The sequence below is a fragment of the Aquibacillus salsiterrae genome (assembly GCF_028416595.1).
In the GTDB taxonomy this organism is placed as follows: Bacteria; Bacillota; Bacilli; order Bacillales; family Amphibacillaceae; genus Aquibacillus_A; species Aquibacillus_A salsiterrae.
Genome location: NZ_JAMQKC010000007.1, coordinates 1 through 57671 on the forward strand (window position 1 = coordinate 1; position 57671 = coordinate 57671).

Sequence of the window (57671 nt, forward strand, 5' to 3'; positions counted from 1 at the left end):
AGGAGTCTGGGCCGTGTCTCAGTCCCAGTGTGGCCGATCACCCTCTCAGGTCGGCTACGCATCGTTGCCTTGGTGAGCCGTTACCTCACCAACTAGCTAATGCGCCGCGGGCCCATCTGTAAGTGATAGCTTCGAAAAGCCATCTTTCAACTCACATTCATGAGAATATAAGTGTTATCCGGTATTAGCCCCGGTTTCCCGGAGTTATCCCAGTCTTACAGGCAGGTTGCCCACGTGTTACTCACCCGTCCGCCGCTCGGTCCACTAGTGTCACCCCGAAGGGATCAACTAGTTTCACGCGCTCGACTTGCATGTATTAGGCACGCCGCCAGCGTTCGTCCTGAGCCAAGATCAAACTCTCCAATAAATGAATGAGTTGATTTACTCATAAACTTGACTAGCAATTGTATTTCTAATCTAGCTTTGACTCTTAATAGCTAACACTATTAGTCGCCAATGCTTTCTCTTAAACATACTGGTTGTTTTGTTCAGTTTTCAAAGATCAATTGTGTTTATTCTTATCGATTCATCTCTCAGCGGCATAATCCATCATATCACATTTATTCGTAGAAGTCAATTAATTTTGTGTTGTTTTTTCAACACTCCAAAAAGCGACCTAACAAATATAACATTTGATTCATATTCAGTCAATAAATTTCATTAATAATAACATTGACTCTTCCCCATAATCTTTGCCCCAAAGGCAACTGAGATAATATATCATAATTCATTAATAGTCGTCAATACTTTCTTAAAAAGTGCATATCGATTAATTGATGGTGTGGAATCGATCTTTAGCCACTTCGATAATTCGCAGAAGTTAAATTACTCGATTGTGAACTGTTGCAAAGCTTGATGGCTCTTGTTATTCTTTGTTAATTTTTTTGTCTACCTAACTCCACATTGTTTAACAAGTTCTATTGATTTAGATTGTCTCTCTTTGACAGGGCCAATTCGAATCCCGCAATTTCTGTTTCTGTTAACATTGTTATAAAATTAGCTGTTTTAGAGATACTAATTTCCATGGACGTTAGGAGGTTATTTCATGGAAACAAAAAATAAACTATCTCAAGAGGACGAGCACGTTATTAATGAAATGAAGGCACATCAACAAAATAAAAAGTTAACAGCATCTGAGTTAGGCGACTTGTTTGCAAATTATCTTGGAGATTCTTTAATTATGTGCATATATAAGCATCATCTTCAAGTTGTAGAGGATGATGAAGTAAGGGACTTTATTCAATTGTCATTAGATACCTCAAAAAAACACTTAGCTATGATTCAAGAAATATACACGAAAGAAAATATACCTGTTCCAGTTGGGTTTGGAGAACAAGATGTAAGAAAAGATGCCCCGAGACTATTTAGTGATATGTTTATGATTTTTTACACTACTGAAATGGCTAGAGCAGGTTTACAAACATACGGAAGTGCTTTTTCAAGTTCAGCAAGACATGATGTTATCGACTATTTTGACATGTGTATACAAGATTCCATCAAAATCTACAAAAAAGGATTATACTTAATGCTATCCAAAGGAATGGATTTTGTACCGCCTACAATACCTTATCCAAAGCAAGTTGATTATGTCGAGGATCAATCCTTCATTTCTTTTATAGCTGGTAAAAAGAGACCTCTAACTGGATTAGAAATAAAACACCTACAAATTAACATCAATACTAATACTTTAGGAAAAGCACTTATGCTTGCATTTGGTCAGGTTGCTTCCTCTGAGAAATTGAGAGATAATTTTAAAGAGGGTGCAGAATTAGCAGATAAACAAATCAAACAATTGGGTGACATTCTGATAAGCGAGAATCTTCCATCCCCTAAATTATTGGACGCACATGTAACTGATTCAACAATTCCACCATTCACAGATAAGCTGATGATGTATCATACATCACTTTCTAATGCTATTGGTATTCAAAATTATGGGCTAGCGGTTTCTAAAATAATGCGACATGATATTCATGCGCAGTTTGCTACTCTAACAGGAGAGATTTCAAAATATGGTAATAAAGGAATGAATATATTGATAAATGAAGGTTGGTTAGAGGAACCTCCCACCGCTGCTGACCGAGAAAGTCTTTCTAAGAAAAAATAAAGCCAAGGGACAACTGGTGCTTGTATGAATTTGCCAAAAAAGCACGAGGCTTTGCTATGGAGTATAGCATTTCCTGGATTCGGTCAATTCCTAAATGGGAGAATAATCAAGGGAATCGTACTAATCGTTTTAGAGTTCCTTGTAAATACAAGAAGCAACTTTAACTCAGCGATCATCAGTTCATTTAACGGAGAAATAAGAAAAGCAGTTGAAGTTACTAATTATCAGTGGTTAATGTTTTATCCATGTCTATACATGTTTGCCCTTTGGGACGCTTATCGCGATGCAGATGGAAAAAAAACACCTTTTTCCTATCTACCTTTTGTTTTTGGAGGCTTTTTTGTAACAGTTGGTCTCATTTATTCACAAAGAATAAAGCCATTCGGACTACTATTCGGTCCGGTTTTTTTACCGATGATTTTTTTAATTCCTGGTTTATTTATAGGTTTTATCATTTATAAGTTTGCACTAAAAACGAACCAAAAATGACCTCTATTTAGTTTGTGAAAGGATCAGGCAATTAATCTGATCTTTTTTACTTTGAACCATAATAATGTCGGCAGCGGTAGTCATTTATGGTTACATTATTCTTCAACCTAAAAAGGCACCCTTTATCAGAGTGATAGAATGTTTATACCTTCTAATTTCTAACTAAGTCGACTCGGTTCGGGAAGATATCAACCGAAGGCGGGATTTCACATCATGAAAATAAATACTTCAGATCAAGAGTATTATCAATATAGTTATGATTAAAATTTAACCTAATATCAACAATTCTATTCATTGTTCTTACACAATTCCTTATATCATCTTCATCCACCCACGCTTGTTTGGATGATTATTCTCTAATACCCAATCCTCCATTAATCTATCGATGGCATGAGTTTCTATAAGAATTTCAGGTGTTTTTTTAAGTATTCTACGAAATTCCGTATGCGCTTCTTTTAATCTACTTCTATTAACCTTTAATGGAATAACCATTTTCATATTATTACCAGAGGCTCTATTTAAAAATGGCTCGATCAGACATTAATTTAACTTTGGCTTTAGTCATCTGAATCTCAAGTGGTGTAAAATCAATAATCTGTTCAGAGTCTGAATCCCATAAATATTTAGTTCCCTCAGATGAAAAAAAATCAATCATTTTGTGATCCTCACTACATTAAGTATTAAAACAAATTTACTTTAATAACCATTTCAATTGCAATATACCTCTTCGATAATCGCATTATTTATTTACCACCGTAACCAATAGGTGACCAAAGTGGTGTTTTATTATGACCAGTGTGTGAAGATAAAATAAAAGAACCCTTATATTTCAAGGGTTCTCAGGTATGATTCCGACTGGGCTCGAACCAGCGACCTCTACCCTGTCAAGGTAGCGCTCTCCCAGCTGAGCTACGGAATCGTGGAAGATAAGTTAGTTTCGATAAATAATAATATAATAGATTGCTACCAGTTTTGTCAATCTATTTTTGTTATTTCCTTATTATATATTATTCCTTTATCTATTTCTCAGCACCTCCTTCCTATTTTAATACCTATTATTTGCTAAATGGTCTCTACTTCCACATCCGCCACTCTGTTTGATTTCTTACGTGATTGATCGATAAATAGACTCCGATTGCACAATCGTCTTCCCTTCTCTTACAATATTGTACTCATCGATTCGACTCCCACAAATAAAGGATATGACCCAAACCTATTGTTACAAGAGTATAACAACAGACATAAATGATCCTAAATTTTCCAATTGAACACATTTATTGTTTATGGAAATGATTAACTATGCTTCATTTCTCCCAATAGTATCAAGACCCAAAACACCCTATTTATTTCTAGGAAGAATTTGGGTAATGAATAACTATGTTACAACTGGTAGCCTTGATTGTAGGAAAACAAGAACTAGTTTACTAGGAGGTTTACAACTATGAAAAAATTTAAAAATATACTTTTGGCGACAACTTTAACGATTTCTGCATTTTTGGTTCCAACTAATATAAGTGCTGCTTCTTCCTATACTGTACAAAACGGGGATTCTCTATGGAAAATATCAAATACATTTGGCATACCAATTACTAGTATAAAAGAGTCAAACAATCAATCTGGTAATATGATCTATATTGGTCAACGGTTAACGATTCCTACTACTGTATCTACGTCAGACAAGCAATTGTTAGCACAGCTTGTGGAAGCAGAAGCCAAAGGAGAACCGTACGCTGGGAAAGTTGCTGTTGCGACGGTTGTTCTAAATCGTGTCGATCATTCGGAATTTCCTAATACAGTTAAAGGAGTTATCTATCAAAAAGTTAGTGGGTATTATGCATTTACACCTGTCCAAAATGGGGCAATTAACAATACACCAACTGCATCATCTATACGTGCCGTAAATGAGGCTCTTGCATTCAGGGGACAAGGACAGGGTTCTATTTATTTTTACAACCCAAAGACTTCAACAAGTGATTGGATTAACTCAAGACAAACAACTGTAACAATTGGTAATCACCGTTTTGCTAAATAAAATTTGAAAGTAAAAATTTTGACGACTTCCTGACAGACCAAAAATATTGGTCTGTCTTTTTTTGCAAGATAAGAAAGAAAAAGATCAAAGCGTGGATACCATCCAGCAACAGCCACGTTCAGTTTCAGCGCATTTGTTCTTCGTCCCAAAATTAGAAGTGCCACACATTTTTTGTCCCGAGTAATTTATATTTTCATACAGAGATTAAGTTTAACTACGATCAAATTGGTGAAAAGGATAGTAACGTTAACCCGAATGAAACGTTGACATCTTAAAAATATGATAAACTAGTTTAAAATGGAAAATTCAAGAGGTGTGACAATGGGTAGAAAGGGTAAAATGATAGATAAACAAATAGAAAGTTCTTATTTGAATGAAATAATTACGGTGAAGTGGTACTTACCAGAGGCTTTTACACCATTAAACAACTATTATATCTGCATTATGCAAGACGGTGATGATTACTTCCAACTTGGTAGAATTGCAACCCTAAGTGATCAACTGCATGAAGATGGGGACATTGATAATACAGTATTCGTTGGTATCCATTATCAAGACCGGTATGACAGACAAGCAAAATATCATCCGAACGGGGATAAAAACCAGGCTTACATTAACTTTTTAATTCATGAGGTTGTCCCAATGCTTGATGAAGAAATCCCTGGTGTATGTGTAGGAAGTTCAAGAGCACTCATGGGTGATTCACTCGCAGGCACATTAGCCTTAATGGTTGCAAGTAAGTATCCAAATACGTTTGGAAAAGTCATCATGCAGTCACCTTTTGTAAACGATGCTGTATTAAATTCAATAAATGAAGCTTCTGATTTGGATAAAATTGATATATACCATACGATTGGTAAAGACGAAACGGAAGTTAAAACAACAGATGGGAAAACTAGTGATTTTCTTACGCCTAATCGTGAATTAAATGAGCTGTTATCCAATCAAAAAATTAACTATTCGTATCATGAGCTAGACGGTAATCATACGTGGAAATCTTGGCAACCCGATTTACCACACGCGCTATGTACGATGTTTGGTTGGGAATAATTCATTTTTCTCTTCTAACGAAATTTCGTGTAATTTTTGGTATAATGTTTACAGACATTAGGAAGTACTTTGATTGAAATAATGAATAGGAGGATTGACCGAATGAAATATGGTGTTGCAATTTTCCCGTCTAAGGAAATTCAAGACGAAGCTAATTCTTATCGGATGCGTTATGATCCACACTATGCATTAATTCCACCACACCTAACAGTTAAAGAACCATTCGAAGCAGATGATGATGAATTAAAAACAATCGTGGAGGAATTAAAAAAAGTTGCAAACGAAACGAAGGCCTTTCCATTACGGGTTCTTAAAGTTAGTTCCTTTTTCCCTGTCACGAACACGATATATTTAAAAGTAGACCCAGTCAATGAACTGCTTGCACTAAATGAACGGTTACATCACGGCGCATTACCAAAGAAACAAACATTTGCATTTGTACCACATATAACAATAGCCCAGGAATTGTCTGATGATGAGTTCTCTGATGTGTTTGGAAGTTTAAAATTACAGGAGTTTAATATGGAGAGCACAGTAGACCGTTTTCAATTGATGTATCAGCTTGAAAATGGAGCATGGACAGTTTATGATACATTCACATTCAACAAGGAGTAATTACTATTCATGGAAACCTACATCGTCGAAACAGAAAAACAACTAAAAGATGCTTATCAAGTCCGTAACACTGTATTTGTAAAAGAACAAAAGGTTCCACCCGAACTTGAAATAGACGACTTGGAAAAGGAAGCGATCCATTTTGTTGGTTATCATAAAGAGAAACCTATTGCAGCAGGCCGATTAAGAATCGTTGATAACTATGGCAAATTGGAGCGCGTTTGCGTATTAAAAGAATTCCGAGGCCAGTCATTCGGAAAAACGATGATACGTAATATGGAACAAACCATTGTAGACAACGGGAAAAACAAAGCAAAGTTGAATGCACAAACCCATGCAGAATCCTTCTATCAATCCCTTGGATACGATACGGTTTCTGACGAGTTTATCGATGCTGGAATCCCACACGTCACAATGGTGAAAGAGTTATAAGATTTGCCTACTCCAGTAAATAGGGGTAGGCTTTTTCATTTGTAGAGGTTGTTCAAAAAATCATCAAATAGGAAAAAGGAAACTGCTTTTTCCCCGATAAGCTACGCATCTCTTCGTTGGCTTGCTTCTAATTCGTCGACTTTTTGAACACGCACTTGTAAGCAATACGCTCAAATATTCCGTTGAATTTGTGGAGGATAATTTGATTGATTAGCTCCCTACCCAATCGATTCAGAAAAAGCAATATAGTCGAACCTAACCGAAACAGATGACTGATTTCAGCTACAATACAAGAACGAGTTTTTTAAAGAAGATAATTCCCTAGTATAAAAACCTTTAATACGGATAACATGGCTAAAGATATAACAACAATATGAGGACGGGATTACCATGGAAAATGCAGTTCCTATACTAGTGGAAACCTTATTCGGGTTCATTGCATTATTTGCGATAACGAAAATTTTAGGAAAGACACAAATTAGTCAATTAACACCGTTTGATTTTATATCCGGAATAATCTTCGGGGAAATAGTTGGTGGAACAATTTACGATGGCAAAGCAGGTGTCGCGCAAATGGCTTATGCAGTCTTTCTTTGGGGACTACTTCTTTATATAACAGAATGGATGACCCAAAGATTCAAACGAACAAGAACACTTTTAGAAGGAAAACCGGCAATAGTTATCCACAAAGGATATCTCCAACGAGAAGCGATGAAGAAAAATAAGTTAGACCTTAACCAACTCCTTCATCTGTTGCGGTCAAAAGGAGCATTTTCCGTACGTGAAGTGGATTATGCAGTTCTCGAATCAGACGGAACGATTTCCATATTGAAAAAAACGCTTAACCAATCGCCAACAAGACAAGATTTAAACTTAATGGCTCAAAGAATTTCCCTTCCAGTAACTTTAATTGACGACGGAGAAATTATTGAGGATAACTTAAAAGAAATCAAACAGGACCGACAATGGTTAGAAAATGAACTGAAAAAACAAAAAGTAAACGGCATACGTGATGTCTTTTACGCAGAATATAAAGAAGGAGAGGCCTTGTTTGTTCAAACATTCTAGTCCTCTTCCTTTTTTTGCAGTTGAAATAATTAAATATAACGGTCATAATACCTTCCTTTTTCCGGATGCTCCCCCAACTCATTCATTGTCATGACTTCAGATGAATCATCTCTACTATCTTTAATTGCACGTTTATCCGTTTTGATTTGTTGATACACTCTGTTATCTTCATTCGGATAGGACATCGTTAATTGGCTTGGATGAATTCGGTTAATCTGGTATGGATTATACTTTGGTTGATACGAACGATTATGGTAGTCATTATATTGGAAGTTGAAGATAGGCAATATATACCCCAATTGAACCTCTCCCTCACATGTAGCTTAGTTATGTATACCACAAAATCACCAAACTATTCCTTTATTTATAAGGTTAGGCACTCCTATTAGTGTTATAAAGTTATAAAGTAAAAAGGTAGCTTTAAAGCTACCTTTTTACTCTTCCACAATTAATGTTGCTCGTTCGAACTTTCATCTGAACTCTCTTCTAAGACCTCATCCTTATGTTCCAATTCTTCTCTTCTCACTGGTCCAGTTGGTCCAAATGGGTGATGACGTGGTGGTCTTGGTGGACGTGGTGGTCGAGGTGGATGCGGTGGTTCGATTCGCACATTATCTGCTTTTATTACTAGATCTTTCACATAAATGACTTTTTTCTTTTCAGACATCCTTTGGTCACTCCTTTTTCTAAACTTAAGTCGCTAATATAGTATGTAAGAATTTTATCATGGTCATAGACATTCGCCCGTTTCTTTGATTTTCTTGTGATATTTTGCTTAATTCTAATAAGAATGTTGTTCGCCCACACACAGAGTGTGCTTTTACATACTCTAGTTAGTGACAAATAAGTCAACAATAATCGAAAGGGGAAAGATACGATGTCATGTGGAAAGAAATTTGATTCAGGAAACTGTGTAGCGGATATTCTTCGCGAGATTGCGGATGCGCAAACAGACATCTTTGAAGGCGATTGTGTCGTTAGCTGCGAAAAATCAATCCAAGATTTACTAGGTGAAACTTCTCCTATCGCAAACACGTTAGATACTGTACCAGTAATTCTTTATTGTGAAGGAACTTGCAGCCCGTTTAAAGGGTTTGGTATTGACGTAAATGATATTTCAAATCCGGTAGCAAGCTACTACTTCCGTGTTAAGTCTGTAGATGAAGATAATTGTGCAGTACTAGAATTACTACGTGATGAAGCAGACGCTGACCCAAATCCATGCTCACCAGTAGACCAAGATACAAGTGACTTAGAAGTAACTGGTATCTGTATGACTGTAGATCTAGACTGTTTCTGCCATGTAACTTGCTTGCCTGCAATCAGTGCATTCGACAGATAATCATCTCTAATAAAAAAGGTCTGCGTACGTTCGGCAGACCTTTTTTTACTTTGTTGTAAAAATGAAAATGTAAATCATATCCATTGTTAAGTAGTCGTATCATAAAAGTGTTCTATTTATTAGTAGCCCCCATTTTTTAGTAGAAAAGGGGGCATTGTCTTTATAGCCTAATGCCATTACAAATTAGAAGCTAATTAAACGAATATTAGTGATTTCATCGATAGAAAGTTTACGATTTCTAGGCCTCTTGATTGACGTAATATACACTTCATTATCCTTACAATCAGTAATAACACCACGAATTCGTTCATCTTTTGTTCTAACTTCACATTTCATTCTAGGCACTTGCGATGGCAAACCAACAAAGTAATCAACTTTTTCTTTAACTGTCATATCCGAAAATCGCTTACGTTCGGTTCGAGGTTTAATAAATGCATTGGTGGAAGATGATTCGAGATCTTCCACTGCATCATTGGTTAATTCCACTTCCCCGCTCGAGGATTCTATGCTTTCACTGGAGGATTCTATATTCTCACTGGATTCTTCAACTTCTTCCTGTAGCTCTTCGATGACTGTTTCAGCATCACCATATACGATTTCTTTTTCTGTCTTAACTGTTGGAGATGTTTTTGGTAGAAGTTTCTTTGTTCTCTCATCCCCTTTATCTGACAGTGGTTTTAATACTCTTTTATCTTTATTTGTGGGCGTCCGGTAGTCTGATTGCATTGAAGCTGATGGATTTTCTAATTTAGGTTGGGTTATATACATCATTGGTTTATTGGTGTATTTCCTTCGTTTTCTCACAACTGGATTCCTCCCTTTCCATGTTCCTATTCAACACAGTATATGTACGGATATTGGATTTGTGCCCAATAACAGGAAAGAAACTTTTACTAAGAAAAGCGTGAGCCATGCTTTGCCCACGTCGATGATTAGGTGCATCATTAACACTTTTTACTACCGAACTCAATTCTGTCGATGATTAGGTGCATCATCAACACTTTTTATTATTCCGAGCTTAATTCTGTCGATGATTAGGGGTATCATCAACACTTTTTACTATTCCGAACTTAATTCTGTCAATGATTAGGGGTATCATCAACACTTTTTACTATTCCGAGCTTAATTCTGTCGATGATTAGGGGTATCATCAACACTTTTTACTATTCCGAACTTAATTCTGTCAATGATTAGGGGTATCATCAACACTTTTTACTATTCCGAACTTAATTCTGTCGATGATTAGGGGTATCATCAACACTTTTTACTATTCCGAACTTAATTCTGTCGATGATTAGGGGTATCATCAACACTTTTTACTATTCCGAACTTAATTCTGTCGCTAACAAGGTCGTAGCAGAGATCAATTCCTGTTTCTACTACGCATTATCCATCTACATCTACTATGCAAATCAAAAGCAACAAACCGTACGAAAAAACAGCTATTGAACAAAAGCGCTGAATGTTATCCACGTAATTCGTTCATTGCAGACAAAAAAAAAAAAAGCCTAGCTATTGTTTCTTATCTTTCAAATTAAAAAGCATTGAATCACTAAGGATTCAATGCTTTCTTTCGGAATTATTTTATAATGTTTTATTGGAGCCGTATAACGACATTAGGACAATCCTAAAATATTATAGCCTGAATCAACGTGAATAACTTCACCTGTCACCCCACGAGATAAATCGCTTAATAAATAGTAAGCAGTGTCACCAACTTCTTCTTGGGTAACCGTTCGACGTAGTGGTGCCTTTTCTTCGATTTGCTTTAAGACCGTGTTAAAGTCGCCAATCCCTTTTGCTGAAAGCGTACGGATTGGTCCAGCTGAAATTGCATTGACACGAATAGCATGTTTTCCTAAATCATTAGCTAAATATTTCATACTAGCGTCTAAACTTGCTTTGGCAACACCCATGACATTATAATTCTGGACAACACGTTCCCCACCTAGATAAGTCAAGGTAACAATTCCGCCACCTTCCGTCATTAATGGTTGTGCTGCTCTTGCCACCGAGACAAGTGAAAATGCACTAATGTTATGGGCAAGTAGGAAGCCGTCTCGACTTGTATCCTTAAACTCACCCTGTAGGTCTTCTCGTTGCGCAAAGGCGATACAGTGTGCTAAACCGTGAATGGTTCCAACATCTTGTTTGATTTGATTAAATGTAGCTTGTACAGCTTCATCACTAGTAACGTCACACTCATAAAATAATGATTCTTGTCCATCAAGCGTAGCTACTAAATCTTTCACAGGCTTCTCAAATCGTTCCGAAGCATACGTAAAGATTAATCGTGCACCAGCTTCGTGTAAGGACCTAGCTATCCCCCACGCAATACTTCGCTTATTCGCAACACCCATAATCACGTATGTACGTCCTTCTAATGAAAAATTCATAATATCCTGGTTAATCTATCTTTTGGTAGGATTAAATTAACCAGATTCACCTCCTTGTTTTAGGTAAAACCACATTGTATAACTCCCCATAAGAAAAGCGCAAGTCGCGCCTTGCTAGACTAAGGCAGGCATAAGACAAGACCTGACGTGGCGATCTTTGCCACAGAAGGGATTAACTTATGACCCCAGGCGGGCTAGGAAGCAAGTAGACAACTCTTTGATTTTTTATACTTTCTTATCTCGGATCAAAAGCGATCGTGTTGTTTTATTTTTCTTATACTTGTTATTAGTACCTGTTACTATTTTATCTGATAATGAATCGAAACTCAATCCTTTCCTGCTACACATCAAATTCAATCAAAAAATCCTGCCAATACAATAAAGGCAGGATTTTTTGTTAAGTATATTCTAATAACATTTCTAACTCTTCCACATATTCATGAGAACCAGTGACAATAAGTCGGTCTCCTACCCTTAGCTCTGTTTCCCCGTGAGGCACAATCGAGTCCTTTCCTCGGAAAATTCTAACCATAATGACATCACCAGTAAACGGAAATTCACGTAGCATCACCCCTTGATACACTGCATTATTCATATTAATTTCATAAAGGGCAGTTTCTTGATTCGTTAAAATATTTACGACACTTGGTGATTCGATTAGTGCTTTTAATAATGTCTTCGTTGACATTAAGACTGAAAACACATCAACACCAATTTCTCTCAATTCTTGGTCAATATGAGAGGACTCGGCTCGAGCAATTACTCTCTCCACTCCTTTTTGTTTTGCATAAGAGGCAATTTTTGCATTTTGTTTTTCATCTCCAGTTGAAACAACAACTAGATTAACATCAAAGACGCCTTTTTTATCCATTTGCTTCAAATCATAGTTTTCTAATTGAGTAATATCAAAAATAGACCGGGTAATCTTTTCATCAATTTTATCCACTTTTGTATGGTATAAATGCGACTCAAACGAACTAGAGTCTAATTCTCTAACTACTGGTAATGTAGCTTGATTTGAACCGATGAAGGAAATGGTTTGTTTATGGGACTCATCTTCAACGTGCACATAATATTTTTTAAAGAAAGGTGGCGCAATGATACACGTCAAAACAGCCGCTAAGATAAGTGCACCTTCCATTTTCGAATCAATTACTTCCATTCGTTCACCGATAGTTGCTGCTGCAATAACAAGCGATAAAGTGGAGGTAAGAATCATCCCGGAACTTATGACTGTTTCCCATTCATACCACTTAGATAAAATTGTAACAGGAACTATTTTTGAAAGGAAAAACGCAATCAACAACAATAGAATGAGAAGCAATACCTTCTGGTCACTAAATAGTGTCCAAATATCTAGTTCAACACCCACCATGACAAAAAAGATTGGGATCAAAAATCCATAGCCAAAGCTATCTAACTTTTGCACTAAATCTTGATTTGGAGACAACAATGACACTAATGCCCCGGCTAAGAAGGCACCAAGAATATTTTCAGCACCTACTGTTTCAGATAATGCAACAAAGAAAATAATGAGTGTAAACACAGCTCTTGTACCAATTTGGATGGTTCCTCTAGACATCGTCTCAATAAACGTCTGGTGACGATAATATTTACCAACAAAATAAAGTAATACCCCAACCCCAAACAACAGAAGCAGAAGCCACATATTACCTGACTCATCACCATAAACTGACACAAAAATAGCAAGTAAAATCATTGTAATCAAATCAGCAATGACAGCGATCAATAATATGGTTTGTCCTATTGTTGTTTTCGTTGCATTTGCTTCCTTTAGTGTTGGGACAACAACGCCTAACGAAATGGTTGAAATGATTAATGTCATTAGGAATACATTATCAACAAACCCAAAAATGACGAACAAATAGGATAAGAAGAGAGATAAAACCAAAATCCCTAGAAATACTAGGATAGCAATGATAACCGGATTAGGCACCTTCTCTTTAGACCTAGATTTTCTTAATCTTTTTTTAGCAAAAATGGAAAAATCTATTTCAAGTCCACTTAAAAACATAAGAAAGATAAACCCTAATGTAGATAAGGTTTCTAGCCAATTACTTTGATCAACTATATCGAAACCACTCCGGCCAATGATAAGCCCCATGATAATCTCTGCTACCACGATCGGAATCATCTTTAATTTCAATCGATGCATTAAAATAGGTGTAATGAACGCCGCTAGTATAACAATCACTAACGAACTAACAGAATCTCCGGTTTCCAATGCCGTATCCCCCTTTACTGGATAAGTAAATTCATGAATGCTGTTGCCATTCCAAAATAAATCAAAATCGAAATAATATCATTTATTGTTGTAATAAAAGGCCCTGAGGCAACAGCAGGGTCTATTTTCAAGCGATGCATGATGAGCGGAACAAGCGCACCAGCTACTGTTGCAACAATTAAGGTTGCCGTAACGGAAATACCTACTAATATACCTAAATAAAAGTTTCCTTTCCATAAATATACGACCATTGTAATCAAAATCCCACAACTAACGCCAATAATAAGTCCTGTCATTGCTTCACGTAAAATGATGGAAGATTTACCAACTTTATCCAATTCACCAGTAGCAATTGCTCGAACAGCAACAGCGAGCGCTTGCGTTCCAGTATTACCAGCCATCCCTGCGATAAGGGGAATAAAAATGGCTAGAACGGCAACTTGATCAAGGGTTGCTTCAAACCTTCCAATTATACTAGCTGTAAAGAGTCCGAGAAATAACAAAATCACTAACCACGGCAACCGTTTTTTCGCTGCAGTTACCGGACTCATATTAGAACCCTCAAAATCAGAGATACCTGCTAATTTAGAGTAGTCCTCACTCGCTTCCTCATCCATAACATCGATAATATCATCTACGGTTATAATACCTAACAAATGATTTTGAAAATCTACAACAGGAAGTGCCAAAAAATCATAATCTCTCATTTTTTGAGCAACCTCTTCCTGACCCTCACCAACCGGAACAGATACAACTCGCTCGCTCATCACATCTGCAACGAGAAAGTCCCCTTCTGCGATAATTAAATCACGTAGAGAGATAACCCCGACTAATCGTTTTTGCACATCAACAACATAAATGTAATAAATTGTCTCTGCTTCTGGGGCTTCCTTTCGCAAATGTCGCATAGCTTCTTTCACCGTTTGGTTCGTATGGATGACTACAAATTCTGTCGTCATAATGCTTCCAGCTGTTTTTTCTTCATAGTGAAGTAATTGTTTTATTTCATCTGCTGCATCTTCATCCATAATTGTTAAATAACTAGCAACCTTATTTTTATCTAAATCATTTAAAATATCAACGGCATCATCTGCTGACATTTCGGCTAACACTTGTGATGCAAACATTGGGTTCATTTCTGTTACAAATTCTTCCGCACGGTCACTGTCCACATGTTCCAACACATCAGCAAATTCCTCAGGTGATAAATAAGAATAAATAAGAACTCTGATACTATCCTGTTGTTCTTCAAAAATCTTTGCCTGGTCATAAGGGTGTAATTCCAAGAATTCAGTTCGAAATTGATCAATTTGTTCATCGACTAATGCTGATTCGATGTTATCCCAAATTCTTTTTCTTTCTTGTACATCTAATTGTTCCATCGCTTAGCCTCTCCTATCGCCAATTCCACTAATAAATGATAAGATATAAATTTAGGGAAGAAGTATCTTTACTTAAAAAAATAATAAAAGTAAGGTAAACTTATCCGTAACAATCTAACCTATTTTATCGGAAAGAAGTGTATCAAGCTAGTTAAAGCTTTCTATTTCTTTTACGAGCTATAAAGGGCCTTCTGGAAGTAAGATTATTTGAAGACCACTATGTTACGAACTCTGAAATCTATAAAGAAAGAAAGGTAAAACCTATGAGTTCTAAAAATCAAAATACAAATATAGATTACTCGTTAATTCTAATTATTATTTTACTCGGTATAGCGAGCTGTTTCGCAATCTACACCGTCCAGCCTTTCCTACCTTCTATTTACGACGGTCAAAATTTTGTGTTAAAACAATTAATTTGGTACATTATTGGTTCCATGCTTATCGCTGTTCTTCTGTTATTTGATTATGACCGGTTTAGACAAGTCGTCTGGTTTTTATATGGAATTGGAATAATAGCATTACTTATGCTTTTTTTCAATGTGCCAGCTTTTCTAATCAATGAAGCAAACGGAGCTAGAAGTTGGTTTATTGTCCCTGGGTTTGGTACTATACAGCCTGCGGAATTTATGAAAATTATCTTAATTATTACTTTAGCACATATTATGGTTAGTCATAATGAAAAATTCAAGGTCCATACAAATAAGACTGATATTTGGTTACTGTTAAAAATTGTTATGGTAGCACTTCCTCCAATGGGACTTATTGCCGTCCAACCAGACTTAGGTGGGTTTCTAGTTTTAAGTGCAATCGTCATGTCTATGATATTAGTTTCCGGTATCAGATGGAGAATTCTTTTCTCGATTGTGGGGATTCTTGGTGTTGTTACAACTATCTTTGTTATTATGTTTCTTATCGATCCTACTTTAACTAAGAATTTTTTAGATAAAGTTGGATTTGGACATGTCGAGAGTCGTTTTTACGGATGGCTCTATCCTGAGACCTATGGCGATTCTGGTTACCAATTGATCCGAGCAATGCTTGCGATTGGTTCAGGCCAATTAACAGGGAAAGGGCTAGGTGGTTTAGAAGTATATATTCCTGAACGGCATACAGATATGATTTTTTCTGCCATTGCAGAACAATTTGGTTTCGTTGGCGCAAGTTTTATTATTACATTGTTTTTTTTACTAATTTATCGTCTCATTCATATTGGCTTACAAAGCAATGATTTATTTGGTAGCTATCTTGTTACAGGCATGATTGGGATGTTTACCTTTCAAATATTTCAAAACATTGGCATGTCCATCCAACTACTTCCTATAACTGGACTTCCTCTCCCCTTTATTAGCTATGGTGGAAGTTCAACGTTAACGTATCTTATTGCGATTGGGATTGTACTTAACATCCATTACCGAACAAAAGAATATATGTTTGACTAGTTTCAAAAAGAGTGGAAAGGATAATAGGAGACTTCCACTCTTTTTTTATGTGTAATATTTTTTCGGGAGGAATAAATGTGAAGGTCGATATAATTGGTGATATTCATGGTTGCTTTGATGAACTGATATCCTTATTTGAAAAGTTAGGTTATCAATGGAAGGATGATGTTCCCATTCATCCAGATGGGAGGCTACCTGTATTTGTCGGAGATTTAACTGATCGAGGTCCTAACTCTATTGAAACGATTAACCTCGTCTATACGATGGTCATTGAAAAGAAAGTTGCTGATTACGTTCCAGGTAATCATTGCAATAAACTTTATCGGTATTTCTTAGGTAACAAAGTAAAAGAACAGCACGGTCTAGAAACAACTGTTCAGGAATTCAAAGCTTTAAATGGGAAAGACCAAAAAAGAATTAGGCACCACTTTATGACTTTATACGAGAATGCAGCATTATATTTAGTACTACCGGAAGTAAATGCTGTTATCGCTCATGCTGGTATTAGAGAAGATTATATTGGTCGAACCGACAAAAAAGTGAAGACATTTGTTCTATACGGGGATATTACTGGAGAAACTCACCCTGATGGACGACCAGTCCGCCGTGACTGGGCACAACACTATCAAGGAGAAAGATGGATTGTTTATGGGCACACTCCGGTTAAGGAACCGAGAATGGTAAACAAGACAATCAATATCGATACCGGATGTGTATTTGGGAATGCATTAAGTGCATTTTGTTTGCCAGAAGAAATAACTGTTTCTGTGCCTTCTAAACAACCATTTGTTCCTGAAAAATTCCATACACATGAAGAGAACTAACTTCTCCTAGCAGGTTAGTTCTCTTTTATTATCTTTCTCATATCGTCTGGTAAAGAAGAAGAAAGTTGGATGCGTTTTTTTGACATTGGATGGTTGAAAGCTAACGACTTACAGTGTAACGCTTGTCTTTTTATATAAGAAGTATCCCCACCGTACAAACTATCTCCAATTAAAGGATGACCGAGGTAAGAAAAGTGGACACGGATTTGATGGGTCCTACCTGTTTCTAGTCTAACATCAATCAACGAATAGTTTGTCGTTTCTTGTTTTACACGGTAATGTGTGATCGCATGCTGTCCACCTTCTTTAACTGTCCGTTGAATGATTGAACCTTCCATGCGATCAATCGGTGCATCAATTATTCCTTCCTTATCATCCAAGTGCCCTTGGATAATAGCTTCGTAACGCCGGTTAACACGACCATCTTTCTGGTCTTTGGACAGAACAGAATGGCTAAAGCGGTGTTTTGCAACGAGTAATAATCCTGTTGTATCCCGGTCTAGACGAGTGACTATATGAACCGTGTAAGTGAGCTTTAGTTCCTCGTAGTAACCAAGTATGGCGTTTGCGATTGTACCTGAATGATGCTGAAACGATGGTATTGTTGCCATTCCTGATGGTTTATCAATAACCAAGACATCTTCATCTTCATAGACTATGTTCAATGGAATTTTTTCAGGTTCCATATGTAATCCTCTCGTTTCCTGAGGTAACTCCACTTCTAAAACATCGTTTGTATGTAGCTGTTTCCGAACGGTACACGGTTCGCCATTTACAAGTAAACAACCACCTTGGAATTTGATAGCCTTTATAATTCTTCGGGAAAAACCTTTATTAAGTAAAAATTCTCGGACTAGTAGTCCCTCTGCTGTTTTGTCTATCGTAAATTTCACTGTCGTCTCCTTTCTAATAAATTAAGGCTGTTTTCTTATAGATTGTTGCTTTTGACGTGATACATAGATGGATAATGAGCAGTAACTATGATTGCATTTTCGCTCACAAATAAACTTAGCAAGTATTGCGGACATATATGTAGCTTATTAAAACTTACGCTGGTCTGAATCGGATATAAAGGAATCATGAACCCTTTTCCAAAAAGGAAACGACTTAAATCTTGCGAAGCGGATTTTTTCTTCTGCTACCCTACATTCAATTGCTTTTACATTTGTATAGCTCTTTGTTATATGATCAATGGTTATGAGAAAGCTTCTATCTGCGTAGATTGGCTTTAATTCGCAGATATGGTGTTTGGGCAAAATTAACGGGGAACCAATCGTGCGGAACACCCGGTTATTAATAGAAGCCATTTCTGTTATTTGAATAGATTCTAATGATGGGTGAATAATGCCACCACCTAACGCCTTATTATAGGCAGTGCTTCCTGAAGGGGTAGAGATACATAATCCATCCCCACGAAACCGCTCAAAGTGTTCCCCTTTTATACTTACATCTAACACAACAGAGCCTTCCGTTGTTTTAACAGAGCTTTCATTCAAGGCTAAAAAACGATCTACATTTCCCCCATCATTTGGATGGATGGTTATTTCTAACAATGGATATTCAATAATCTGAAAGGGATTTTTAGCAACCTCTATGACTAACTTTTCAACTTCATCAGGTACCCAATCTGCATAAAATCCTAAGTGTCCTGTATGAACTCCAACAAAAGCAGTGTGTTCTAGACGATGATTATATGTATGAAAAGCCTCTAAAAAAGTTCCATCACCACCAACTGAAATAACAATATCTGGTTCACTCTCATCAAGAACCAAATGAAAATCAGTTAAATAGTTCGTCATTCTTGTTTTGATCTCGTTTGATTTTTGGTCACCTCTTGAAGTAATTGCGAATTTCATCGTAGTTGGTTCCCCCTTTAGTTAGTGCTAGTGCTTATTTTTATTTTGATGAAAAATACGTTGGGCTTCTTGCACTTCATCTTTTATTTTTGACATTTCTTCATCTAGATTAAATGCTGCTTCTGCTGCGGCTTTTAATCTAGCTTTGATTTGGGTTGGTATTTGACCTTCGTATTTATAGTTTAACGAATGTTCGTTTATTGCCCAAAAATTCATCGCTAAAGTTCGAATTTGTATTTCTGCAATAACACGCTTCTCTCCTCTTATTGTTTCAACTGGGTATTTTATAACTAAGTGAAAGGAGCGATAACCACTTTCTTTTTTTTCTTGGATATAATCTTTTTCCTCAACAATTTCAAAATCATTTCTAGTTTTTAACATATCTACAATAGTATAAATATCATCAACAAATTGGCAGACCACACGTAAACCTGCAATGTCTTGTATTTCCGCTTCGATTTGATCAATCGAAATATTTTTCTGATACGCTTTTTCTAAAATGCTTGCTACAGGCTTAACTCTTCCTGTTACGAACTCAATTGGTGAATGCTTTGACTCATGTTCAAACTGTGCACGCATCCCTCTTAACTTAACCTTTAACTCTTCAACTACTTGAAGGTAAGGTGCTAAAAAAGCCTCCCAATTCACTTCGGAGCTCCCCCCTTAAATCATTAAGCTCAACTAATATCTATCATATTGTATCATAACAAAAGCGCAAGCGCCTTGCTAAGCCCTAAGGTAGCATAAGACAAGACCTCGAGAGGATAAGCGCTCGGAGCTAGATTTTTGCAATTTTGCTGATTTTTTTACAAAATGGAAAGTAGAACTTCATCACTTGGAGGGGTAGCCTTGGCTCAGGAAATAGAAATTGAATTTAAAAATATGTTAACTAAGCAAGAATATGATAAACTTCGAAAGTCACTTCAATTGGATTATGCTATTCCAATTGAACAGACAAATCATTACTTTGAGACTAATGATTTCAAATTAAAAAACGCTAAAGTTGCGTTACGAATTAGAGAAGTAAACAATTTGTGGCAGCTAACACTTAAAGAGCCTTATCAAGACGGATTATTAGAAACTCATGATACGCTATCTGAGCAAGAAGCCAGGGAATGGCTAAAGGGCAATATCCTTCCAAAGCCTCACGTTGCCAAACAATTAAATAAGCTTGGTATCGATTTTGCTCATTTACACTATGGTGGCGCACTTAAAACATATAGACTAGAAACGAACTATAAGGAAACTACCGTTGTGCTTGATTATAGTATTTATAATGGCATATCTGATTATGAACTAGAACTAGAAGCAAATACTAAGGACCATGGAGAGAAAATATTTTTTGAGGTTTTAGCAAACCATAGTATTAAATACTCGAAAGCACCAAATAAAATTGAACGTTTTTATACTTCTCTTAACTATTAATTAGGCATATCTATCATAAGCAAACAGATAAGTTGATGATTTTGCTGCCACACTGTTAAAATAAGTAGCAAATATGATTCTTCTTATGAATCACCTCTGACTTAAGAAGGGTATTGGTAAAATGAATGCTAGAACAATTTATGAACAAATTGGTGGACACGAAAAAATAAAGGAACTTGTCGATGCATTTTATAACCGAGTAGCTAAGCATCCGGACTTAGCTCCAATCTTTCCGGATGATTTATCAGAAACGGCACGTAAGCAAACACAATTTCTCACACAGTTTTTCGGAGGACCGCCTTTATATATGGAAGAACACGGACATCCAATGTTGCGAAGAAGGCACCTCGACTTTCCAATAACACCGACACGAAAAGATGCATGGGTAAGTTGTATGGAAGCTGCAATTGATCAAGTAGACATTGCAGAACCATACCGGAGTGTTATCTTGGAACGACTTACATTAACTGCACAACATATGATGAACACACCCGATGATCAGCAGAAAGGAGAATTAATGTGAGTTCTAATCCTTCTGGGCCATCAAACTACCAGAGAGTAAATTCTACGGCACAGTATGGCTACTTAGATTTGCTTAAGAAACCATTGGAAATTTATGTATTTGTTGACCCACTTTGTCCAGAATGCTGGTCATTAGAACCATATTTAAAAAAATTGAGTATCGAATACGGTAGATTCTTTACACTTCGTCCAATTTTAAGTGGACAATTAACGACATTGAATAAGGACAAATTTGATAAACCAAAACAACTAAAAGACATTTGGGAAAAAACGTCTAGTCGAACAGGTATGTGTTGTGACGGTGATATTTGGATTGAAAATCCAATTTCTTTCCCATGGATAGCTTCGATAGCAGTTAAAGCAGCCGAGCTTCAAGGCAAGAAAGCAGGAAGAAAGTTTTTGCGTAAAATGCAGGAGTATGCCTTCTTAAAAAAGAAGGACATTTCCAAGGAAGAAGTTTTATTAGAATGTGCAGAAGAAATAAACCTGGATCTCGATGAATTTAAAAATGATCTGTATTCCAATTCAGCTAGAAAGGCATTGCAGTGTGACTTGAAACTAACGAAAGAAATGGAAGTTGAGTATATTCCTACCATGGTTTTCTTCAACGAGTCGGAGGAAGAGGAAGGATTAAAATTATCCGGACTCTATCCATATGATATTTACGTAAAGGTTCTGAAACAAATGCTTCAAATAACTCCTACTCCTGCAAACAAGCCCGAGCTAGAAGATTTTTTATCCCACTACGATTTTGTTGGTACAACAGAGATTTCTGTTGTGTATGACTGGTCATTGGAGAAAACAGAGAAAGAAATGAAAAAACTTCAACTTATGCAAGTTGTTGAGAAAGTACCAGTAAAATACGGATCGTTTTGGAAATATGTTGGTTAGATCTTAAAATTTACTTTTTCTTCACCTAAACACAAGGATAAACAGATACTATGGTTTATCGGCCTATCATACTGGTTAAAGACCTCGAGAGGGTAGGTGCCCTGCGCTAGACAGGCTCTTGGAACTTTTTATATTTCTTTTCTTTCAAAAAAAGATCATGCCGTGGCATGATCTTTTTTTCCTAGTCTTTTATTAGACAAGGAGGGATGGGAGAAAGTTTCAGGTCAAACAAAGGGGTTTTTTGTTTGTTAAACATCTCACAAGTTAACTATAGCAAGTTTAGACAGATAATTCAACTGTATGTTCATAATTTCACAAAAATGTCACACTTCTTTTTTATTGTTGAACCGCATATAATACGATAACTAAACTAAGATGATTCTTGTAGAAAGAGGGATTGGAATGAGGAAATTTGCTCCCCTGTTTTTCTTCAGTTTAACTGTTATATCATTTTCCTTTAATATTATTGGCCTTATGCGCCTTATCCCCATTTATCTGACATTACCGATGCTTTTCATATCGATTTATTTGACGATCTTCTCTGTCACGCACCGTAGCGCGTTTAGAGGTTTTAGGTAAAGGTAAACCTAGAGAGAACTCCGCAACCCCATTAAAAGGCCAAGCCGGGCTTTCATCGGCTTGGCCTTTGTTTGTAGCTTAAATCTTTATTTTATTAATTTTTCCATCTCGGTTAACTTTTCCTCAAATACGTCAAGTGCACTTAAGATTGGTGACTTTTCTGCCATATCTACACCCGCTCGTTTCAATACTTCTATTGGATAATCACTACTTCCTGCTTTAAGGAAGTTCAAATACCTTTCCACGGCTGGTTCTTTCTCTTTTAGTATTTGGGAAGCTAAGGAGGTAGCTGCAGCATATCCTGTCGCATATTGATAGACATAATAATTATAGTAGAAATGTGGAATTCTCGCCCATTCTAATCCAATTTCTTCATCTACAATTAAATCGTCACCAAAGTACTTCTTATTTAACTCATAATATAGTTCTGTTAATTTATCTGCTGTTAATGCTTCACCATTTTGGGCTTTTATATGGATATCATGTTCAAATTCAGCGAACATCGTTTGTCTGAACACAGTGCCCCTAAATCCCTCTAGAAAATGATTTAAGAGGAATATTTTTTCCCTTTCATCTGTGGTATGATTTATCATGTATTCATTTAGCAATGCTTCATTACAAGTAGAGGCTACTTCTGCAACGAAGATGGAATAGTTTCCGTAACGGAAGGCCTGGTTTTCTCTTGTATAATAACTGTGAAGAGAATGGCCCAATTCGTGCGCTAGCGTAAATAAGTTATTGATATTATCTTGCCAATTCATCAAAATATATGGATTTGTACCATATGCACCAGATGAATAAGCCCCACTCCTTTTTCCTTTATTTTCCTCCACGTCTATCCAGCGTTGTTCAAATCCTTCTTTTAATTTGCTTACATATTCTTCTCCTAAAGGCGCGAGCCCCTTCAATATATATTCCTGTGCCTCTTCATAAGAGAATTTCATCGTCACATCTTTAATTAGCGGCGTATATAAGTCATACATGTGTAATTCATCCAATTGTAATACTTTTTTCCGAAGAGCAACATACCTTTGTAAAAGTGGTAGTCTTTCATTTACTGCTTCCACCAAATTATCATAAACTTCTTCTGGAATATTGTTGTTATTTAGAGCCGATTGCCGTGCAGAATCGTAATTACGAATTTTAGCATAGAAATTATCCTTTTTGACTGCTCCAGATAAGGTGGAGGAAAATGTATTCTTGAATTTACCAAATGTCTCATACATTGCTTTAAATGCATCTCTGCGAACACGTTGGTCGGATGACTCTAAGAAATTAATATAGCGCCCATGCGTAAGCTCAATCTCTTCCCCATTTTCGTCTTTAACGGAAGGAAAGGTAAGGTCAGCATTGTTTAACATACCAAACGTTTGTGCTGCGTTATCCGTTATTTCGGAAGCTTCAGCCAATAACGCCTCTTCTTTCTCACTCAAAATATGTGGTCGATTTCGCGTAATTTCATTTAAAGCATGCTTATAATGATTTAATTCCTCTTTTTCTTCTAGAAAACGATTCAGTTTCGTTTCATCAATCGATAGGATTTCAGGAACGATAAAGCTCATTGAGCTAGAGGCCTGTGTTAACAAATTCTCAGCCTTACTATTTACAGCCTGATAAAAGGAATTCGTCGTATCTTGATCGTATCGCATGTGGGCATATGTAAATAACTTCCCAATTCGTTCCGATACACAATCCTGAAAAGTGAGAAGCTCATAGAGTTTATCAGCTGATTCATCTAATTTACCTTGAAAGGCCTTAAATTTCGGCAATTCCTCACGTATTGCTTCTAGCTCTTTTTCCCAAGTCTCGTCGGATGAAAAGATATCTTCTAACTTCCAAGTTTTCTCAACAGGAACCTGATCACGTTTTTGTAATTCTTTTGCCAAAGTTATATCCTCCTTTTTTTCCTCTAGTAGTAATTTCTACTACCTGTCTAAGAAATCCTTTTAATTCCATTATTATTCTCACCTCTAGTATATCGTTACAATCTAATATTCATGCGTTTTGATTGGTGAAGAAAATAACTGCTGCATAATTAAATGGTCCTGTTCCATTCCGTATTCAATTGTTTTTGGAAATTCCGCCTGTCTAACCAGTGAATAATTCGATGAATCAAGTTGGATAAGGTACCCTAATGTTATTAACAAATTCAGGTAATGTAAAACAGGTTTTGGATGAATGAATATGAGTGGATAGCTTGAGGGTTTTTCATATTTTTTAATATACCTTTCACATAAACTTAACGAGCATGTTTGAAAGTTCAAAAGGATGTTCAGGTATAAGTCACTTTGCCATACCCAAGGAGGTGTTTTCATTAAGTATTGATACGGATTTGGCAGGTGGATAATTGCAGGTAACAAAGATGGATGAAGTCCTTTAATATAAAGGGATCTCCTCCAATATGCTTCTTGTGCCGAAACTTTTGGTTGATATCTTGTTCGGTAAGTGTATTTTTCTTTTGTCCAATCGGAGCATATATCCTTGTTAGGAAATGGATGATCATAAAATAATTGCTTGAACAGAATATCATTTAGAGGATAGAAATGAAGGCTACCGAATGTTTTCTTCCTTCCACTAGCATATAAATGTTGAAAAACAGCGAATTGCTTACTGTTGGGGCAATAGTAATATACCGTCGTTGGAGTTGTTGAATGATATTGATGAATGAATAAGGTATCATAGGAATCAAGCGAAAGTTGATGGTGACCAATTCGCTTCATTCGATTTCCGCCTAACACCCATATAGGAGTAATGTGAAGACTTTTGTATCCATTGTTTCGATCTATAAATTCCTGTTCGGACATTCGAACGCATTGATATTCGATTGCTATTTGCTTCTTATTTAGCTGTATTAATAGGTCTGGGCGTTGCTTGATGTCCGGTAAATAAACTTCTAGCTTAGCCGGAATCCTTTGTCTAACTAGCCATTGGTATAAATCAAGTTTCCCCCTTTCATGGTAAAGCGTTTCCCCATTCTTGCTTGATGCACAATTGCTATTGGGTAAATGCGCAAAATGTGCTAGAACTTTATTGCCAGCTTTAAGGATAACATCTTCTCTACATACAGGACATACAAATGAATTGTTGCTCTTAAGAAAACTAATTTCTTCATGAGTTAATTGCGCAGGGATAACGGACTTTCCTTCTTTATCAAGCGCTTGTAACAATGAACCGCTCACCTCCATTGGTTAATGCTTATATTATTCTATAAAAGACAACAAATACCTTTTTTAAAATTAAAAAAAGCGTAAGACAAGCCTCGTAATGACGGTCTGTACCATGTAGAGGATTGACTACTACTTTTGAGGGGGAGCGCAGAAGCTTTACGTGGCTATCGCTAGATGATCCACGCGTGGACTTTTTTACACTTTCGTTATCTATCAAAAAAAAAAAGCACCCGATTTTCTCGAATGCCTTTTACTTAATAATAAAATATTGTTTTATATTAGCTAGTGCATTTGTTTCAAAAATTGGTTTACCGTATTCTTGTAAGCGGTGAATGGTTACACTAGACTCTAGTCCAAATTCTAACACTTGACTCAAGATATCTTCTTGTTCATCATCACTAAGCTTCTCATCATCAAACTGTAATAGAAGCAAATATTGGTTTTCAAAATGATATAGACTTTCTTCCAACCCATCTACAGTCGTAAAGTGATGACTCAATTGTATTACATCTTCAAAGTCTGGAAAAGCCAGGATAAAAGATAATTCATCAAGTGCATGAATTTCTTCTTCTACATCCATATGAGAACCAAACTTCTCTTCTAATAGAGACTCAATCTTTTCATCGACTGGCATATCAATTGTTTTTCCATTTTCAGTTGTTAGCTCTAGGTTCTGTCCATCCTTGGAAATTTGAGCTTTTGTTACGACAATTTCTAATCCTTTATCCAAGGCTTGAACTTGAATCCATAGTGGACCATCTATATTAAAATCTTCTTCGTTATAATTTACCTCATCCATTACTTGCCAAAATAGCTGTTCACTCTTTTCACGATTGTACCAGATTTCTTCCCGGTCAAATCCCCGATCTTCAATGTCTAAATAGGAAATATAAAATTTTACTGTGTTTTCATTTATTCTTTCTATTTCCATTTTCAACTCTCCCTTCTTAAAATGTTTAGGTGGAAGGGATAACTTCACCTAGTTTTCACTCCTACTCACACCATTCCCCAATTCAAAGTTTTCAATCACCTTACCAAGATTTTAATCCTCTTTGTTACATTTTATGATAAATGATTTCATAATGAAAATATAAACACCTAATTTTCGGATAAATGGGTGGATGTCCCTGGAGTATCATAGCGTATTAAATATATATTTTAACTTAATTCAAGTAATTTGTCACCAGATTGAGCCTTCAAAAAAATTTGTAAACTTTCACACTGCTCCTTTTACACGTGTCGACAATCGAAAAAGACTTATGCCCCCAAAAGGGATAGGAAGCGGAGTAGACATCTCCTGAATTTTCTAGTAAGAAAAAACGCAGGTCTTCTTATCAAAGACCTGCGTTTTTTTCTTAGTTCACCATTCGTTGAGCCTCTCTTAATTGGAATGTTCTTACCGTTCTCGGTAGGAAACGTCTAATTTCGTCTTCGTTATACCCAACTTGTAATCTTTTCTCATCCAAGATGATTGGTCTACGTAATAACCCAGGATTTTCTTGAATCAGGTTGAACAAATCCTTTAGTGGTAACTGATCAAGATTCATATCCAACTTTTGAAAAACCTTAGATCGTGTTGATATTATCTCGTCTGTACCATCTTCTGTCATTCTCAATATCTCTTTAATTTCATCAAGAGTAAGAGAATCTGAAAAGATATTTCTTTCTGTGAACGGGATGTCGTGTTCTTCCAACCAGGCCTTAGCTTTACGGCAAGATGTACAACTTGGTGAGGTATAAAGTGTTACCATGAAACTTCACTCCTCGATATGCAAATTATTTATTGTAAGTTCGTGAAAATTGAAGAATATATTAAATTAAAATTACTTTAAATAACTCTTCTATGTACAAGTATACTACATTTGTCAATTGAAGGGTAGACCATGTATTATTTTTTTATAAAAATTACTTATTTTTTTTAAACACTTCAATACATATCAATACCCTTTTCCAAACATCCTTAAACCAATTATTTGAAATACTTTTCATTTTAAAAATCAAGAGTTTTTATTCTTTAGTCCGTCAAATATATCAGTAGATGACCTTTCATCATCATATGAGAGCACCTCTTCTACTGGCTGATATGATTTACCGTAGATCTCCTCATCTTTATATGTGTGGATATCTTCATACATTTTTTTCATTTGATTATAAATAGACTCTTCATCCTCATCTTTTGGCGTCCAATAAAGAATTTCTAGCGGATTTTCTTCATTGGTAGCTAAAGAACGTCGATTATAACCAATCGATTGAGCATGTGTAAAACCTTCACGTTGATAAAAACGCAATCGTTTTTCTGTATCTGTATCCTCATAATCAACGGGTTCAACTTCAAGAATAATAGGCTTTTGTTTTTCTTTCAGCTTATTAATAAGCTTATGTCCTAGCCCTTGTCCTCTTGAAGCGGAAGATACATAAAGGTAATCAATAAAAATGAAGGATTCAAATTCAGCATACATCATCACGTGATGTGGTCCTTCGTCTTTGTAGTAAACGTCCCCTTTTTCTTTTAGTAGCGTCTCCATATGTTCCTTCGATTTCATTTCTTCAATAGGGAAATACTCATTTAACTTTTCATACCAGTTTTTTGACATAGCTTTACTCCCTTTTTGACGTAGTCCATTATTATTATAACGGAAATTGTTGGATCTGTTAAACCCAAATCGATAATCTTTTCTTGCAATCATTTTAATCATACCCTAAATATGTAATAGTAATCCATTAATTTTAGGATGAACATGATGACCAAAATCAAAAACGACCCTGTCAAAGACTGGGTCGTTTTGAGAGCTTCATTCATAATCCGTAATCAAGGCGTATAATCGACACCTTCTGAATAATTATTGCCGGCATTCCAGATGAGAAACTCATTTATACCATTTTCATTAAGGGCTCGAATTTGTGCTTCAACTTCTTCTTTTCCATACTCAGTAGCAGGTCCTGAATATAGCCATGGCGCTTCGAAATCTTGAATCCACGGTCGAGATGTAGGAGCATTTTCTAATTTTTCAAGCACTTTGTTTTCAACTTTGGCATATTCCGTAACTAATCGGTATGGTTCTTTATCTGGAAAATCAATCCCAAAATAGGATGTCCAATGACTTGGATATATCATAGAAGAGATGACATCTACATTACTCGAGATTTTCGAGAAATTTTGGCCAATACCTGGAGCTTCAGGAATGGTTGCAGAGTAGCCAAAGATATCAACAGCAACATCAACATCGTAATAGGATAATTGGTCTTTAGCATAGGCTACAAAATCTGTTACAGCCTTTACCCGTGTTTGCACATCATCTAACTCTAAATTTGCGTATTCACCCATGTCATAAGTTAGTTCCTTATCTCTTCGTTCAAATCCCTCTGGAAAACGGACATAATCGAACTGTATTTCCTGAAATCCTATTTCAGCAGCCATTTGGGCTATCTTTACGTTATACTCCCAAACTTCCTTTTTAAATGGACTTACAAATGAGTCGCCATTTCCGTTAGACCACACTTGACCGTTCTTTGTAAAAGAAAGATCGGGTCGTTTTTTTGCAAGAATTGTATCTTTGAATACTACTATTCTCGCAATTGGATAAACTCCCTTTTCTTCTAGTACCTCTAACATTTTTCTTGGGTTATTAATGTAGTTCAAAGCGATATCTTCATAAGGAGAGCCTTCCTCTGGCTTAAAGGTTAAATTGCCATAATCTTCTTTAACATCAATAACCATAGCATTTAAGTCAGTTGTTTCTACTAGGTTCAATAACTTTTCGAACTTACTTCCTCCAGCAGACGGTCCCGTCACATAAATACCTCGGACAGCATCAGGGTATTCAAAGTCTAAACCAGAATCATAGTAAAAACGAGAAATCTTTTCAGGTATCTCATACTTCTGAACTTTTGTTACGTGCAAGGAATGCAGTTTAGCAGTCATTGTTTCCTCATCAGTTGCTGCACCTACAGAACTTAGGGGCAAAAGAATACTGAGTGTAATCAAAACAATCACGCTAATAAGTTTACGTTCTATTTTCCCCATATACTATCAATCTCCCAATGGTGTATTTTGTATTATTATATAATTGATTTCCCTGTATTAGTATAAAATTGTACAAGTTTTTTCTGTTATTTTATGTAAGTAGGAAAAGCGGAGAGCGCCTGCTTAGCCCCGACAGGCATAAGACAAGACCTGACGTGGTGGTCTTTGCCACAAAAGGGATTGACTTATGACCCCGAGGGGCTAGGCGCTCGGAGCTAGACAGTAGGAAAAGCGGAGAGCGCCTGCTTAGCCCCGACAGGCATAAGACAAGACCTGACGTGGTGGTCTTTGCCACAGAAGGGATTGACTTATGACCCCGAGGGGCTAGGCGCTCGGAGCTAGACAGTAGGAAAAGCGGAGAGCGCCTGCTTAGCCCCGACAGGCATAAGACAAGACCTGACGTGGTGGTCTTTGCCACAAAAGGGATTGACTTATGACCCGAGGGGCTAGGCAGCACTTGATTTTTTTATATTTCCCATCCCTCAAAAAACCCTCTACCTGACACGGTAGAGGGGTTGAATTCATCTATTTTAAATCAGATTGTCTTTTGGTAAAGATTAATTACTTGTTTTGAAATTCTGTTTTATACGTTTCAAATTCTTTGGTTGTACAAAGAACCCAGTGATTGGGACGAACTTCTCTAAATTCCGGTGCTTCACTTATATCGTGCTGTGATGGGTCATAAACAATCCGTTTACGGTTTCGCTCATAGTCTGGATCTGGTAATGGAATTGCCGATAATAAAGATTTTGTATACGGGTGGATCGGGTTTTTGTATAACTCTTCACTGTCAGCTAACTCTACCATCTTACCAAAATACATAACGCCAATCCGATCACTAATGTATTTTACCATCGATAAATCATGAGCAATAAACAAATACGTTAAGCCATGCTCCTTTTGAAGATCTTTAAGCAGGTTAACTACCTGTGCCTGGATTGACACATCTAATGCAGAAATTGGTTCATCTGCAATAATAAATTCTGGATTGACAGCTAAAGCCCGTGCGATTCCTATTCTTTGTCTTTGACCACCACTGAATTCATGTGGATAGCGATTGGCATGTTCCTTGTTTAAGCCGACACGTTCTAACAGCTCCTCAACACGCGCTTTACGCTCTTGTGGTGTTTTCGTCAATCCGTGCACATCTAATCCTTCTGCAATAATATCCATTACAGTCATTCGAGGATTTAAAGATGCATAAGGGTCTTGGAAAATCATTTGCATTTTCTGATTAAATTCCTTCAGTTGACCTCTTGATTTTTTTCCATGAACATCTTTTCCATTAAAGATAACCTGTCCATCTGTTGCATCGTATAGACGGATGATTGTACGCCCAGTAGTAGATTTACCACAGCCCGATTCGCCAACTAAACCAAACGTCTCCCCTTTATAAATATCAAAGGAAATCCCGTCAACAGCCTTTACGACCTGTCTTCTACCGGTTTTAAAATGTTGCTTTAAATTTTTAACTTCAAGTAATTTTTCTTCGGTCAAGAAAAGTCACCTCCAGAATTGCCGTTGTTTAAACCACTTGCCATTCCCTCCATTCTCCGCTTAACCGCTAATGGAGGCTCAACCTTGGGTGCATTTTCGTGTAATAGCCATGTCGCCGCATAATGTGTATCCGACACTTTAAATAATGGTGGCTCCATCTCTGTATCAATTTTCATGGCGTATGGATTACGAGGAGCGAAGGCATCCCCTTTTGGTGGATGAATTAAATCTGGTGGTGTTCCTGGTATTGCGACTAATTCATCTTCCGTACTATCAACAGTTGGCATTGATCCTAACAACCCCCATGTGTACGGGTGTTTTGGGTTATAAAAGATATCGTCAACAGTTCCAATTTCAATAATTTTACCAGCATACATGACAGCAACTCGGTCAGCAACATTTGCAACTACTCCTAGGTCATGGGTAATAAAGACAATTGCAGCTTCGGTTTTTTGTTGAATGTCCTTCATCAGTTCAAGAATTTGTGCTTGAATCGTTACATCTAAAGCAGTTGTTGGTTCATCAGCAAGTAAAATCTTTGGATTACACGCAAGAGCAACAGCTATTACTACCCGTTGCCGCATCCCACCTGAAAACTGATGTGGGTATTGATTTACTCGAGCACTAGGGTTAGGAATTCCTACAAGCTCGAGCAGCTCAATGACCCGACGTTTCGCTTTTCCTTTGTCCATGTTCTGGTGTTTAATAAGACCTTCCATTATTTGATTACCAATCTTCATCGTTGGGTTAAGAGACGTCATCGGATCCTGGAAGATCATCGAAATATCTCGGCCTCTTATTTTCTCTAATTCTTTTTCTTTTAGCTTAGTTAAATCTTTACCGTTAAATAAGATTTCACCTGAAGTGATTTTTCCAGGCGGAGTAGGAATTAGCCCCATTAGAGCTTTTGTTGTAACTGACTTTCCAGAACCAGATTCGCCAACGATTGCCAATGTTTCACCTTTATGCAAATCAAAGCTTATTCCACGAACAGCTTGTACACTTCCGCCATATGTTTCAAAATTCACTTTTAAATCCTTCACTTCAAGAATTTTGTTCATCTTTTCCACCCGCCTTTCTATCTTTTCATTTTTGGATCTAATGCGTCACGAATACCATCAGCAAGAATATTAAAACCAATCATTAGAAAGGAAATAATAATGGCCGGGTAAACCAACATATAAGGATAAATTCGGTACGACTTAAATGCATCATTAATTAACGTTCCAAGTGATGCAATTGGGGGTTGAAGTCCTAAACCAATAAAACTTAAGAAAGCTTCAAAGAAAATAGCACTTGGAATGGTAAACATTGTATTAATGATAATCATTCCAGTTACGTTCGGAATCAAGTGTTTCATAAGAATTCGCTTGTCTGAAGCACCTAATGTTCTTGCAGCCAAAACAAACTCTTGGTTTTTCAGCTTTAAAATTTGGCTTCGAACAATACGAGCCATTCCAGTCCAGCCTGTAATAGTTAAAGCCAAAATAATAGCTATTAAACCTGGTTTTAAAACAACAATCATTAAAATAACAATAACTAAATTTGGAATACCAGTTAGAATTTCAATTACACGTTGCATGTAATTGTCGACTCGTCCGCCGTAATATCCAGAAATACCACCGTATAGGACACCGATAAGCATATCAATCGCTGCTGCAACAATCCCTATTAAAAGCGAGATACGTGTTCCATTCCATGTTCTAGTCCACAAGTCACGTCCCATACTATCAGTTCCAAACCAATAATATTTATCTTCTAAGCCTCTTGCACCATATACATCGAATTCCAATTCAACAGTATAATAGTTGTCATTATCCTTATTTGGTTCCTCAACTACTTTTGATGAAATTAAATATTCTTCACCAATTTCCATACCTGTTAATCCGCGAGTAATTGCATCATCTTCCGTCGTTCCCTGAACTCGCCATTTCTGAATGCCATCAAACCCTAACCATTCTAACCCTTTTATCCTGGGCGGTATATTTGAAGCATCATAATTTGTTTCTTCAATTGAATAGTCATTCATTAGCGGCCCTATAAGAGCCATTACAGCAATAAGGAATAAAAACACAAGACCAATAATGGCACCTTTGTTTTTCCGAAGACGAATCCATGCATCCTTCCAATAGGAAAGCTCAGGACGGGTTAGTTCCTCACCTTTTTCGGCCGATAACTCAATTGGTTCAAACAGTTCTTTTGGTAGTTGTTTGTTATTTGTCGGCATTAGTCCTTCCCTCCCGTAATACGAATACGTGGGTCGATTAGACCATACATGATGTCAACGATTAAAATAACCACGATAAACAATACAGAAAATAACAAAGTTGTGCCCATTATCATTGGGTAATCGTTAACACTAATTGACCTAACAAACTGCTCCCCCAACCCAGGTATCGCAAAAATTTGTTCTATTACTAACGTTCCGGTCATTAAACTAACCGTCATAGGACCAAGCACAGTTATAACTGGAACGAGTGCATTTCTCATTGCATGCTTTAACATGATGGTTGACTTTGTCATACCCTTTGCACGTGCTAATTCAATGTAATCGGATCCTAACACTTCCATCATTTCTGTTCTCATGAAGCGAGCACAAATGGCAAGTGGAAAAATCATAAGAGAAATTGTCGGGAGAATCGTATATTCAAATCCTTCCCAGAATGCAACTGGTAACAAGTCCCATTTCACCGCAATGTAATATTGCAATAGTCCAGCAAAAACAAACGAAGGAATGGAAATACCAATAACTGCAACAACGTTCGATGTATAATCAATCCATGTATTATTACGAATAGCTGCAACCATTCCTAACACGATGCCCAAAATTGTCCCTATAATCATTGCTTGTCCGCCCAAATAAGCTGACGGAGCAAGTCTGTTCATGATCAATTTCGTCACATCTTGATTATTAAATTGAAAAGACACCCCTAAATCTCCCTGGATAAGCCCAACGATATAGTTAAAATATTGGATAGGTACTGGTTGGTCCAATCCATATCTACTTAAAAGTATTGCCATCTGTTCATCAGATAGTTTAGAAGCAAGCTGATTAAACGGTGAGCCAGGTAATAGCTTCATCAAGAAAAATGTTGCTGTTGCAATGATGAACAGAGTTATAACCATGTATCCTATTCTTTGCAAAAGATATTTACTCATTGGTACACCTCCACAGCGTGATAAACGCTTGCATTTTGTGATTATTTTGAAAACCAATAACTTTCTGATAGTTTGCCTATCATGGGAAAAGAGAGCATATGTATGCCGATTCGACAAAACATATACTCTCTTATCAACAACAAAAATGGTTATCTAAAGTTTATTTTTCTATGCCAACGTACTTATAGCTATAGCTTGGTCCGAATGGGTTTAATTGTTCCATCCCAGTTACATAGTTCTTAGAAAGAACAGATGTTTTACGTTGCATTACAGGACCGATACCAGCCTCATCAAGCATAATCTTCTCAGCTTCTTGCATTGCTTCAAAGCGTTCAACAGGTTTAAGTGCAAGCTCATTTTTCACAGACTTAACAAGTGCATCATACTCATCATTGGAGTATCCAATGTCATTATTAGCTCCGCCTGTTTCCCATAGGTCAATAAAGGAAATAGCATCTTTATAGTCAGGACCCCAACCAGAGAAGGCAAGTTCATATTCTTGAGCATCCATGATTTCTAATTGCTCAGACCATGGAACATTTTGAAGTTCAATTGTTAAGCCTTCTAAATTCTTTTCAAGCTCTGATTTAAAGAATTCCGTAATGGCTTTACCAACATCAGAATCACCACTTAAGAATACAAGGGAAACTTCTTCAAAACCTAGTTCTTGCTTTGCTTTTTCCCATGCACTTTGTGCCGTTTCTAGGTCATAAGAGATAATGTTACCATATTTCGCGCGGAAATCTTCGCCAGTTTCAGGATTTTGTACAAAGTCAGAAGGTACAAAATAATCAGCTGGAATAGAGTCGTTTCCATAAACGATGTTGATAAATGCTTCCTTATCAAACCCTTGCGCAATCGCACGTCTGAAGTTCTCGTTTTGCATATATTCGCCTTTTGTGCTAGAACCTTGGTTAAACTTTAACCAGAATACGGTCGCTTCACTTAAAGAATAGTAATCTGGGCTTGTTTTCTTTTGATCTACGAATTCGCCTGAAAGACCAACTCGGTCAATTTCCCCTTTTTCATATAAACTTACAGCCGTACCAGTTTCTTTAACAACTTTAACGTTTATTCCATCAAGGTCAACGTTGTCTTTATCCCAGTATTGGTCGTTACGCTCAAGTTTCCACCCAGCAGCATTATCCCACTCAGTTAAAACGAACGGACCATTAAATAATAGGTTATCAAGCTCAATTGCAAAGTTTTCCCCTTGTTCTTCAACAAACGCTTGGTTAAGTGGAAGGAATGTTGGGAATGCAACAAACGATTCAAAATATGGAACTGGTTTAACCAATTCTACTTTTAATGTATAGTCATCCTCAGCCGTTACACCTAATTCAGTTGGCTCTAATTCACCTGCATAAATTTCGGTTGCATTTTTAATTGCACCACTCATCAGGTACTCACCATATACTGAAGCAGTTTCTGGTGTAATTGCTCTTCTCCATGCGTAAACAAAGTCATTAGCAGTAACAGGCTCACCGTTTGACCATTTTGCATCTTCACGTAATTTAAATGTGTACGTTAACCCGTCTTCACTTATAACAGTTTCGTCTTCATTCGCAATACCAGATACAATTTCTCCACCTGTTTTCAAACGATAAAGACCTTCATATAGACTATCTGTATATTGAATACTTACAGAGTCTGTAGCTTGAGCAGGATCGAGGGATGGAATCTCAGATGTTGAAACGACACGTAAAACCTTACCATCATTTCCTTCCTCGTTCGTACTATCGCCTTCTGATCCTTGTTGAGTATCTGTTCCTGTATCTTCTTCAGTTGTATCATCTCCACCTGAACAAGCAGCTAGGAACATACTTAGTACTACAACTAGTACTAATAAAAGCCAATTTGCCTTTCTCATTTGATAATGACCTCCCCAATTTTCTAAATATTTTTGCAGATGTTACACCTACATAAGTGGATTATACAATTTTTCCAACAATTGCGCATTATTTTTTTTAGTCAAAAATATGGAAATTGCGAAATATTTATGGTTAATTCGTCAAAAATAGCACTAATTACCTATTTTTATATTGAGGATTTTTCCTTTTATATCAAATATCTTAACCTTACTCACCAGTTCTATGTGAGATTGTAATAGATTTTTTTGAAACATGCTATACTATGTTGGGAAAATATTAATCGTATAATAAGTACAAGGTTGTGAACGTATGAGATTCATTCAAAATAAATGGTTATTTTTAAGCGCAAATTTACTTGGAATCATTCTGTATACACTGGTTGTTGGTAACAACCTTTTGTTAAGTATGATAAATACTTTGTTTTATGTTGGTTTCTTTTATCTTACTTGCTCGTTATTAATGTTCACGATCAAAGGAAAGTTTTTTGATGGAATTGTTTATGGATTTCGAAAGGTAGCAGCGAGCTTCAGCAGGCCTGTTTTTGATGAAGAAGAAAATAAACCACAGCCTTCTGAGCGGATTTCCAAGCCGGTATTGACCTTCTTTTTATTTCAAGGGACTTTTTTAACAATAATTATGGTAATATTATTAACTATTTATTATATGTAATTCGACTGTCTGAGAAAAAGCATAGTAGCCACTAAGAAGTATACTTCTTAGTGGCTACTATGCTAGAAAGCGATAAAGTTAAACTTCAATCAGTGGGGGTATCACTGCCCGTTAATACGGGATAAAATGGAGCAATCACTCCCTAAAAAGATGCCTTAAATTAATACGAAAACCAGCTAGGACTTTAGAAGTTATTTCTCCTGTATCTGTTTTAATGTCAAATTGTTCGTACATTTTCTCATCATTTAAAGCATATACCGTTACCGTATTCAGCATCGGATTAACTATCCAATATTCCTTAACACGATAGCTCATATAGAGGTTGAGCTTTGTAATCAAATCATGCGATTGATTGGATGGGCTTAATATTTCAACAACCAAATTCGGAACACCAACATATCTAGCATCGGTAAAACCACTTTTATCACATATGATGCTAATGTCTGGAATGACAATTTTTGTTCCCTCTATTGTATCGTCTTTCAATTCAATATCGTACGGTGCAGGAAACACTTCACAAGACTTCCCTTCAAGGAAATTACCAAATTTAGTTTGCAGCCTACTGGATACACGTTGATGCTTCGTTGATGGTGATGGTGACATATAAACAAGTCCGTCAATATATTCTAGTAATGAATCAGCGCTTTCACGTATTCGAAAATACTCTTCCACAGACACAGAATCATCACGGTATTGATTCATTTCATTTCTCCTTTCTATCCCTCTCTATTGGTATTATTATTTTACCATGTTATATTATCTTTTACATTTTTATATTAAGCCGTAAATATTTTATTACTGAAAGTAGACTTTTTACTCACTCTACCCTTGTTCTCGAGATTAAATAGTAGATATTTTTAACTCATTTGAAACGTTTAGATCTCGACTACTTAAAAAACAGCCCATGAAGACCTAACTGTTAATATACTAAACCAGTGGTTAAATGAAATCGGATATTCAAATTGATCCTGTTGTTGAGGTAGCAAACACCTAACACTTGCACCTGAGCAGAATGAAATATATAATATTAAAAAACCAATATCATTAGCAATGAAAAAGGCGTAGTACAATAACCCTCTGATTTTAAAGAGAGCTTGTGGTCGGTGGAAACAAGCATCAAGGTATATTGGAATTGGACTTTCGAGCTGATTAACTATTAAAGTGATTCTGTCATAACTGCAGAATAATAAGGGTGGCACCGCGGTTCATTCGTCCCTTCCAATTGGGAGTGAATGAGCTTTTTTTGTGTTTACTTTTATTACACTGATCTAAAAATTATATGAGGTGAAAGAAATGAAAACAATATTCTCAGGTATACAACCAAGTGGCACACTAACAATCGGTAATTATCTTGGTGCGATGAAACATTTTGTTACATTGCAAGAGGAAAATAACTGTTATTTCTGCATCGTTGACGAACACGCGATTACAGTTCCACAGGATCGATTAAAATTAAGAGAAAACATTCGCTCACTCGCAGCACTTTATCTTGCATCTGGAATCGACCCAGAAAAATCAACCTTGTTTATTCAATCAGAGGTAGGTGCTCATACGCAGCTTGGCTGGATGATGCAATCAATTAGTTATATTGGTGAACTAGAAAGAATGACACAGTTTAAGGATAAATCTGACGGAAAAGAAGCTGTTTCATCTTCCCTACTAACGTATCCTCCATTAATGGCTGCAGATATTTTACTGTATGGAACAGATATTGTTCCTGTAGGAGATGACCAAAAACAACATTTAGAATTAACAAGAAACCTTGCGCAGAGGTTCAATAACAAATATAATGATATTTTTACGGTGCCTGAAATCAGTATTCCAAAGGTTGGAGCACGTATCATGTCTTTACAGGAACCGACCAAGAAAATGAGTAAGTCAGATGAAAATCAAAAGGCATCTATCTTTATGCTCGATGATGAGAAACAAATTGAAAAGAAAATAAAAAGTGCTGTCACTGACTCTGAAGGAATTGTAAAGTATGACAAAGAGAATAAGCCTGGAATAAGTAACCTACTTACGATTTACGCAAGTTGTACTGGCCAAACCATTTCAGAATTAGAAGAAAGGTATCACGGAAAAGGCTATGGCGAGTTCAAGCAAGATACAGCAAATGCTGTTATAGAAGCTCTTAAGCCAATCCAAGAACGTTACCATGAATTAATCCATTCACAGGAATTAGACGATATTTTAGATAACGGAGCAGACAAAGCAAGCTTCACTGCAACTAAAATGTTAACAAAAGCAAAAAAAGCAATGGGATTAGGAAGAATAAAAAGAAAAGCGTAGAGCGCCTGTCAGACCCCGAGAGACTTAGGCGCTCTACGCTAGACAAGAACAAAAAGCGGAAGTGCCTTGGGCAGGCTCGACTAGCTCAAAAAAAGACGTCCTAAAAATTGGACGTCTTTTTTTACGTTTAAAGCATTCTCTTAAATGTGTTATTGTATTGGTCGGTATCTTGTTCAAGTTCCCACATTTTTTCAAAAAATGGCTGACCTTTGATTAACTTTCCGCATAAATCTTCATGAGATCTAGTCCATCCGTCTACAACACCTCGATAAAGTTCTTCCCATGCCTCTTCAAAATGCATATGTTTGATTTCCGAATATCTTTCCGGATCCCACTCCGTTAACCAGTACCTTACCTCTTCAATGTTGTTAGTGCTTTTTAATTGATCTAGCGCCATCATTAATAATTGCTTCAACTGTCTTTCTTTTCTTGTAAGTCCTACCATTAACTTTGGAGATAGAGACAATATGTGATATTCTTTTTCTTTCTGCTTTTCCGTAAAGGAAAATTCATGTGGGGTTGACCCGTCAATCATTTCATAAACGAGACGTTCTTGTCTTGGAATTAACCGGCTTTTCCTGACTGGCAAATAATACCCCATAGTATCAAAAGCAATAATTGATTTTCCATTGGTTACGATACATGCATACTCTAAAGAGATTCTTTCTTGATTCTTTCGTAGGTAGGCGCGTTTATAAATACTATCCAATAAGGGCTTTGGTAAATCTTGAAGGTCATTCTCGATAAAATTATACAGTACATCATCTATGTACAGAATTGGTACCTGATCTAAAAGTTCTATTCCGTCCTCTTTTCTCCATTCATGGAAATGACAAACATTATAACCGTTTTCTTCTCCTTCAAACCAGTTCACCCATACATCGTGTAAATATAACATGTGTCGAACCCTCGCTTTACTTGAATCTAATAGCCAAAAGGTCTAAGTAACGTAACCGTTTGGACTTTCTTTAAAATACATTATGACCATTTAAGGAAAATTTATTCTATTGTTTCTATTATTTAACAGGTAATTTGTTGATGGTTGCTATCATGATAATTAAACCAATCGGAAGAAAATAGCATTCAATCCTTCCTTGAATAAAGGTTAAATAATCATGCCAGTTGAGTCCTGCTGGTATAAAATTCAAATAAAGTATGATTGAAACGCCGCCAGAAACTGCTAGTCCAAACCCTATCAAAAAGATAAGTAAGTAAATCACAATTCTACCTCTCCTGCCTGTCCAATAGTCTTTATCTAACTATATGATAGAAGTTGATAGATAATGATTGATTTTAATGATAGCAGTACCTACATTTCCAGTCCGAATTAGGCTTGCATTCAGTCACGGTTATGAACAAAAGCACAGGCTGGACGAGGTTCTTGCTGGATGTTTTTACATGTATGGATTTTTTTCATCTAAAAAAAACACATGGATACTATCACTATCCATGCGGTTGTTAAACTATTCTTTTTTGACATTATCGAAAACCATAAAGTTCGCCCTAGCCCTGATATTTTTTAAAAATTAATGCAACATTGTGGCCACCAAAACCTAGTGAATTACTTAACGTAAAGGTTAGTTCTTTTTCTTTTGCCTTATTCGGAACGTAATCTAGATCACAATCAGGGTCTGGTGTTTCATAATTAATTGTCGGTGGTATAACATTATCCCCAAGCGCCTTAATACATGCTATTGCTTCAACTGCACCAGCTGCGCCTAGTAAATGGCCAGTCATTGATTTTGTTGAAGACACTGCAAGATTATACGCATGTTCACCAAAAACATGTTTAATTGCTAACGTTTCAAATGAGTCGTTTAGTTCTGTACTAGTTCCATGGGCGTTTACATAATCAATTGCTTGTACATCGATACCTGCATCTTCAATTGCTTGATTCATCGCACGCGACGCACCTTCTCCTTCTGGTGCTGGAGAGGTAATGTGATAGGCATCACCAGCAGAACCATAGCCGACCAATTCAGCATAGACCTTTGCTCCTCGCTTTTGTGCAGACTCTAATGATTCTAAAATAAGAATACCAGAACCCTCCCCCATGACAAATCCATCACGGTTTTTATCAAAAGGACGACTTGCTGTTTTTGGATCGTCATTAAAGGATAAAGCGCGGGCACTAGAGAAGCCAGCAAATGCCATATTCGTAAGCGGTGCCTCCGCTCCTCCTGTAATCATATAATCAGCATCACCACGTTCAATAACCTTAAATGCATCACCAATTGAGTTTGCACCAGAAGCACATGCTGTTACCGAGCAGTTATTAATACCTTTAGCCCCAAATTGGATTGAAATTTGACCAGAAGCCATATCTGGGATTAGCATTGGAACGAAAAACGGACTTACTCGCTTATAACCTTTTTCAATAAATTTGTGGAACTGCTCCTCGTAGGTTGCCATGCCACCAATACCTGAACCTACCCAAACACCAACACGCGGTGCGATGTCGTCTGTTATTTCTAACTTTGCATCCTCTAAGGCCATTTTAGCTGATGCTACAGCATATTGTGTAAATAAATCCATTCGCTTTGCATCTTTTTTATCCATATAAATGCTTGGATCCCAGTCTTTAATTTCACCTGCTACTTTTGCCGGAAAATCATCTTTATTTACTTTCGTTATATAATCAATTCCAGAATTACCTTTAACAAGGTTTGCCCAAATCTCATCAATAGTGTTGCCTACTGGAGTTACTGCTCCCAATCCTGTAATAACTACACGTCTTTTTTCCACAAGGCCTTCCTCCTATCTCTTTTCAGAAAATATGATCACACCATTATAGATATCCTTTACCTACCCCAACGAATTGCAACTGCACCCCATGTGAGACCTCCGCCAAACCCAACTAAAACGACCAAATCATCCTCTTTTATTTTCCCGCTTTTCACTTCTTCAGATAAAGCAATTGGGATTGATGCTGCAGAAGTATTTCCATATTTCTTCACAGATGTAGCCATTTTTTCTTTTGGCAACCCTAGCCGTTCCCGTGCTGCTTCCATAATTCGAATGTTTGCTTGATGTGGAATTAAATAGTCAACGTCATCCGTACTATACCCTGCTTTTTCCACAACATGAACGGATGATTCCGGCATCTGTCTTACTGCAAATTTAAAAACTTCTCTACCATTCATACTTATATGGTCTTTATCTTGTAATAAATGTTTTCCACCACTGCCATCTGATCCTAATTCAAAAGAAAGGATACCCTTTCCTTCACTAACAGGACCAATTACAGCAGCACCAGCACCATCACCAAAAAGAACACAAGTATTACGGTCAGTCCAATCAGTAATTTTGGAAAGCTTCTCTACACCAACTACCAGTATGTTTTTATATGCATTATTCTGGATAAACTGCTGAGCTGTAATGACACCATACATAAATCCCGCACATGCAGCACTAACATCCATCGCTGCAGCTTTTGTTGCTCCTAATCGATTCTGAATCATACACGACACACTTGGAAAAGATGTATCAGGAGTAACCGTAGCAACTAAAATTAAATCCAGTTCTTCTGCCTTAATTTTAGCGTCTTCAAGCGCATTAACGGCAGCATTAAAAGCAAGATCAGACGTATCCATACTGTCATCAGCTATTCTTCTTTCTTCGATACCCGTTCTTGATCTAATCCACTCATCACTTGTATCTACCATTTTCTCTAACTCTTTATTTGTTAATATTTTTTCAGGTAAATAATGACCTGTACCAATAATACCGGCGTTCACTTATTTCAACTCCTCACGAGTATTTATAATCTAATCTTAGTACTTGGTGCTAATTTTAATGTATTTTTTTTCTTAAATCAAGTAAAGACTCTACAACAAAGGCGTACGCGCAAAGATTTTCTGCTTAAGACCTCAGGCGGGGGTAGGCGCCTGAAGATAGACAGCTCTTGGATTTATTTATCCTTTTTATCTTTTTTTAAAAAAGGGCTAGACGATTGGCTTTAGTCTAGCCTTCCATGGTTTCACGATTCATTAGGTAATAATCCTGTTTCTTTATAACGTTCAATAGCACCCTCCAATTTCATTTTAAAAGAGTTTGGGACTTCAGGGCTAAATTCTCCCATTGTTATCACCCCATCATTAAAATCATAGGTGAAAACACCACCCTCTAATTCCCCTTCATTAAATTGTTTTGCTGCTAACAAATACAGATTATCCACTTGTTGTACGGTGCTTGTTAACACAGTACTCTTTCCAAGGCCTATTTGGTCGGAAACAAACCCGATTGCGTATTTCCCGGCTTCTTTAGCCTGATTAATTATTCTAATACTAAAAGAATCACCAGCAGGATAAAAAACATCGACATTCTGCTTGTTCATTTTTTCGAATAGTTCACTAGCTCGCTTAGAGTTGTCCCAACTATTGACAAAATCCATTTGTACATTCGCATTTGGATTTTGATAATTGACGCCCTCATAGAAACCTTCAATCTCTGGCTGCCATTCATATGCTGCAATAATACCAACTTGATTGGTTTTCGTCATTTTACCAGCAACCATCCCACCAAAGAAACCCATTGCATGTGAACTGAAGTTTAAGCTAGTCAAATTGTCTGCGTAATAACCTCCATTAAAATAAACGAAATGAATATTGGGATAGGAGTCGCTTATTTTTTCAAACATTTTCCCGTAAATATTACTATGTCCAAAAATAAGATTGACACCTTTTGCCGAAAATTGTTCTACAGCACGGTTCACCTCTTGTTGTGTTTTAATGTCTTCTTTAAAATAGACATCGACATTTAATTCGTCTTTAATTTCTACTAAACCTTTGTACCCTTTATTTCCCCATGTTTGATCGTTAATTGAATTCTCAACTAACATGCCAACCTTTTGAATATCCCCTTGACCATAATTGCTACAACTCGTTAATGTGATTAAAAGAAATAATAATAAAAACACGTAGATAAGACCAAGAATTTTTCTCAACTTCTGCACTCCTACTATCAAATGCTTGGCTATTTTAGTATGCGATGATTACCAACATTGATTCCTCTATTTAACAGTCAGAAAACAACTTATTAATAGTACTATTTTACCGTGTAAAGAGATTTTCGTAAACGACAATTATATTAAAATTCTGTTAATAGAAATCCTTATACAATTCATAATGGTCATCCAATTCAGCTAAGCGTTTTTCCATAGGTTTAGATTCATCCACAACGATTGTACCTTTCTCTTTATATTCCTCTCTTTCGTTCTTTCGTTTGATTATCAAAAGGTTTGTACCTAGCACCCTGTCACTCGTTGCGATAACCTGTAATAATGATTCGATAAAATCACTTATATAAACGGCTTCTCTTTGAAATCGCGTTGAATCAAATCGTATATATTCGTCTTGAAAAAAGATCCCATCATAATCACGAGGTATCCATTCTCCATATAACAATGGCAGTTTAACATAGCAAGTGTCGTCCAACACCTCATTTTCTTTTCGAGTGGTACAAAAGTTATATACTTTTTTATTTCCTAATTCTGGCAGGGAAAATCTTTCTTTATCTTCGGCAACTTCAAAAACAATGTAATCCGACTGTTTACTATTATGGAGCAAATCATCTGAATGCTCTACATGTGTGAAAGAGCTATTACGGCCAACAAACATAGATAAATTATCCTTTTTGTCTGTATCGATTATATCTAAGCCAATTACTTCCTGCCCAGTCGCCAATAAATATTGAACAATATGAAAACCAATCCAATGGAATGACCCCGAAACTACATACATAGGTTCACCACCTAAACAAATTACTTTATATAACATATGAAAAGATCATTTAAATAATGAAAACAGACAAACTTATTTAAGTTTTGTTTATTTTCTTACGGTGATTTGGTAAAATAAAAAAAGAGTGTTAAAAAAACGAGGTGAACTAGATGCGTTACATATGGACAATCATTTGGGCTATTTTATTAAGTTTCCTAGTATCTTATGTATTAACAGCGATGGCAGGAGAAACCTTCCAATTTGGACCAGTATTTGCGGTAGCTGCCATGTTTATTATCGCAATAACAACTATTGGTGACGGTGTATTAAAGGAAGAACAAGAATAAAATAAAATTGTAAATAGTCAATTGACTATTCACAAACCCTTGCCATTTGAATGGCAAGGGTTTGTTATTACGACCTTTTTAATACCAAGGTAAAGCACTTAATGCAACTAATGCAGTTAGTGGTAATACAAGCCGTCTAAATGCTCCTCCTGGACCATAACCAAACCCAGGTGGATAGCCGTAGCCTGGGTAACCATACCATGGATAACCATAACCAGGATAGACTCGGTCTGTTTGTTCATTACGCAAATTAGGCACAGCTAAGTAGACATTTTCGTTATCAATTCCGGTAATAATACCATCAACTTTCATCCCGTCAGTTAATTCGACTAATACATAACGATGAATATGCTTCTTACATAATTCATACATATGATGGTGATTATGTTGATCATGGGGTCTTACCATATTAAACACTCCTTCCTTTAGTCACATCACTAATTTATTCAAAATGCCTAGATAATGTGATAAAGGTAGTGCATAAAAAAAAGTGAGGGATACTTTTATGGACAAACTGACGGAATTTTATTTATTACTAAAGTACACTTTTTTAGGACTTTTCCAAGGATTCACCGAACCAATTCCAATTTCATCAAGTGGACACTTAGTTTTATTACGGAACTTATTTGAACTTGATATTAAAGGGCTGTCCTTTGAAGTGTTAGTTAATTTTGGTTCACTTATTGCTGTACTAATCATATACCGCCACGATATTATACGACTAGCAACAAATGGACTCCGGTTTCTGTTATCACGGGACAAGCGGGCTAAAGCAGATTTTGATTTTACTTTGTATTTAATCATTGCAACCATTCCTGCTGGAGTAATTGGAATTTTATTTGAAGATCAAATCGGAGAAATATTTAGCGCCCCACAAATGGTTGGGATTACTTTGATTGTTACAGGCTTAGCATTATGGATTATCAGAAACTTAAAAGGAAGTAAAAATGACGGTGCGCTTACCGTTAAAGATGCAATCATTATTGGGATGGCACAAGCGGTGGCATTAATTCCTGGTATCAGTCGCTCTGGAGCAACCATTGTCGCAGCAATGTTACTTGGGATGAAGCAAGAAACAGCACTTCGGTTTTCTTTCTTAATGTATATCCCTGTTAGCTTGGGTACGTTCATCCTTTCTGTGGAGGATATTGTTCAAGACAAGAACTTTTCTTATTTATGGATACCTTATGCATTAGCATTTCTTGCATCTATTATTGCTACTTATTTTTCACTTAAATGGTTTATGAACATTATGGCAAAAGGAAATTTAAAATATTTTGCATTGTACTGTTTTATCGCTGGCGGAGTAGCCATCTTAGTCCTTTAATAAACATGCGAAAAAAATATGAGCTCTTTTAAAGAGTTAATCATACGAGGTTTTATAAACTAGCAAATCCCCCTTTCTATGTGTAAGAAAGAGGGATTTTATTTCACATTATCAATCTGGAATTCCTAATGCAATTTTAGCATAACGGGACATTCGGTCTTTTGACCACGGTGGATTCCAAACAATATCTACTTTTGTATCTTTGACCTCTGGAATATCCTCTAACACCCGTTTTACATCTGCCTCAATATGTCCTGCCAACGGACACCCCATTGCAGTTAACGTCATTGTTACTGTTGCGATACCATCATCATCTAAATCCACACCATAAACAAGCCCTAAATTGACAATATCTATTCCAAGCTCTGGGTCAATCACATTCTCTAGCGCACCCATAAGGTTTTCTTGTAATGCTTCATCCATATTGGTTCCTCCTTTTATTTCTTTATAACCATTATAAACATAAATGCCATATAAATTAAATAATTCAAATCACACTATAACTGAAGTTCGAACCATTTAACAGTTTCAACAATCGCAAACCGACTAACCTTATGGCCACGTTTCACTTCCCGTAAGAAACGAATGTTCTCTGGGTTTTTATAGTGGGGTACCATATGTTCATAAAAGCGATAAGCATGATCGAACGGTACAACAGGATCATTTTCCCCGTGCCAAAAAAATAACGGTCGTTCATTCAATTTATCTACTTGTTTCGATAAGTCAATTTTTTCTAAAGAATGATAAATCCCTTGAATTTGTTTGTCAGAATACGGTATGTCTACTCCTGATTTCTTCATATTCTCAACAAGTGATTGGGCATACTCGGTTATATTTGGAGAACCCATCAAAATAGCAGCAACTTCAATCCAATCATATTGTGTTAAAGCAGCAGCAGTTGTTATTCCGCCCATACTCGTCCCTGCAATACCAAACCGGTTTTCTTCAATGAGATTATCAGCTGTTACTTGTTGATAAATAATCGCTAAATCTTTCAAATTTTGTTCTACTATCGCAAAAAAGCGAGCTTCCATTTCCTTAGAAGGTAAGTCACCATTTCTTTCCCCATGAAAAATAGCATCAGGCAATAACACACGATAACCCTTTTCAGCCATGAGAAAAGCTAATGGTAAATTATGTTCTTTCGCACTTGTAAAGCCATGAAAGTACGTTATGGTAGGAAGTGGCGCTTCCTTTTTTGCAGAATCAACGACAACTAACACAGGAATCGATTGCCAATATTCTTTATATATACCTATCATATTATTTACGGTCCTTTCTTCTGTGTTTATTATGAACATATCCCTATCTTATTATTTCATGGATTAACTTGCAAAATTTAACAACAAAAACTTGTTCTTTACAGATATTTTGTTGTAACTTAGACTAAACTTATCTAGGGGGAATAGCATGAATATGAAAAAGCATTTAATTGCTTTAGATCTTGACGGAACACTATTGACAGACGACAAAATAATTAGTGAAAAAACGAAGCAGATAATCATGAAAGCAAAACAAGAAGGTCACCTAGTGGTAATTGCAACAGGAAGGCCCCATCATGCAAGTATTGAATACTACGACCAACTAGAGCTTGATACACCAATGGTAAACTTTAATGGTGCCCTTATTCATCATCCAAAAGATAGAAAATGGGAGGTTTTACATAGTCCCCTTCCGAACCGTACAGCAAAAAAAATAATTCAAACATGTTATGAACTTGGTGTTGATAATATTATGGCTGAAGTTTCTGATGACATTTATTTGGACAGGTATGACCAAGAAATAATCGATATCTTTTTCCCTAAAACTTCAGAATTAAAAATAACAATTGGAAGTATTAAAAATGAATTAACAGATGATCCTACTTCACTGCTTATCTACCCAAAAGATGAACACATCGATGACCTTAGACAACATTTAGATGACAATCATGCTTCAGTCATTGAACATCGCAAATGGGGTACGCCGTGGAAAGTCATCGAGATTGTTAGAAAAGGGATGAACAAAGCTGTTGGCTTACAACGGATTGCATCGTACTACAACATTGACCAAAAACATATTATTGCCTTTGGTGATGAGGATAATGATTTAGAAATGATCGACTATGCAGGTGTTGGTGTTGCAATGAATAATGCTATTCCTAAGCTCAAAGACATGGCCGACCATGTAACAAAATCAAATCAAGAAGATGGAATTGGTCGGTTTTTAAATGACTATCTTCACTTAAAAGCTTAGCTTTTTACCAAAAACTACAATACATCGTTTGTCTCAAGCTACTCATACTAAACTTGAACGCAAAAGCGTTCAGGTTTTTTTCATTTTGTTTATCCTGGGGGGAATTAATCTTGAGTAGAAAAAGTAAATCTAAACGTTTTACTCAACAAGGTGCAGATTCCGTTAAAAAACATGATGAACGTTTTCCTTATCGTTCACGGTTAAGTGATGCAAACGAAAAGGGAAGAGCGTAAAAGACCAATTTAAGTAGGAGGTTATTTTTGATGGCTAACAACTTATTCCAACAAGCAAAAGAAGCAGTTAACCGTATTACAAACGGTCAAAACATCAATCAGCAGGATAAACAAGCTGCACAAAATGCTATCCAATCTGCCTACACGGATGCTACTCCAGAAGAGCAACAAGAATTGCAACAACTGGAGCAACAGCTTCAACAAAGAAACGAACTTTAAATGCGTGAGTTTTTTCTGGGACTGGCTTATCATGTCAGTCCCTTTTTTTTTAAAAAAACATCACGCATCAACGCTTTTGTTTCTTCCATTCGACAACACCCCTCAACATTCCCCAGGAAATAAATGATTGCAACTAATTTATTAACAACAGTTTCTTTTGAATTTGACAAAATTCTGCTATGATTATTAGAGACAATGCAAAGAATCATATTAGGAGGATTTTAAATGAGTGTTCGTATTGAAGCTACACCTAACCCTAACGCAATGAAATTTACAACTAATTCCCTTATCTTTGAAGGCAATAACAGCTTTTCCATCATGCCGGGTCAAACTAGCGAGTACAAAATATTAAATGATTTAATGGCTCTAGACGGTGTGGATAATGTGTTTGGTTTTCAAAATTTCATTACTGTGAATAAGAAAGTTGATATAGAATGGGAAAGCTTGTCTGATCAAGTTAAAGAAATTATCGAAAACAACGGTTATTAACATAAGAAAAGCGCAAGGCGCCTTCTAAAACGTCCTAAATAAAAGTTTAAAGAAACGAAAAAGCATTTGCTCGATTGGAGCAAATGCTTTTTAAATGTGCAACAAATTTAACTGCCGTCTATTATTGAAAACGATCAAGTGGGAGATACTTAGATGACGTTGGTCCTCCATTGTCGATACTTTTTTCATATAAAACAAGAGTTAACGTACCATTTGTAGGCAGTATATCATCGGAAATCGAAATCTCTAGTTCAAATGAATTCCAAGCTTCTTTTGATTCTACTTCTACCTTTGTTTCCTCGACTAGCATGTTATGACCATCTTCCACATTATAATAAAATTCACTAGAAGAAGCTTGAACTTCACCTGTAATTGTATATTTTCCTGCTTGACCATTAACTTTTACATTCCTAAATACAGAATTATCACTAGAGTCTTGTCCAACATCAAAGGTGCTTTCTATTTGGAATAGGTTAGCTTCAACCGTTTGTTGATTTACTTGATCCGGTAATAACGTGTAGTTAACGGTATAAGTTCCCGGTTCAAGAGCTGGCTCATCCCACCCTTCAGTCCATGTCAATTTATCTGAAGGATCAATTACTTGTTCTACGATGGCATCAGCGAAAGCTTTACTATCAGAAAGTTGATATACCTTTTCCCCTTTTTCATTCTCTACCGTTATTTCATATTGTTGACCTGAGGAGAATTTTAATGTTACTGCTTCGTCATTATTATTTATTATTTCGATGTTAAAGGTAATCGCCCCATCTGCCTGTTCCATGGATGCATCCATTTCCATCTTATTTAAACTAGTATCAACCTCATTAGAATCTGGTGCTTGGGTTTCTGCATCGCTTGCACCTGCAGAACCTGTTCCGCCTTCACTATCCTGAACAGCTTGACTAGGTTGTTCTAAAGTACCACATCCTGCTAAAAACAAGATAATGAGTGCCATCATTGCTAAAAATTTGTTTGTCATTGTCATCAATTAAACCCCCTTCATCTTACTTAACTTTTCATTCGCAGAAAAAGTTGGAAAGGTTTCAGTTTAATCATTTCTTTTGAAAAAACCGAAAATCCCTGCCGTTTCTACTACATTCGTAAACGCATGTGGATCGACTTCCCTAATAATTCGCTCTAGGTCATACAATTCATACCTCGTAATAACAAGGACCATCATATCTTTTGGCTCTTTAGTATAAGCACCCCTGGCAGGCAAAATCGTTATTCCACGTACCATCTGTTTATGAATCTCTTCCTGTAGCGCATCTGCCATTCTGGTTACGATCATCGCTGTTACCTTCTCATGGCGAGTATGGATGGTGTCAATTACCCGGGTGGATACATAAAGTGCTAAAAGAGTGTATAGAGCATTTTCAGGTCGATTAATAAAACCTGCTAATACGATAATAACACCATTTATTAACATTAGGTACCCACCAATTGGTTTATCTTTTACTCTTGAAATAACCATGGCTATAATATCAGAGCCTCCAGTTGAAGCCCCCCACTTTAATGTTATTCCGACACCTAAACCACCAATGACACCACCGAACACAGCATTTAGCATAATATCATCCGATAAATGGAGGATTGGCAATATTTCTAAAACTAGTGTAGTAGTTGCAACGGATAGAAAGCTATAGATGGTAAACCCTTTACCAACTCTTAACCAGCCTAAAATAGCTACAGGAATGTTTAAGATGAACAGGATAATACCTGTACTTAAATTAATTTTCATAATGTCAACAAAAATGGTTGATAAAATCTGAGCGATACCCGTAAAACCACTTGCATAAACATTAGCTCCAATGAAAAAGAAATTAAGTGCTATGGCATTAAGCACAGCCCCTAAAAAAACGATAATAATACGTTTTGCCTCAAATAAAAACAAACAAAACTTCCTCCCTTTATATATTACAATATTAGATACCCTGTTAAATACCCGACAATTGTACATGATAATCCATTACAAGAAAAGCATAGGCGCCTTGGTTAGCCCCGACAAGCTTAAGCAGAAAATCTATGTGGCGCTCTTTGCCACAAAGATTTTTCGCTTAAGACCTCGAGGGGCTAGGCGCCGGAGCTAGACAATCAAGAAAAGCGTAGGCGCCTTGGTTAGCCCCGACAAGCTTAAGCAGAAAATCTATGTGGTGCTCTTTGCCACAAAGATTTCTTGCTTAAGACCTCGAGGGGCTAGGCGCCGGAGCTAGACAATCAAGAAAAGCGTAGGCGCCTTGGTTAGCCCCGACAAGCTTAAGCAGAAAATCTATGTGGTGCTCTTTGCCACAGAAGGGATCATCTTATGATCCCGACAAATTTTTCCTAGCTTACTTGAACATAATATTTTTGACTAAAGATGAAGCACCGATTAAACTATAGTTAAACGAAAGTAAAATTTGGTAAACCTTCTCTTATTGTTCTCTGAATTAACTTATACATACTTAGGGAATCAAATGGTAATTGTATGAAGTATATTGCTCTCGAAAAATCATAGGGGGGTAAAGAAATGAACGTGAAAATTATTACCGATTCGGCATGTGACTTATCAAAAGAACACTACGAAAAGTATGACATCGAGATGGCTCCATTAACTGTACAACTAGACGATCAAATTTATGAAGATGCCAAAACAATTTCCGCTACAACAGTCTATCAAGCAATGCGCGATGGAAAGGCACCGAAAACGTCTCAAGTAGCGCCACATACATTCAAAGAAATTTTCGAGAAGTATGCTCAACAAAAACAACCTTGTGTGTACCTTGGGTTTTCGTCGGGGTTATCAGGAACTTACCAATCGGCTAAAATGGCAGAGCAGGAGGTTAAGGAGGAATATCCTGATTTTGAATTAGAATGCCTTGATACAAAGTGTGCCTCACTTGGATTTGGTTTAGTCGTCATTCGAGCAGCCCAATTAGCGGGTGAAGGGGCTAGCGTGAAAGGGATTGTAGAAGTTTGCTCATATCATGCGAGCCATATGGAACACATTTTTACAGTTGATGACTTAGAATATTTATACCGAGGCGGAAGAGTTAGTAAAACTGCTGCATTTGTTGGTACTTTGCTAAAAATCAAGCCGTTATTACATGTAGAAAACGGCAAACTAATTCCACTTGAAAAGATTCGTGGGTCAAAAAAAGTATTAAAGCGGATGATTGAAATAATGGAAGAACATGGGAAAGATTTAACAAGTCAACCAATTGGCATTAGTCATTGCGATGATTTAGATACTGCCAATCAATTAGCCGACATGATAAAGCAACATTTTCATACAGAAAACGTTGTAATCGAATTAGTAGGTTCTGCTGTAGGTGCCCATGCAGGCCCTGGAACGATTGCACTTTTCTTTTTAAATAACTCTTATAAATAATTATGACGCTCGGGGATTTTGGAACAAACCTCCCGGGCTTTTTTTTGTTTTTAGGACAAAAAAATTAGCTAAAAAATAGTTAAATTTAGAAAGATGGACAACACTAAGGCATATTAGAATGAGGAGGAAAAGTATGTCTAGTAACAACAAAAAACCAATTTTACCAAAGCAGCATCAAAATAGGCAACCAGGTTTTGAATCCGAAATGACGCCATCACCCCAATATATCGACCCGGCTTATGAAGGGAGCAATAAGCTAAAAGGCAAAGTAGCCATTATTACAGGTGGTGACAGTGGGATAGGTCGCGCCGTTAGTATCTATTTTGCAAAGGAAGGTGCTGATGTTGCTATTCTTTATTTTGACGAGCATCACGATGCAGAACAAACGAAAAAGCTCGTAGAAAAAGAGGGCCAAAAATGCAAAATCATTAGTGGCGATGTGGCTGATTCAACGTTTTGTGACTCCTCTGTTAAACAAGTCATCGATGAGTTTGGCCATGTCGACATACTGGTAAACAATGCTGCGGTTCAATATCCGCAACAAGACATCCTTGACATTACCAATGAACAACTAGAAAGAACTTTTCAAGTAAATATATTTTCTTTCTTCTACATGACCAAAGCGGTATTACCTCACCTAAAAAAAGGGAGTTCCATTATTAATACTTCATCAATCACCGCATATAAAGGTAATGAAATGCTTGTTGATTATACTAGTACAAAAGGAGCGATTACTGCCTTTACTCGTGCCCTATCACAGCAAGTGGCGAAAAAGGGTATCCGTGTTAACGGGGTTGCGCCGGGGCCTATTTGGACACCTTTAATACCGGCAACTTTTAATGAACAACAAGTTTCACAGTTTGGCTCAGACACACCAATGGGAAGGCCTGGTCAAACCCATGAATTAGCACCAGCATATGTTTATTTAGCAAGTAACGATTCGAGTTATGTCACTGGACAGATGATCCATGTCAACGGTGGCGTAGTTGTTAACGGATAGCCATTCAACTATCCGCGTTTGTTTGCACATGCCCTGACTCAGGGCATGTGCTTTTTCCACTTTGTTAAATTTTCAATCATTCTTATTTCCCTATTTACTTTTTCCACCTATTAAACTAAGATGAATTGGATTGAATTTTATTCATAAAACATATGATTGGACTTTTTCTATGACAAAAAAACTAACAACAAAAGAGTTAAGTCTATTTGCTTTAACTTGGCCGATTTTTATTGAAATTTTATTATACATGTTAATGGGAAACGCAGATACATTGATGTTAAGCCAATATTCGGACTACTCGGTGGCTGCTGTTGGGGTATCTAACCAAATTATTTCCGTCGTCATCGTAATGTTTGGATTTGTCGCAGCTGGAGCATCAATTTTGGTTGCCCAAAATCTTGGTGCGAAGCAAGAAAGTACAGCCGGAACAATTGCAGTGACATCCATTAGCTTAAATCTTTGGTTCTCACTTGTGCTAAGCTTGGTTTTATACTTTTTCAGTGATCCTATCTTAAATTTAATGGATTTACCTGCCGAATTAATGGATGAGGCAATTACTTATATGAACATCGTTGGTGGTTTTATCTTCGTACAGGCGTCCATCATGACTGTTGCGGCTATTTTGCGTAGCTATGGCCATACAAAAGATACGATGTACGTAACAATTGGCATGAATATCGTCAATGTCATAGGCAACTACTTCGTTATCTTTGGACCGTTTGGCTTCCCTATCCTAGGAGTACAGGGTGTAGCGATGTCAACAACCATTAGTAGGTTCCTAGGTTTTATTGTTTTATTATGGATTTTATGGAAGAGAAGTGACTATTCACTTCCAGTTGCATCTTTTTTTCGGTACAAAAAGAATCATGTTAAAGCATTACTAAGTATTGGAGTCCCTTCTGCTGGGGAGCAATTGTCTTATAATACTAGTCAAATGGCTATTACTTATTTTGTGGCCCAAATGGGAACGGTTGCTATTACGACCAAAGTATATGTACAAAACATCATGATGTTTATTTTGCTCTTCTCCATTGCAATCGGACAAGGTTCACAAATCCTTATAGGTCACATGATCGGGGCTGGAAATATCGAAGGTGCCTACAAGCGGTGTATGAAGAGCTTGCAAATATCTATTTTCATCTCGCTGTTTGTTGCTGTCGTTGTTTATTTTTCTAGTGATTTCTTGCTAGCCATTTTCACTGATAATTCATCAATCATAGAAAAGGGTGCACTTCTGTTACTTGTTACAGTTTTACTTGAACCTGGTAGGGCGTTTAACTTGGTTGTCATCAGTTCCTTAAGGGCGACTGGTGATGTTAAGTATCCTGTTTATATTGGAATTATCGTTATGTGGGGAATTGGTGTCACATCCGCCTGGTTCTTTGGCATATTCCTTGGCCTTGGACTGATCGGAATATGGATTGCATTTGTTGCTGATGAATGGCTAAGAGGTCTTTTCATGTTAAAACGTTGGCGCTCTAAAGAATGGGTTAAACGTGCCTATATAAAAAAGGAAAAGTCAGCTGTATAATGTAACGACAATAGCTTACTAATTGGAAAAGGTCTAGCAGTGCGCTAGACCTTTGTTTCTTCCGAGATAAGAAAGTGTATAAAAGGATTAAAGAGCTGTCTAGCTCCGTGCATTTTTCTTATTTTGTTTACCCAAATAAACTACTCCAAACACAAATCCACCTAACACAATTAAAATGAAGGAAACAAATAGCCAGTTGATTCCAGTGTCTTCTTCCACAATAAATATATCTGCTGTTTCTCTATCTAACGCAATTTTGTATTGTCCATCTTTCAACTTTCTGACAATGTTGTCTTGTAACAACCCTGTCAATTGCTTTCCTTCAGGGACATCAGTTATAGCTATTGTCTTTGTTTCAACGTCATTGTTAATTGCTACATAAATCGCTTGACCATTATATTCCCGTTTATATAAGCTCATCGCACCGTTAGATGCAATCACTTTAAAATCTCCCTTTGTCAAAGCAGGGAATTCTTGTCGAATCGCTGCCAACTTGTTGATATAGTTATTTAGCACATCATCCCCACCATTCAATTGGGCCATACGATGGTCAGGTTCGTCCACGCCGTTGTCCATTGGAATTTCTGTACCTTGGTAAAGAACAGGCACACCAGGAACAGTATACAGATACGTAAGCGCTAATTTCCATCTAGTAGAAGGGTTCTGTGCTTGCTTAATCATTTCCCTTGTAAACCGATTGGAAAACAGGTTATCAAAATAACGCGCCTTCTGCGATGTCTCCTGTAATCCAAGTAAAACAGCCTCAATTGGTACCCCAGCCTTCTTAAAGGCCGAGATAGCTGCTTGATCTTTTTTTACAGTTGTTGTATTTGCTAAATCATCACCTGTTATCGAATCAATTAAAATTGTTGCATCCTTATTTTCCGCATAAATATTTTGTTGAAACTGTTCGACAAAATCAATGGAGGTTTCATTATTGACATATAATCTAAAGCCATCAATCCCAGTCTCTTTCACCCAAAAATTAGCTATGTCAATAAAGTAACGCTCAACCTCTGGATTAGCGATATTAACACCAATTAGTTGTTGCCCAAATATGTCCGTAGACTTTTGAGTAATCCAAGCTCCCTTTTCCATTTTCCATGGATGATTAGCACTTATTTGTGTAATCGGTAAATCAACGATTACTTTGATATTCATTTCATGGGCTGCGTCCACTAACTCTCTAAGGTCATCTATTGTACCAAAGTGTTCGTCTACACGTTGAAAATCAACAATGCTAAAACCATGATATCCGTTCCCATCATTATCCATTACTGGACTTAAGTTAATCGTACTAATACCTAATTCTGCTATGTAATCTAACTTTTTGGTAATTCCGACTAAATCTCCACCATGGTAAGCATCTTTATCTTTGATATCAATATCAAAGTCATTTGAAGCGTCACCATTCATAAACCTATCAACAAGTATGTAGTAGATAGCTTCCTGTTCAGACCAATTTTCTTCCGCAACTACGAAGCTAGCACTTACTAAAAGTAGTGGGAGACAAAGTATTACACTTCGCCATGTATGTTTAATCAATAAAAGTCCTCCTTTTTTGGGCAAATGGTTGGTATGTGTCTACCTAGTTGATCCAAAGTTTAAAGTAATCATTCGATAACCGTTCTATTAAGCAGGAACGAACAATCAACATCTATTTCATTCAACCCCTATCTATTATGCTAGTATCACCGGAAAAGTCAAAGCTTTTTCACAAAACTGTCATAATTTGTTTGTCGTGTAATTGGTGTCTATGCCTGATATTATAACAATACAAGGTCTAACCCACTTAAAAACCGTGGATTAGACCTTGTTTTCGTTATGCTT

Annotated in this window: 58 protein-coding genes, 1 tRNA gene, 1 rRNA gene and 1 other annotated feature (1 of these 61 running past the window's edge); of the genes, 24 read left to right on the forward strand and 36 right to left on the reverse strand. The window is 36.7% G+C overall.

What is annotated here, in order from left to right; all coding sequences use genetic code 11:
- Nucleotides 1–367 (reverse strand): 16S ribosomal RNA (locus NC799_RS09650); the annotation flags it as partial.
- 678 nt (nucleotides 368–1045) lie between these two features.
- On the opposite strand from NC799_RS09650, the gene NC799_RS09655 reads away from it, so the two are divergent.
- The gene (locus tag NC799_RS09655; protein WP_272446245.1) at nucleotides 1046–2107 is read left to right on the forward strand and encodes a DUF3231 family protein; all 1062 of its coding nucleotides are present in this window, start codon (nucleotides 1046–1048) and stop codon (nucleotides 2105–2107) included.
- Nucleotides 2108–2131: 24 nt separating this feature from the next.
- Nucleotides 2132–2596, forward strand: a complete 465-nt coding sequence (locus NC799_RS09660; RefSeq protein ID WP_272446246.1) for a hypothetical protein — start codon at nucleotides 2132–2134, stop codon at nucleotides 2594–2596.
- 846 nt (nucleotides 2597–3442) lie between these two features.
- Here the strand turns inward: NC799_RS09660 and NC799_RS09665 are convergent.
- A tRNA-Val gene (locus tag NC799_RS09665) sits at nucleotides 3443–3515 on the reverse strand.
- 522 nt (nucleotides 3516–4037) lie between these two features.
- Here NC799_RS09665 and NC799_RS09670 point away from each other — a divergent pair.
- From NC799_RS09670 to NC799_RS09690, 5 genes are all read left to right on the forward strand, one after another.
- The gene (locus NC799_RS09670; RefSeq protein WP_272446247.1) at nucleotides 4038–4628 is read left to right on the forward strand and encodes a cell wall hydrolase; all 591 of its coding nucleotides are present in this window, start codon (nucleotides 4038–4040) and stop codon (nucleotides 4626–4628) included.
- 321 nt (nucleotides 4629–4949) lie between these two features.
- Nucleotides 4950–5678, forward strand: coding sequence for an alpha/beta hydrolase (locus NC799_RS09675; protein WP_272446248.1), 729 nt, complete (start codon nucleotides 4950–4952; stop codon nucleotides 5676–5678).
- A gap of 102 nt (nucleotides 5679–5780) precedes the next feature.
- A complete protein-coding gene (locus tag NC799_RS09680) occupies nucleotides 5781–6293 on the forward strand; it encodes a YjcG family protein (protein ID WP_272446249.1) in 513 nt (170 codons plus the stop codon).
- 9 nt (nucleotides 6294–6302) lie between these two features.
- Nucleotides 6303–6725, forward strand: a complete 423-nt coding sequence (locus NC799_RS09685; protein ID WP_272446250.1) for a GNAT family N-acetyltransferase — start codon at nucleotides 6303–6305, stop codon at nucleotides 6723–6725.
- Nucleotides 6726–7115: 390 nt separating this feature from the next.
- Nucleotides 7116–7793 (forward strand): DUF421 domain-containing protein, encoded by a 678-nt coding sequence (locus NC799_RS09690; protein WP_272446251.1) that lies wholly within the window; start codon nucleotides 7116–7118, stop codon nucleotides 7791–7793.
- A gap of 29 nt (nucleotides 7794–7822) precedes the next feature.
- On the opposite strand, the gene NC799_RS09695 is transcribed toward NC799_RS09690, so the two are convergent.
- Both NC799_RS09695 and NC799_RS09700 read right to left on the reverse strand, forming a co-directional pair.
- Nucleotides 7823–8092, reverse strand: coding sequence for a hypothetical protein (locus tag NC799_RS09695; RefSeq protein WP_272446252.1), 270 nt, complete (start codon nucleotides 8090–8092; stop codon nucleotides 7823–7825).
- 149 nt (nucleotides 8093–8241) lie between these two features.
- Complete coding sequence (locus NC799_RS09700) at nucleotides 8242–8460, reverse strand: hypothetical protein (protein ID WP_272446253.1); 219 nt, start codon at nucleotides 8458–8460, stop codon at nucleotides 8242–8244.
- A gap of 210 nt (nucleotides 8461–8670) precedes the next feature.
- On the opposite strand from NC799_RS09700, the gene NC799_RS09705 reads away from it, so the two are divergent.
- Nucleotides 8671–9135, forward strand: coding sequence for a CotY/CotZ family spore coat protein (locus tag NC799_RS09705; RefSeq protein ID WP_272446254.1), 465 nt, complete (start codon nucleotides 8671–8673; stop codon nucleotides 9133–9135).
- Nucleotides 9136–9318: 183 nt separating this feature from the next.
- On the opposite strand, the gene NC799_RS09710 is transcribed toward NC799_RS09705, so the two are convergent.
- The 4 genes from NC799_RS09710 to mgtE all read right to left on the reverse strand — a co-directional run bounded on the left by NC799_RS09710 (nucleotide 9319) and on the right by mgtE (nucleotide 15158).
- Nucleotides 9319–9939, reverse strand: a complete 621-nt coding sequence (locus NC799_RS09710) for a CotO family spore coat protein (RefSeq protein ID WP_272446255.1) — start codon at nucleotides 9937–9939, stop codon at nucleotides 9319–9321.
- Between the two features lie 812 nt (nucleotides 9940–10751).
- A complete protein-coding gene (gene fabI / locus NC799_RS09715; protein WP_272446256.1) occupies nucleotides 10752–11531 on the reverse strand; it encodes an enoyl-ACP reductase FabI in 780 nt (259 codons plus the stop codon).
- A gap of 397 nt (nucleotides 11532–11928) precedes the next feature.
- Complete coding sequence (locus NC799_RS09720; RefSeq protein ID WP_272446257.1) at nucleotides 11929–13776, reverse strand: monovalent cation:proton antiporter family protein; 1848 nt, start codon at nucleotides 13774–13776, stop codon at nucleotides 11929–11931.
- Nucleotides 13777–13790: 14 nt separating this feature from the next.
- Nucleotides 13791–15158 carry a magnesium transporter gene (gene mgtE / locus NC799_RS09725; protein ID WP_272446258.1) on the reverse strand — a complete coding sequence of 456 codons (1368 nt, stop codon included), beginning with the start codon at nucleotides 15156–15158 and terminating at the stop codon, nucleotides 13791–13793.
- Between the two features lie 263 nt (nucleotides 15159–15421).
- Between mgtE and NC799_RS09730 the strand changes: the two genes are divergently transcribed.
- Nucleotides 15422–16597 (forward strand): FtsW/RodA/SpoVE family cell cycle protein, encoded by a 1176-nt coding sequence (locus NC799_RS09730; RefSeq protein WP_272446259.1) that lies wholly within the window; start codon nucleotides 15422–15424, stop codon nucleotides 16595–16597.
- Nucleotides 16598–16674: 77 nt separating this feature from the next.
- Nucleotides 16675–17421, forward strand: a complete 747-nt coding sequence (gene prpE / locus NC799_RS09735) for a bis(5'-nucleosyl)-tetraphosphatase PrpE (RefSeq protein WP_272446260.1) — start codon at nucleotides 16675–16677, stop codon at nucleotides 17419–17421.
- 14 nt (nucleotides 17422–17435) lie between these two features.
- Here the strand turns inward: prpE and NC799_RS09740 are convergent, their stop codons facing one another.
- From NC799_RS09740 to yjbM, 3 genes are all read right to left on the reverse strand, one after another.
- Nucleotides 17436–18314, reverse strand: coding sequence for an RluA family pseudouridine synthase (locus NC799_RS09740; protein ID WP_272446261.1), 879 nt, complete (start codon nucleotides 18312–18314; stop codon nucleotides 17436–17438).
- Nucleotides 18315–18461: 147 nt separating this feature from the next.
- A complete protein-coding gene (locus NC799_RS09745; RefSeq protein WP_272446262.1) occupies nucleotides 18462–19277 on the reverse strand; it encodes an NAD kinase in 816 nt (271 codons plus the stop codon).
- Nucleotides 19278–19304: 27 nt separating this feature from the next.
- Nucleotides 19305–19925: a GTP diphosphokinase gene (yjbM, locus tag NC799_RS09750; RefSeq protein ID WP_272446263.1), complete on the reverse strand. Its 621-nt coding sequence runs from the start codon at nucleotides 19923–19925 to the stop codon at nucleotides 19305–19307.
- Nucleotides 19926–20126: 201 nt separating this feature from the next.
- On the opposite strand from yjbM, the gene NC799_RS09755 reads away from it, so the two are divergent.
- From NC799_RS09755 to NC799_RS09765, 3 genes are all read left to right on the forward strand, one after another.
- On the forward strand, nucleotides 20127–20702 hold the full coding sequence (locus NC799_RS09755) for a CYTH domain-containing protein (protein WP_272446264.1): 576 nt from the start codon (nucleotides 20127–20129) through the stop codon (nucleotides 20700–20702).
- 121 nt (nucleotides 20703–20823) lie between these two features.
- A complete protein-coding gene (locus NC799_RS09760; protein WP_272446265.1) occupies nucleotides 20824–21225 on the forward strand; it encodes a globin domain-containing protein in 402 nt (133 codons plus the stop codon).
- Nucleotides 21222–22115, forward strand: a complete 894-nt coding sequence (locus tag NC799_RS09765) for a ClpXP adapter SpxH family protein (protein ID WP_272446266.1) — start codon at nucleotides 21222–21224, stop codon at nucleotides 22113–22115. The genes NC799_RS09760 and NC799_RS09765 overlap by 4 nt, the downstream gene beginning before the upstream one ends.
- Nucleotides 22116–22780: 665 nt before the next feature.
- Here the strand turns inward: NC799_RS09765 and pepF are convergent.
- The 11 genes from pepF to NC799_RS09820 all read right to left on the reverse strand — a co-directional run bounded on the left by pepF (nucleotide 22781) and on the right by NC799_RS09820 (nucleotide 36411).
- Complete coding sequence (pepF, locus tag NC799_RS09770; protein ID WP_272446372.1) at nucleotides 22781–24586, reverse strand: oligoendopeptidase F; 1806 nt, start codon at nucleotides 24584–24586, stop codon at nucleotides 22781–22783.
- Nucleotides 24587–24682: 96 nt separating this feature from the next.
- A complete protein-coding gene (locus tag NC799_RS09775) occupies nucleotides 24683–25861 on the reverse strand; it encodes a competence protein CoiA (RefSeq protein WP_272446267.1) in 1179 nt (392 codons plus the stop codon).
- Between the two features lie 250 nt (nucleotides 25862–26111).
- The gene (gene mecA, locus NC799_RS09780) at nucleotides 26112–26792 is read right to left on the reverse strand and encodes an adaptor protein MecA (protein WP_272446268.1); all 681 of its coding nucleotides are present in this window, start codon (nucleotides 26790–26792) and stop codon (nucleotides 26112–26114) included.
- 424 nt (nucleotides 26793–27216) lie between these two features.
- Nucleotides 27217–27612 carry a transcriptional regulator SpxA gene (gene spxA, locus NC799_RS09785; protein WP_272446269.1) on the reverse strand — a complete coding sequence of 132 codons (396 nt, stop codon included), beginning with the start codon at nucleotides 27610–27612 and terminating at the stop codon, nucleotides 27217–27219.
- Between the two features lie 246 nt (nucleotides 27613–27858).
- On the reverse strand, nucleotides 27859–28455 hold the full coding sequence (locus tag NC799_RS09790) for a GNAT family N-acetyltransferase (protein WP_272446270.1): 597 nt from the start codon (nucleotides 28453–28455) through the stop codon (nucleotides 27859–27861).
- 215 nt (nucleotides 28456–28670) lie between these two features.
- On the reverse strand, nucleotides 28671–29885 hold the full coding sequence (locus tag NC799_RS09795) for a putative glycoside hydrolase (RefSeq protein ID WP_272446271.1): 1215 nt from the start codon (nucleotides 29883–29885) through the stop codon (nucleotides 28671–28673).
- Between the two features lie 561 nt (nucleotides 29886–30446).
- Entirely contained in the window at nucleotides 30447–31382 is a 936-nt protein-coding gene (locus tag NC799_RS09800) for an ABC transporter ATP-binding protein (RefSeq protein WP_272446272.1), read from the reverse strand.
- Nucleotides 31379–32443 carry an ABC transporter ATP-binding protein gene (locus NC799_RS09805; protein ID WP_272446273.1) on the reverse strand — a complete coding sequence of 355 codons (1065 nt, stop codon included), beginning with the start codon at nucleotides 32441–32443 and terminating at the stop codon, nucleotides 31379–31381. The genes NC799_RS09800 and NC799_RS09805 overlap by 4 nt, the downstream gene beginning before the upstream one ends.
- A gap of 17 nt (nucleotides 32444–32460) precedes the next feature.
- Complete coding sequence (gene opp3C / locus NC799_RS09810; protein WP_272446274.1) at nucleotides 32461–33609, reverse strand: oligopeptide ABC transporter permease; 1149 nt, start codon at nucleotides 33607–33609, stop codon at nucleotides 32461–32463.
- Nucleotides 33609–34541 carry an oligopeptide ABC transporter permease gene (opp3b, locus tag NC799_RS09815; protein WP_272446275.1) on the reverse strand — a complete coding sequence of 311 codons (933 nt, stop codon included), beginning with the start codon at nucleotides 34539–34541 and terminating at the stop codon, nucleotides 33609–33611. Before opp3b ends, opp3C begins: the two co-directional genes overlap by 1 nt.
- Nucleotides 34542–34701: 160 nt before the next feature.
- Nucleotides 34702–36411 carry a peptide ABC transporter substrate-binding protein gene (locus NC799_RS09820; protein ID WP_272446276.1) on the reverse strand — a complete coding sequence of 570 codons (1710 nt, stop codon included), beginning with the start codon at nucleotides 36409–36411 and terminating at the stop codon, nucleotides 34702–34704.
- Between the two features lie 310 nt (nucleotides 36412–36721).
- Here NC799_RS09820 and NC799_RS09825 point away from each other — a divergent pair, with 310 nt between their 5' ends.
- Nucleotides 36722–37081 carry a DUF3899 domain-containing protein gene (locus NC799_RS09825; protein ID WP_272446277.1) on the forward strand — a complete coding sequence of 120 codons (360 nt, stop codon included), beginning with the start codon at nucleotides 36722–36724 and terminating at the stop codon, nucleotides 37079–37081.
- Between the two features lie 135 nt (nucleotides 37082–37216).
- Here NC799_RS09825 and NC799_RS09830 read toward each other — a convergent pair whose 3' ends face one another.
- Nucleotides 37217–37783: a Uma2 family endonuclease gene (locus NC799_RS09830; RefSeq protein ID WP_272446278.1), complete on the reverse strand. Its 567-nt coding sequence runs from the start codon at nucleotides 37781–37783 to the stop codon at nucleotides 37217–37219.
- Nucleotides 37784–38122: 339 nt separating this feature from the next.
- Nucleotides 38123–38301 (forward strand) — a binding site (T-box leader).
- A 73-nt stretch (nucleotides 38302–38374) separates the two neighbouring features.
- Here NC799_RS09830 and trpS point away from each other — a divergent pair.
- Nucleotides 38375–39370: a tryptophan--tRNA ligase gene (trpS, locus tag NC799_RS09835; protein WP_272446279.1), complete on the forward strand. Its 996-nt coding sequence runs from the start codon at nucleotides 38375–38377 to the stop codon at nucleotides 39368–39370.
- Nucleotides 39371–39497: 127 nt separating this feature from the next.
- Here the strand turns inward: trpS and NC799_RS09840 are convergent, their stop codons facing one another.
- The 6 genes from NC799_RS09840 to NC799_RS09865 all read right to left on the reverse strand — a co-directional run bounded on the left by NC799_RS09840 (nucleotide 39498) and on the right by NC799_RS09865 (nucleotide 45111).
- Entirely contained in the window at nucleotides 39498–40268 is a 771-nt protein-coding gene (locus NC799_RS09840) for a YjbA family protein (RefSeq protein WP_272446280.1), read from the reverse strand.
- A 118-nt stretch (nucleotides 40269–40386) separates the two neighbouring features.
- Nucleotides 40387–40590: a hypothetical protein gene (locus tag NC799_RS09845; protein WP_272446281.1), complete on the reverse strand. Its 204-nt coding sequence runs from the start codon at nucleotides 40588–40590 to the stop codon at nucleotides 40387–40389.
- Nucleotides 40591–40873: 283 nt separating this feature from the next.
- A complete protein-coding gene (gene fabF / locus NC799_RS09850) occupies nucleotides 40874–42115 on the reverse strand; it encodes a beta-ketoacyl-ACP synthase II (RefSeq protein ID WP_272446282.1) in 1242 nt (413 codons plus the stop codon).
- 56 nt (nucleotides 42116–42171) lie between these two features.
- Nucleotides 42172–43107, reverse strand: coding sequence for a beta-ketoacyl-ACP synthase III (locus NC799_RS09855; protein ID WP_272446283.1), 936 nt, complete (start codon nucleotides 43105–43107; stop codon nucleotides 42172–42174).
- 242 nt (nucleotides 43108–43349) lie between these two features.
- Nucleotides 43350–44324 (reverse strand): BMP family ABC transporter substrate-binding protein, encoded by a 975-nt coding sequence (locus NC799_RS09860; protein WP_334313859.1) that lies wholly within the window; start codon nucleotides 44322–44324, stop codon nucleotides 43350–43352.
- Nucleotides 44325–44469: 145 nt separating this feature from the next.
- Nucleotides 44470–45111, reverse strand: coding sequence for a hypothetical protein (locus NC799_RS09865; RefSeq protein ID WP_272446285.1), 642 nt, complete (start codon nucleotides 45109–45111; stop codon nucleotides 44470–44472).
- Between the two features lie 149 nt (nucleotides 45112–45260).
- Here NC799_RS09865 and NC799_RS09870 point away from each other — a divergent pair, with 149 nt between their 5' ends.
- Nucleotides 45261–45437 (forward strand): DUF2929 family protein, encoded by a 177-nt coding sequence (locus tag NC799_RS09870; RefSeq protein ID WP_272446286.1) that lies wholly within the window; start codon nucleotides 45261–45263, stop codon nucleotides 45435–45437.
- A 78-nt stretch (nucleotides 45438–45515) separates the two neighbouring features.
- Here NC799_RS09870 and NC799_RS09875 read toward each other — a convergent pair whose 3' ends face one another.
- On the reverse strand, nucleotides 45516–45845 hold the full coding sequence (locus NC799_RS09875; RefSeq protein WP_272446287.1) for a hypothetical protein: 330 nt from the start codon (nucleotides 45843–45845) through the stop codon (nucleotides 45516–45518).
- 97 nt (nucleotides 45846–45942) lie between these two features.
- Here NC799_RS09875 and NC799_RS09880 point away from each other — a divergent pair, with 97 nt between their 5' ends.
- Entirely contained in the window at nucleotides 45943–46764 is an 822-nt protein-coding gene (locus NC799_RS09880; protein WP_272446288.1) for an undecaprenyl-diphosphate phosphatase, read from the forward strand.
- 111 nt (nucleotides 46765–46875) lie between these two features.
- Here NC799_RS09880 and NC799_RS09885 read toward each other — a convergent pair whose 3' ends face one another.
- Together NC799_RS09885 and NC799_RS09890 are read right to left on the reverse strand one after the other, a co-directional pair.
- Complete coding sequence (locus tag NC799_RS09885; RefSeq protein ID WP_272446289.1) at nucleotides 46876–47187, reverse strand: metal-sulfur cluster assembly factor; 312 nt, start codon at nucleotides 47185–47187, stop codon at nucleotides 46876–46878.
- 74 nt (nucleotides 47188–47261) lie between these two features.
- Nucleotides 47262–48026: a prolyl oligopeptidase family serine peptidase gene (locus NC799_RS09890; protein WP_272446290.1), complete on the reverse strand. Its 765-nt coding sequence runs from the start codon at nucleotides 48024–48026 to the stop codon at nucleotides 47262–47264.
- 148 nt (nucleotides 48027–48174) lie between these two features.
- On the opposite strand from NC799_RS09890, the gene NC799_RS09895 reads away from it, so the two are divergent.
- From NC799_RS09895 to NC799_RS09910, 4 genes are all read left to right on the forward strand, one after another.
- Nucleotides 48175–48999 carry a Cof-type HAD-IIB family hydrolase gene (locus NC799_RS09895; protein ID WP_272446291.1) on the forward strand — a complete coding sequence of 275 codons (825 nt, stop codon included), beginning with the start codon at nucleotides 48175–48177 and terminating at the stop codon, nucleotides 48997–48999.
- A 110-nt stretch (nucleotides 49000–49109) separates the two neighbouring features.
- Entirely contained in the window at nucleotides 49110–49232 is a 123-nt protein-coding gene (locus tag NC799_RS09900; protein WP_272446292.1) for a competence protein, read from the forward strand.
- 30 nt (nucleotides 49233–49262) lie between these two features.
- Nucleotides 49263–49451 carry a DUF3813 family protein gene (locus NC799_RS09905; RefSeq protein WP_272446293.1) on the forward strand — a complete coding sequence of 63 codons (189 nt, stop codon included), beginning with the start codon at nucleotides 49263–49265 and terminating at the stop codon, nucleotides 49449–49451.
- 225 nt (nucleotides 49452–49676) lie between these two features.
- Nucleotides 49677–49940, forward strand: coding sequence for a NifU N-terminal domain-containing protein (locus NC799_RS09910; RefSeq protein ID WP_272446294.1), 264 nt, complete (start codon nucleotides 49677–49679; stop codon nucleotides 49938–49940).
- A gap of 121 nt (nucleotides 49941–50061) precedes the next feature.
- Here the strand turns inward: NC799_RS09910 and NC799_RS09915 are convergent, their stop codons facing one another.
- Both NC799_RS09915 and NC799_RS09920 read right to left on the reverse strand, forming a co-directional pair.
- Nucleotides 50062–50925 carry a BsuPI-related putative proteinase inhibitor gene (locus tag NC799_RS09915; protein ID WP_272446295.1) on the reverse strand — a complete coding sequence of 288 codons (864 nt, stop codon included), beginning with the start codon at nucleotides 50923–50925 and terminating at the stop codon, nucleotides 50062–50064.
- Between the two features lie 63 nt (nucleotides 50926–50988).
- Nucleotides 50989–51834 (reverse strand): YitT family protein, encoded by an 846-nt coding sequence (locus NC799_RS09920; protein ID WP_272446296.1) that lies wholly within the window; start codon nucleotides 51832–51834, stop codon nucleotides 50989–50991.
- Nucleotides 51835–52449: 615 nt separating this feature from the next.
- Between NC799_RS09920 and NC799_RS09925 the strand changes: the two genes are divergently transcribed.
- The 3 genes from NC799_RS09925 (at nucleotide 52450) to NC799_RS09935 (ending at nucleotide 55841) form a co-directional block, all read left to right on the forward strand.
- Nucleotides 52450–53310 carry a DegV family protein gene (locus tag NC799_RS09925; protein ID WP_272446297.1) on the forward strand — a complete coding sequence of 287 codons (861 nt, stop codon included), beginning with the start codon at nucleotides 52450–52452 and terminating at the stop codon, nucleotides 53308–53310.
- Between the two features lie 133 nt (nucleotides 53311–53443).
- Nucleotides 53444–54310, forward strand: a complete 867-nt coding sequence (locus NC799_RS09930; RefSeq protein ID WP_272446298.1) for an SDR family oxidoreductase — start codon at nucleotides 53444–53446, stop codon at nucleotides 54308–54310.
- 169 nt (nucleotides 54311–54479) lie between these two features.
- Nucleotides 54480–55841 (forward strand): MATE family efflux transporter, encoded by a 1362-nt coding sequence (locus NC799_RS09935; protein WP_272446299.1) that lies wholly within the window; start codon nucleotides 54480–54482, stop codon nucleotides 55839–55841.
- Between the two features lie 99 nt (nucleotides 55842–55940).
- Here NC799_RS09935 and NC799_RS09940 read toward each other — a convergent pair whose 3' ends face one another.
- Nucleotides 55941–57386 (reverse strand): alpha-amylase family glycosyl hydrolase, encoded by a 1446-nt coding sequence (locus NC799_RS09940; protein WP_272446300.1) that lies wholly within the window; start codon nucleotides 57384–57386, stop codon nucleotides 55941–55943.
- Between the two features lie 277 nt (nucleotides 57387–57663).
- Nucleotides 57664–57671, reverse strand: partial view of an asparagine synthase (glutamine-hydrolyzing) gene (gene asnB, locus NC799_RS09945; protein WP_272446373.1) — the end only. The gene runs 1840 nt beyond the window's last position; the window shows 8 of its 1848 coding nt (coding positions 1841–1848); its start codon lies beyond the right edge, outside the window — the gene reads right to left on this strand; its stop codon occupies nucleotides 57664–57666.

Excerpts from the sequence above, each read along its gene's own strand:
- NC799_RS09655 (WP_272446245.1), top strand. The coding sequence starts at position 1,046 with ATGGAAACAAAAAATAAACTATCTCAAGAGGACGAGCACGTTATTAAT.
- NC799_RS09660 (WP_272446246.1), top strand. The coding sequence starts at position 2,132 with ATGAATTTGCCAAAAAAGCACGAGGCTTTGCTATGGAGTATAGCATTT.
- NC799_RS09670 (WP_272446247.1), top strand. The coding sequence starts at position 4,038 with ATGAAAAAATTTAAAAATATACTTTTGGCGACAACTTTAACGATTTCT.
- NC799_RS09675 (WP_272446248.1), top strand. The coding sequence starts at position 4,950 with ATGGGTAGAAAGGGTAAAATGATAGATAAACAAATAGAAAGTTCTTAT.
- NC799_RS09680 (WP_272446249.1), top strand. The coding sequence starts at position 5,781 with ATGAAATATGGTGTTGCAATTTTCCCGTCTAAGGAAATTCAAGACGAA.
- NC799_RS09685 (WP_272446250.1), top strand. The coding sequence starts at position 6,303 with ATGGAAACCTACATCGTCGAAACAGAAAAACAACTAAAAGATGCTTAT.
- NC799_RS09690 (WP_272446251.1), top strand. The coding sequence starts at position 7,116 with ATGGAAAATGCAGTTCCTATACTAGTGGAAACCTTATTCGGGTTCATT.
- NC799_RS09700 (WP_272446253.1), bottom strand. The coding sequence starts at position 8,460 with ATGTCTGAAAAGAAAAAAGTCATTTATGTGAAAGATCTAGTAATAAAA.
- NC799_RS09705 (WP_272446254.1), top strand. The coding sequence starts at position 8,671 with ATGTCATGTGGAAAGAAATTTGATTCAGGAAACTGTGTAGCGGATATT.
- fabI (WP_272446256.1), bottom strand. The coding sequence starts at position 11,531 with ATGAATTTTTCATTAGAAGGACGTACATACGTGATTATGGGTGTTGCG.
- mgtE (WP_272446258.1), bottom strand. The coding sequence starts at position 15,158 with ATGGAACAATTAGATGTACAAGAAAGAAAAAGAATTTGGGATAACATC.
- NC799_RS09730 (WP_272446259.1), top strand. The coding sequence starts at position 15,422 with ATGAGTTCTAAAAATCAAAATACAAATATAGATTACTCGTTAATTCTA.
- NC799_RS09745 (WP_272446262.1), bottom strand. The coding sequence starts at position 19,277 with ATGAAATTCGCAATTACTTCAAGAGGTGACCAAAAATCAAACGAGATC.
- NC799_RS09760 (WP_272446265.1), top strand. The coding sequence starts at position 20,824 with ATGAATGCTAGAACAATTTATGAACAAATTGGTGGACACGAAAAAATA.
- mecA (WP_272446268.1), bottom strand. The coding sequence starts at position 26,792 with ATGGAAATAGAAAGAATAAATGAAAACACAGTAAAATTTTATATTTCC.
- spxA (WP_272446269.1), bottom strand. The coding sequence starts at position 27,612 with ATGGTAACACTTTATACCTCACCAAGTTGTACATCTTGCCGTAAAGCT.
- NC799_RS09790 (WP_272446270.1), bottom strand. The coding sequence starts at position 28,455 with ATGTCAAAAAACTGGTATGAAAAGTTAAATGAGTATTTCCCTATTGAA.
- NC799_RS09795 (WP_272446271.1), bottom strand. The coding sequence starts at position 29,885 with ATGGGGAAAATAGAACGTAAACTTATTAGCGTGATTGTTTTGATTACA.
- NC799_RS09805 (WP_272446273.1), bottom strand. The coding sequence starts at position 32,443 with ATGAACAAAATTCTTGAAGTGAAGGATTTAAAAGTGAATTTTGAAACA.
- opp3C (WP_272446274.1), bottom strand. The coding sequence starts at position 33,609 with ATGCCGACAAATAACAAACAACTACCAAAAGAACTGTTTGAACCAATT.
- opp3b (WP_272446275.1), bottom strand. The coding sequence starts at position 34,541 with ATGAGTAAATATCTTTTGCAAAGAATAGGATACATGGTTATAACTCTG.
- NC799_RS09820 (WP_272446276.1), bottom strand. The coding sequence starts at position 36,411 with ATGAGAAAGGCAAATTGGCTTTTATTAGTACTAGTTGTAGTACTAAGT.
- NC799_RS09825 (WP_272446277.1), top strand. The coding sequence starts at position 36,722 with ATGAGATTCATTCAAAATAAATGGTTATTTTTAAGCGCAAATTTACTT.
- NC799_RS09830 (WP_272446278.1), bottom strand. The coding sequence starts at position 37,783 with ATGAATCAATACCGTGATGATTCTGTGTCTGTGGAAGAGTATTTTCGA.
- trpS (WP_272446279.1), top strand. The coding sequence starts at position 38,375 with ATGAAAACAATATTCTCAGGTATACAACCAAGTGGCACACTAACAATC.
- NC799_RS09840 (WP_272446280.1), bottom strand. The coding sequence starts at position 40,268 with ATGTTATATTTACACGATGTATGGGTGAACTGGTTTGAAGGAGAAGAA.
- NC799_RS09865 (WP_272446285.1), bottom strand. The coding sequence starts at position 45,111 with ATGTATGTAGTTTCGGGGTCATTCCATTGGATTGGTTTTCATATTGTT.
- NC799_RS09870 (WP_272446286.1), top strand. The coding sequence starts at position 45,261 with ATGCGTTACATATGGACAATCATTTGGGCTATTTTATTAAGTTTCCTA.
- NC799_RS09875 (WP_272446287.1), bottom strand. The coding sequence starts at position 45,845 with ATGGTAAGACCCCATGATCAACATAATCACCATCATATGTATGAATTA.
- NC799_RS09880 (WP_272446288.1), top strand. The coding sequence starts at position 45,943 with ATGGACAAACTGACGGAATTTTATTTATTACTAAAGTACACTTTTTTA.
- NC799_RS09885 (WP_272446289.1), bottom strand. The coding sequence starts at position 47,187 with ATGGATGAAGCATTACAAGAAAACCTTATGGGTGCGCTAGAGAATGTG.
- NC799_RS09890 (WP_272446290.1), bottom strand. The coding sequence starts at position 48,026 with ATGATAGGTATATATAAAGAATATTGGCAATCGATTCCTGTGTTAGTT.
- NC799_RS09895 (WP_272446291.1), top strand. The coding sequence starts at position 48,175 with ATGAATATGAAAAAGCATTTAATTGCTTTAGATCTTGACGGAACACTA.
- NC799_RS09905 (WP_272446293.1), top strand. The coding sequence starts at position 49,263 with ATGGCTAACAACTTATTCCAACAAGCAAAAGAAGCAGTTAACCGTATT.
- NC799_RS09910 (WP_272446294.1), top strand. The coding sequence starts at position 49,677 with ATGAGTGTTCGTATTGAAGCTACACCTAACCCTAACGCAATGAAATTT.
- NC799_RS09915 (WP_272446295.1), bottom strand. The coding sequence starts at position 50,925 with ATGACAATGACAAACAAATTTTTAGCAATGATGGCACTCATTATCTTG.
- NC799_RS09925 (WP_272446297.1), top strand. The coding sequence starts at position 52,450 with ATGAACGTGAAAATTATTACCGATTCGGCATGTGACTTATCAAAAGAA.
- NC799_RS09930 (WP_272446298.1), top strand. The coding sequence starts at position 53,444 with ATGTCTAGTAACAACAAAAAACCAATTTTACCAAAGCAGCATCAAAAT.
- NC799_RS09935 (WP_272446299.1), top strand. The coding sequence starts at position 54,480 with ATGACAAAAAAACTAACAACAAAAGAGTTAAGTCTATTTGCTTTAACT.